This is a genomic window from Haemophilus seminalis, from assembly GCF_006384255.1.
GTDB classification, from domain to species: domain Bacteria; phylum Pseudomonadota; class Gammaproteobacteria; order Enterobacterales; family Pasteurellaceae; genus Haemophilus; species Haemophilus seminalis.
Window position 1 is genome coordinate 285,921 of sequence record NZ_VCED01000002.1, and the last position, 57,671, is coordinate 343,591.

Here is a 57,671-nt window from a genome sequence, read left to right on the forward strand (position 1 = left end):
ACCCATTGTAAAATACGAAAACGAAAAATACCGTGGGTTATTCGGTTTGTTCTATTTCAATGCGAAACAAGATGAAAGTGTTACGATGCTCAACGGACGCATTGCTCGCACGCCGATTACGACAAATTTTAATGATAAAACAAAAACCAAGGCGGCCTTTGGTGAAATTATCTTTACGCCTGATATTCCGTTTGAATTGACGCTTTCTGCTCGCTATGAACAGGAACATCATCAGCGTAAAGGCAAAAGTGCGATGTTTTCCATCAATAGGGATAAAAAATACAATGTCTTCCTGCCAAAAGCAGACATTGCATGGAAAATGAATGACGATCAACGCTTAGGCTTTAAAGTAGGCAAAGGTTACAACCCGGGTGGTGCAGGGGTGACCTTCGGTGTGCCGTACACTAGCTATGAATATGACGCAGAATATGTCTGGAACTACGAACTTTATTATCGTTGGACATCCACAGATAAACGACTACGCATTAACAGCAACCTATTCTATAACGACTACAAAGACATGCAGTTACCGTTCACCCTTGGTCCAAATTCCATCGTGATCCGCAATGCCGATAAGGTCGTTACCTATGGTGCGGAAATCAATACCGAATGGCAGGCTACGGAGAAACTGGCACTTAATGCGGGCATCGGGATGTTAAAAACCGATATCAAACGTTATCCAAACAGCGGCATTGAAGGGAATAAACTCGCTCGCGCACCAAGTTTCAGTGGAAAAGTGGGGGTCAATTATCGTCTTCTTGACCATCTAGAGATTGGTACCAATTACAGCTACAACAGTAGTTATTATTCCACTGCTGACAACTTAGCCAACGGTAAAGTAGGACATTATGACCAACTTGATGTTTATTTAGCATACGACTTTAAGCACGCCAAAATCACGCTCTATGCCGACAACGTGCTTAACTCACGCAAAGATATCTTACTCGTACCGCGCTCAGGCGACATTACCCGTCAACCAGAACGTCAAATTGGGCTTTCTACCGAGTTAAGATTCTAAGCAATGAGTAAGCAGCACCAACAAATTTGCCAACCTGTTGCCGCGCAATTACGCGCTTCAATGTGGTTGGCAACCTTCGCGCAAGGCTTAAAAATCGGGATTTGGCTTTTGATGATCCACATTGTGTTCACCGTCAGCCAATCTCTTACGTTTCCTTATTGGCAGATTTTCGCGCTGCTTGCCATTTCCATTTTGTATTACACCTGCAAAATCAAAGCACACGACAAATCTCATTATGCGGCCTTTGAATTGGAAAAAATGCTACGCCAACAGCTTGCGAAAAAAATCAGTCAATTATCGTTAGGCAAAGTCAATGAAATTGGTTCAGGCGGTTTAACGAAAGTGCTGTGCGATGACGTAAACGAATTGCACACCTTTGTTGCCGATGCGCCCCCTCTTAAAGCGGAGGCTTATTCCACACCAATTTTCGTGTTGGCGGCATTGTTTTGGTTAAATTGGCCCATGGCATTGGCTGTGCTGATTTTCCTTGTCGTGTTATTTACGATTCTGCAACGTTTAATGCAAAAAAGTCGATTGAATTATCGTGATTACGGTGCTGCAGTGAGCCGAATCAATAGCGCGATTATTGAATATATTCAGGGTATGAGCACGATTCGCACCTTTGATGCGGGACAAAGTTCGTACAGTCGTTTTAGCACTGCATTAGAAAATTTTAATCAGGTCATCTTCGCTTTTTTAGCCAAAGTGGGGGCACCAACACGTCTTGCCCGTTCGCTCTTTACGCCAATGCCGATCATGTTGTTTTTGATCGTGTTAGGCGTGTATTTACACTCGCTTGCGCTGCTTTCCACCTTTGGCTTTTTTGCTTTTTTAGTGTTAGCTGCTGGGTTAATTGAAACCATGCATCCATACATGGGGCTGTTTCATTTGTTGGAACGCTCCCGTGCCGCCATTGAACGCATTAACGAAATAAAAACGTTGGAAAATGCCACCGCACTTTTGCCGTTACAAACGCCGAAGGGGTATGCTGTTCAATTTGAACAGGTCAATTTCAGTTATGATGCCGACAAAAACACGCTACAAGATATTGACTTTATTGTGCCGCAAAATAGTTTTACTGCCATTATTGGCACTTCAGGCTCCGGCAAAACCACCTTGCTCAATTTGCTGTTGCGTTTTTGGGATATCGATAGCGGAAAAATCACCTTGGGTGGTGCTGATATTCGCCATATGGAAAATGACCAATTGATGAAGTATTGCTCGGTCGTGTTTCAGGATAATTTCTTATTTTCTTGCTCTATTGCCGAAAACATCGCTTACGGCATAGAAAATGTAACGGAAGAAGCCATTATCAATGCCGCCAAACAAGCCCGTATTCACGACTTTATTATGACCTTGCCGGAGCAATATCAAACGAAAGTAGGTGAACGCGGACAATTATTGTCAGGCGGACAAAAACAACGTATCAGTATAGCCCGCGCCTTTTTACAAAATCGCCCGATTTTATTGCTAGACGAACCCACAGCCTTTTCCGATGCAAAAAACGAGGCGGATTTAATGCAGGCATTTCATACGCTGATGCAAAATAAAACAGTGATAATGGTGGCTCATCGCCTGTCTAGCATTACCCAAGCCGATCAAATTATTTATTTAGAGAATGGCAAAATCATCGCTCAAGGCAACCACCAAGCCTTGTTGCAAACCAATGCTGCCTATCAAACCCTTTGGGCAGAATATCAACAGGCAAAATCTTGGACGATACATTAGAGAATGTTATGCAATCTTACTTTAATCCTGAAACTCAACGCGTAAAAAGCCTGTGGCAAACTTATCACGCCTTATTTGCCGCCGCCCAACAGCAACAAAGCGCATTCTTACGCTGTTTCGCTTTTGCGGCACTGTCTGCAACCTTATTCGGCGTGGCTATCGGTTTGCTGTATCCACTGCTTTTGGCATTAGAACAAACAACAGAAGCAGGGCAAAGTGCGGTCATTTTTTGGAGTGTTTTATGTGGCGTGCTTTTAATCGTCAGCCTCCTTTTCCGCATTTGGGCGGAATATTATGACACCAAAGGCGATTCATTTTTGGCGACATATCAATTAAGACGTCAACTGGGCGAAAAACTTCGCCGAGTATCTCTTGCTGTCCTCAGTGGATTTCGTGCAGGCGAACTCAGTGCCGTTGCCATCCAAAGTATTAATGAAGCGACGAATTACGCTTTCAGTTTAATCAGTATTCTAATTTACGGCATCGTAACACCGGTGTCTGCCGCCCTTTGTCTTTGTTTCTTTGATTACCGCTTTGGGCTGCTGATCTTCATTATTTTTCCGCTTATCGTGCCACTTTATTTATGGCGGAGAAAAGCTTTCCGTCGTGGATTTAGTATTTTGGCAGAAGCTAATCAGCGACTTAAAGGCGAAACCATTGAGTTTGTGCAAGGTTTGGAAATTCTGAAATCAACAGGGCAGACTGAAAACAAACAACATATTTTCAACCGTGTGATTGAAGATGTGGCAAACATTCAACGCATCGGCACAAAAAAAGGCGAACGTCCGAATTTGATTATTACCTCAAGCATTCAATTAAGTCTTATTGCGGTATTAATTGTTGGCACATTTTGGGTGATTTCCGGTAGCGCTCATTGGGTATTGTTAGCCACAGTACTGATTTTAATTGCGCGAATTTCAGATGTATTGAACTTCTTTGTGCAAATGTCTTCGCTCTTAGAAATTTTTGTGATTAGCTGTGAAAAATTTGAAAAACTGATGGCATTGCCTGAATTGGCGGAAAATCATGGCAGCAGATTACCCACAGATTATCGTATTCGCTATGAGCATGTCCGCTTTGGTTATAATGCTGAAAAAACCATCCTAAACGACATTAATCTGGACATAAAACCTAACAGCCTCAATGCTTTTGTGGGCACCAGCGGTTGTGGTAAAACAACATTACTTCGCTTGTTGTTGCGTTATGCTGATCCGCAATCAGGGAGAATTACGATCGGCGGTATTGATATTCGGGATGTTAGCCAAGAACAGCTCATGCGCTTAATTTCTGTGGTGTTTCAAGACGTGTATTTATTCCAAGACAGCGTATTAAATAACATCCGAATGGCAAAACCCAATGCCACCGATGAAGAGGTGATTCACGCCTGTCAACTTGCCCAATGCCATGATTTTATTCAGGCATTACCACAGGGGTATCAAACGCAAGTTAATGAAATTGGGAGTAATTTTTCCGGCGGTGAAAAGCAACGACTTGCGATTGCCCGCGCGATTTTAAAAGACGCACCGATTCTCATTTTAGATGAACCGACAGCATCGTTGGATACCCGCAATGAGCTGGCAGTACAAAAAGCGCTGGATCAGCTGGTTAAAGACAAAACCGTGTTGATTATCGCTCACCGACTTTCCACCATTGTGGGCGCGCATTGCATTTATGTGTTGGAAAACGGCAGCATTGCCGAACAAGGCACGCATCAAACACTCTTAGAACAAAAAGGACGTTATGCAGCATTTTGGCAATGCCAACAAGGCAACATCACTCAATAAACAGGATTGGGCAATTCTTGCCACGACCGCCGGTTTTAAATTCTGCGTAGTGGCGTTTTATATGATTGGCCTCATTACCATGTTAAAAGAGATGGGGTTCGATCTTAAAAAACTTAGTTGGTTCTATTTGCTTGGTGGAATGGAAATGGCGAAATTCATCGTCTCGCCGTTAATTGAACGCTATCGTCTCAAGCGTATCGGGCAATTTCGCGGCTGGCTATGCCTTTCCTCGCTAATCATTTTTATTGCCTTATTTATGTTGCATTTCATCCAACCGCAACAAGATTTTGTACTGCTTATGGTGGCGTGTGTGCTATTGAACCTAAGCAGTCTATTTTTCGGTTGTGCGGCGTTGGGGCTGACGTGTGCCATCCTGCCTTTTGAGCAACGAGGTTTTGGTGGTGTTATTCAGGTGATCGCGGGACGCGTGGGTAAAATGCTTGGTGGTGGTTTGGTGTTACTGATTTACCATTATTACGGCTGGCAAAGTGCGGTGGATTTAATGAGTGTTTTTGCACTATTGTTGATTCTACAAATCGGCCTATACGCCGAACCAGCAATTTCTGCTGAACCGCAAAATCCGCCATTGCGTTTTTTATTCACACGTTTTTTCCACTTTTGGCAACAACCGCATATCTCATTTCGCTGGTTGATTTTATTGTCATTTGTGTTTATTCCTAGTGGCATGGTGGTCAGTAGTTTCATTCCACGTCTAAATGCCTTGGGCTGGAGTAGCCAACACATTGGGCTATTACTTTCCGTATTCGAACCCCTTTGTGCTATCGCTTTTACTCCACTCAGCGGTCTATTACTCAAAAAATATTCTCGGGCTTCCGTCACCCAATGGGTGTTATTTAGCCAAATCTTTGCCTTCTTCTTATTTATTTTATTTGAATATGTTGGCACGGATTTTCCTTATCTTATTGCTGTACCAATCTTATTATTAAGTATTACTTACGCATTACTTGTGCCGTGCTTGCTCGCCATGATTATGGACAAATCCACTAAAACATACGCCACGCTGGACAGTGCGTTACAATTTTCTATCGCGCTTTTAGGAGCCTATTTAGCTGGATTTATCTCTATCCGAATTGCAGGTACTTTTGGTTATTTAGCAGTTTATATTATTGCAACGTTTGTGGCTGCTGGAATAGAGTGTTTCTTTATATGTTCAAAAGAAAAGTAAATGTAATGATGAATAGCCCGTATTTAGATTTCAATAAGTAAGTGCAAAATTTTTTTTAATTTATCACACTTGAAAGTTAGAAATCGTTCCCTATATAAGAGATGCTTTACAAATTCTTTAAGAAGGAAATTAATCATGAATATTCGTCCTTTACACGATCGTGTAATTATTAAACGTGAAGAAGTCGAAACCCGTTCAGCTGGCGGTATCGTATTAACAGGTTCAGCGGCGACCAAATCAACCCGTGCGAAAGTATTAGCTGTGGGTAAAGGTCGTATTTTAGAAAATGGCACTGTTCAACCTTTAGATGTGAAAGTTGGCGATACCGTAATTTTCAACGACGGTTACGGTGTGAAAAGCGAAAAAATCGATGGTGAAGAAGTATTAATCATTTCTGAAAACGACATCTTAGCAATTGTAGAATAATTAGATAAGGGAAAAGAAAATGGCAGCAAAAGACGTAAAATTTGGTAATGACGCACGCGTAAAAATGCTTAAAGGCGTGAATATATTAGCCGATGCAGTAAAAGTAACCCTTGGCCCGAAAGGTCGTAATGTAATTTTAGATAAATCATTTGGCGCACCAACTATCACTAAAGACGGTGTATCTGTTGCTCGTGAAATCGAGTTAGAAGATAAATTCGAGAACATGGGTGCACAAATGGTGAAAGAAGTGGCATCTAAAGCAAATGACGCTGCAGGTGACGGTACAACCACAGCAACTGTACTTGCGCAAGCTATCGTAAATGAAGGCTTGAAAGCAGTAGCGGCAGGCATGAATCCAATGGATTTAAAACGTGGTATTGATAAAGCAGTAAGTGCGGTTGTTTCTGAGCTTAAAAATTTATCTAAACCTTGTGAAACAGCAAAAGAAATTGAACAGGTAGGGACCATTTCTGCAAACTCTGACAGCATTGTGGGTCAATTAATTTCACAAGCGATGGAAAAAGTGGGTAAAGAAGGCGTGATTACCGTTGAAGATGGTACAGGTCTTGAAGATGAATTAGATGTGGTTGAAGGGATGCAATTTGACCGTGGTTACCTTTCTCCATACTTCATCAACAAACCAGAAACTGCAACGGTTGAATTAGATAATCCATATATTCTTCTTGTAGATAAAAAAATCTCTAACATTCGTGAATTACTTCCAGTGTTAGAAGGTGTTGCGAAAGCTGGTAAACCGTTATTAATCATCGCTGAAGATGTGGAAGGCGAAGCACTTGCAACCTTAGTGGTGAACACTATGCGCGGTATCGTGAAAGTTGCAGCAGTGAAAGCACCAGGTTTTGGTGATCGTCGTAAAGCGATGTTACAAGATATTGCCATCTTAACTGCAGGTACTGTGATTTCTGAAGAAATCGGTATGGAGCTTGAAAAAGCGACATTAGAAGATTTAGGTCAAGCCAAACGTGTTGTTATTAATAAAGATAACACAACCATTATTGATGGTATCGGTGATGAATCTCAAATCAAGGGTCGCGTGGCTCAAATTCGTCAACAAATTGAAGAATCAACTTCTGACTACGACAAAGAAAAACTTCAAGAACGCGTGGCTAAATTAGCTGGCGGTGTGGCAGTAATCAAAGTCGGTGCAGCAACTGAAGTTGAAATGAAAGAGAAAAAAGATCGTGTGGATGATGCGTTACACGCAACCCGTGCCGCGGTTGAAGAAGGTATCGTTGCGGGTGGTGGTGTTGCATTAGTTCGCGCAGCAGCGAAAGTAGCAGCAAGTCTAAAAGGTGACAACGAAGAACAAAATGTGGGTATCAAACTTGCATTACGTGCGATGGAAGCACCTTTACGTCAAATCGTCACTAACGCAGGTGAAGAAGCATCTGTTGTGGCAAGTGCGGTTAAAAATGGCGAAGGAAACTTTGGTTATAACGCAGGAACAGAACAATACGGCGATATGATCGAAATGGGTATCTTAGATCCAACGAAAGTAACTCGTTCTGCATTACAATTTGCAGCATCTGTAGCAGGCTTAATGATTACCACTGAATGTATGGTAACTGAGCTTCCAAAAGATGAAAAAGCTGACCTAGGCGCAGGCATGGGCGGTATGGGTGGAATGGGTGGAATGGGCGGAATGATGTAATTCGCCCATCATCAGGTAAAAAGTGCGGTCGTTTTTCCACAAGGAAAAGCGATCGCTTTTTTATTTACAAAGGTTTACACTAATTTCAAATTTACTCAGGAAATCTATTATGCTCATTTCTCATTCTGACCTTAACCAACAACTTAAATCTGCTGGAATCGGCTTTAATGCAACAGAACTACACGGCTTTTTAAGCGGTTTATTTTGTGGTGGCTTAAAAGATCAAAGTTGGCTACCGCTCTTATATCAATTCAGCAATGATAATCACGCTTACCCAACAGCATTAGTGCAACCAGTTACAGAACTTTATAAACAAATTAGTCAAACCTTATCAGATGTTGAAGGATTTACCTTTGAACTTGGTTTAACCGAAGATGAAAATGTCTTTGCACAAGCGGATAGCTTATCTGACTGGGCAAACCAATTCTTACTTGGTCTTGGCTTAGCACAACCTGAATTAGCAAAAGAAAAAGGCGAAATTGGCGAAGCGGTAGATGATTTACAAGATATTTGCCAACTTGGTTATGATGAAGACGATAACGAAGAAGAGCTAGCGGAGGCGCTAGAAGAAATCATTGAATATGTTCGCACCATTGCTATGTTGTTCTATTCTCATTTCAACGAAGGAGAAATTGAGAGCAAACCTGTATTACATTAAGGAGATCTAGAATGGAATTGGCTTATATGGCTGAATTGCCTAAAGAAGAATTTGGGGAACGCCGCACACGAGTATTCACTCAAATGCAACCTAATTCGGCATTATTGCTTTTTTCTGAAATCGAAAAACGCCGTAATAATGATTGTTCCTATCCTTTCCGTCAAGACAGCTATTTTTGGTATTTAACAGGCTTTAATGAGCCGAATGCAGCACTGTTATTACTGAAAACAGAACAAGCAGAAAAAGCCATTATTTTTCTTCGTCCACGCGATCCGTTACTTGAAACGTGGAATGGTCGCCGATTAGGTGTTGAGCGTGCACCACAACAACTTAATGTAAATGACGCCTATTCTATTGAAGGATTCGCTACCGTACTGCCCAAAATACTGAAAAATTTGACCGCACTTTACCATGTGCCAGAAATTCATACTTGGGGTGATAAATTAGTGACAGAAAGTGCGGTGAGTTTTAGCGAGATTTTAGATTGGCGACCAATGCTCAGCGAAATGCGCCTTATAAAATCGCCTAATGAAATCCGCTTAATGCAACAAGCGGGACAAATTACGGCTCTAGGGCATATTAAAGCAATGCAAACGACACGCCCAAATCGCTTTGAATATGAAATTGAAAGCGATATTTTGCATGAATTTAATCGCCATTGCGCAAGATTTCCTTCTTACAACTCCATTGTTGCTGGAGGAAATAACGCCTGTATTTTGCACTACACAGAAAATGATCGCCCACTAAATGATGGGGATTTAGTGCTCATTGACGCCGGCTGCGAATTTGCTATGTATGCGGGCGATATTACCCGAACCTTTCCTGTAAATGGAAAATTTAGCCAGCCTCAACGTGAAATTTACGAGTTAGTTTTAAAAGCACAAAAACGTGCGATTGAGTTACTTATACCTGGCAATTCCATTAAGCAAGCCAATGATGAAGTCATTCGTATTAAAACCCAAGGATTAGTGGATTTAGGCATCTTAAAAGGTGATGTCGATACACTCATTGAACAACAAGCTTATCGCCAATTTTATATGCATGGATTAGGGCACTGGTTAGGGTTAGATGTGCATGATGTAGGTAGCTATGGCCAAGATAAACAACGGATACTCGAAATCGGTATGGTGATTACCGTTGAACCTGGTATTTATATTGCAGAAGATGCTGATGTGCCAGAGCAATACAAGGGCATTGGCGTGCGCATTGAGGATAATTTACTCATGACTGAATATGGTAATAAAATCCTAACCGCAGCTGCTCCTAAAGAAATTGCAGACATTGAAAATTTAATGAATTTTTAATAAAAATGTTTAAATTGTGATCTAGTACACAGTTTTTTATTGCTCAAAATGTTAGCATTAGAACCAGTTAAAAGCCGAACCAATCAGTTAAGGAGTCGATTATGTACAAACACGTTTTAGTGGCAGTAGATCTTTCTGAAGAGAGTCCAGTTTTACTTAAAAAAGCGGTTGGAGTTGCAAAACGCCACGAAGCAAAACTTTCTATCATCCACGTTGATGTGAACTTCTCGGATCTTTATACTGGATTAATTGATGTGAATATGTCTTCGATGCAAGACAGAATTTCCACGGAAACACAAAAAGCCTTATTAGATTTAGCTGAAAGTGCGGATTATCCAATTTCAGAAAAATTGAGTGGCAGTGGTGATTTAGGACAAGTTCTAAGTGATGCCATCGAACAATATGATGTAGATTTATTAGTGACGGGACATCACCAAGATTTTTGGAGTAAGTTAATGTCTTCAACGCGTCAAGTGATGAATACGATTAAAATTGATATGTTGGTTGTTCCACTTAGAGATGAATAATTAGCAAGAAATTGTTTTTTGAATAATCTGAAATAACTTAAATTTTAACCGCACTTCTTAAATAGCGCCGTGAAGTGCGGTTTTATTTTTGTGTTTTGATAAAAAGTCTTTTTATAAATTAGGAAAATATGCCAAAATGGTGCGCTTTAATTTTATTTTTTAATATGGTTAGCAAGGATTATTTTTAATGAAAACAACAGCAGAAATAAGACAATCATTCCTTGATTTTTTCCATAGCAAAGGTCATCAAGTTGTAGAAAGTAGTTCACTTGTGCCGGAAAATGATCCGACTTTGCTTTTTACGAATGCAGGGATGAACCAATTTAAGGACGTGTTCCTTGGAATGGATAAACGCCCTTATTCTAGAGCGACCACTGCGCAACGTTGCGTACGTGCTGGGGGAAAGCATAATGACTTAGAAAATGTTGGTTATACCGCGCGTCATCATACTTTCTTTGAAATGCTCGGTAACTTCAGTTTTGGTGATTACTTTAAACACGATGCGATTAATTTTGCTTGGGAATATTTAACATCCCCAAAATGGCTAGGTTTACCTAAAGAAAAACTCTGGGTAACCGTGTATGAAACCGATGATGAAGCCTACAACATCTGGAATAAAGAAGTCGGTGTTCCTGCTGAACGCATTATTCGCATTGGTGACAATAAAGGCGCACCTTACGCATCAGACAACTTCTGGGCAATGGGCGACACGGGTCCTTGCGGTCCTTGTACTGAAATTTTCTACGATCACGGTGATCATATTTGGGGCGGACCTCCAGGCTCACCAGAAGAAGATGGCGACCGTTATATTGAAATCTGGAACGTTGTGTTTATGCAATTCAACCGTTTAGCCGATGGCACAATGGAAAAATTGCCACGTCCATCAGTTGACACGGGTATGGGATTAGAGCGTATTTCTGCTGTATTACAACATGTTAACTCAAACTACGAGATTGATATTTTCAAAACATTAATCGCAAAAACGGCTGAAGTTGTAGGCACAACAGATTTAAGTAATAAATCATTACGTGTTATTGCTGACCATATTCGTTCTTGTGCATATTTAATCGCAGATGGCGTTATTCCATCAAACGAAGGCCGTGGTTATGTCTTACGTCGTATTATTCGCCGCGCAGTTCGTCACGGTCACTTATTAGGTGCCAAAGAAGCCTTTTTCTATAAACTCGTGCCAACTCTAATTGAGGTGATGGCTGAGGCTGGAAAAGACGTAAAAGCAAAACAAGTAAATGTTGAAAAGCTATTACGTTTAGAAGAAGAACAATTTGCTCGCACTCTAGAACGCGGATTGAGCTTATTAGATGAAGCCCTTGCTCAAGTGAAAGATGGCGTCCTTTCAGGTGAAGTTGCATTCAAACTTTATGACACCTATGGTTTCCCATTGGATTTAACGGCTGATGTATGTCGTGAGCGCAATATCACTATTGATGAACAAGCGTTTGATCGTGAAATGGAAGCACAACGTACTCGTGCTCAAGCAGCGAGTCAGTTTGGTGTGGACTACAACAGCGTTATTCGCGTAGATGGTGAAACTAAGTTTGAAGGCTATACTGAAGTCGAATCTCAAGCAAAAATCACCGCACTTTTCTATGATGGTAAATCAGTAGAAAGTATCGAAGCAGGTCAAAGTGCGGTCGTTATTTTGGAAAATACGCCGTTTTATGCAGAATCAGGCGGTCAAATTGGTGACAGCGGATATTTAAGCGCACAAGGCGTGACCTTTAATGTGAAAGATACCCAAAAATATGGGCAAGTATTTGGACACATTGGAGAATTAACGCAAGGATGTTTGAAAGTTGGACAATCGGTGAATGCTATTGTGGATGCGGAACGTCGCCACAACACATCACTCAATCACTCAGCAACACACTTATTGCACGCTGCCTTACGTCAAGTTTTAGGTCAACATGTTGTGCAAAAAGGATCACTTGTTTCAGATAAAGCCTTGCGTTTTGACTTTGCACAGCCAGAAGCAATTACAAAAGAACAGTTAACTCAAATTGAAACATTAGTAAACCAAAAAATCCGTGCTAACTTCCCTGTGCAAACGGATATTATGGATATTGATTCAGCAAAAGCTAAAGGGGCAATGGCACTCTTTGGCGAGAAATATGGTGATAATGTTCGCGTATTGACCATGGGCGATTTCTCAATTGAGCTTTGTGGTGGTATTCACGCAAAACGCACGGGGGATATCGGTCTATTTAAAATTATTACTGAAAGCGCAGTGGCTGCAGGCGTTCGTCGTATTGAAGCTGTAACAGGTGAAAATGCCATTGAGTGGTTACATAATCAACAATGCATTCTGATCCAAAGCGCAGACTTATTCAAATCAGACATAAATACCTTAGTAGAAAAAATCCAGCAACTTCAAGACAAAGCGAAGAAAGTGGAAAAAGAATTACAGGGTCTAAAAGAAAAAGCTGCAATGCAGGCTGGTTCTGATTTTGTGAAAAGTGCGGTGAAAATCAACGGTGTTTCTGTTATCGCACAACAATTGGATGGCATAGAAACAAAATCATTACGTGTGATGGTCGATGATTTAAAAAATCAACTCGGCTCAGGCGTAATCGCATTCGCATCGATCTTAGATGAAAAAGTCAACCTTGTCGTTGGTGTAACAAACGATTTAACTACCAAAGTAAAAGCTGGTGAGCTTGTTAATTTAATGGCTCAACAGGTCGGGGGTAAAGGCGGTGGTCGTCCGGATATGGCAATGGCAGGAGGCTCCCAACCAGAAAATGTGGCACAAGCAGTTAAAGTGGCGCAGGACTGGTTAAACAAAAATCTGTAGTACAAGCAGGTTGGCGGGATGCCAACCCTTCCTTGATTGATAGGGATATCTAATAAATGCAAACTAAGGAGATAAAAGATGTTAATCTTAACTCGTAAAGTTGGCGAAAGTGTACTTATTGGAGATGATATTTCTATCACGGTTTTGAGTGTACGTGGAAACCAAGTAAAACTCGGTGTTGAAGCGCCTAAAGAAGTATCCGTTCACCGAGAAGAAATTTACCAACGAATTAAGCAGACAAAAGATGAACCTTTAGATGTTTCATCGTAGTCATAGATAATGGATTTTATATTATGAAAGCAATTATTCCTGTAGCCGGTCTTGGTACACGTATGTTGCCTGCCACGAAGGCAATTCCGAAGGAAATGCTCACTTTGGTTGATAAGCCATTGATTCAATACGTGGTAAATGAATGTGTAGCTGCTGGCATAAAAGAAATTGTGCTTGTCACGCATTCATCAAAAAATGCTATCGAAAACCATTTTGATACCTCTTTTGAACTAGAAACGATGCTAGAAAAACGTGTTAAACGTCAGCTTTTAGAAGAAGTGCGTTCTATCTGTCCAAAAGATGTAACTATTATGCACGTTCGTCAAGGTAACGCTAAGGGCTTAGGTCATGCTGTTCTTTGTGGTCGTCCAGTAGTTGGTAATGAGCCTTTTGCTGTTGTATTACCTGACGTATTGTTAGCTGATTTCAGTGCAGACCAGAAAAAAGAAAATCTTTCTGCAATGATTAAACGCTTTAATGAAACTGGAGCAAGCCAAATTATGGTAACGCCTGTTCCACAAGAAAATGTGAGTAGTTATGGTGTTGCAGACTGTGGTGGCGTCGTACTTAATGGTGGTGAAAGCGCAAAAATTAATAACATTGTTGAAAAACCAGCTGTTGAAGAGGCGCCGTCAAATCTTGCTGTAGTTGGTCGTTATGTTTTCTCAGCAGCAATTTGGGACTTGTTGGAAAAGACGCCAATTGGTGTTGGTGATGAAATCCAATTAACTGATGCTATTGATATGCTCATTGAAAAAGAAACTGTTGAAGCATTCCATATGACAGGTGAAACATTCGACTGTGGTGATAAAATTGGCTATATGGAAGCTTTCGTAGAATACGGTATTCGTCACGAAAAATTAGGTAAAGAATTCAAAACCTTTATCAAAAATTTAGCAAAAACGCTATAAATAGCACTAATACAGATAAAATGGACAAAATGAAAGATTTTGTCCATTTTTGTTTTATTATTAATATAGAATATTGCTTTATGCATAAATATGCACAATAATAGAATAATTAATTAGAATAAAAAGGAAAGATTATGGCACTTTGGGGTGGACGTTTTACGCAGGCAGCAGATAAACGTTTTAAAGATTTTAATGACTCATTATGTTTTGATTATCGTTTGGCAGAACAGGATATTCAAGGCTCAATTGGTTGGTCCAAAGCCTTGATGAAAGTCAATGTATTAACTATCGAAGAACAGCATCAACTTGAACAAGCTCTAAATGAATTACTTATTGAAGTGCGGTCAAATCCACAAGCAATTTTACAAGATGATGCTGAAGATATTCATAGTTGGGTTGAAAGTAAGCTAATCGATAAAGTAGGCAACCTTGGTAAGAAATTACATACTGGCCGTAGCCGTAACGATCAAGTGGCAGTAGATATAAAACTATGGTGCAAACAACGTGTGGTTGAATTACAAGAATCAGTACGTAATTTGCAACGCCACTTAGTTCAAACCGCAGAAAACACACAACAAGCAGTAATGCCTGGCTATACCCATTTACAACGAGCTCAACCAATAACGTTTGCTCATTGGTGTATGGCGTATGTGGAAATGTTCGACCGTGACTATTCACGTTTAACAGATGCGTATAATCGTATGAATACCTGTCCACTTGGTAGTGGGGCGCTGGCTGGTACGGCTTATGCCGTAGATCGTGATTCACTTGCGCACGATCTTGGTTTTGCTTTCGCGACTAGAAATAGCTTAGATAGCGTCTCTGATCGCGATCATATCGTAGAGTTGCTTTCCATCGCATCCCTTAGTATGGCTCATCTTTCCCGCTTTGCTGAAGATATTATTATCTTTAATAGCGGAGAGGCAAATTTAGTCGAGCTATCTGATCGCGTGACTTCCGGCTCATCATTAATGCCACAAAAGAAAAATCCTGATGCATGTGAGTTAATTCGAGGCAAAGCCGGCAGAGTGATCGGTTCATTGACAGGCATGCTAGTCACCTTAAAAGGTTTACCACTTGCGTATAATAAAGATATGCAAGAAGATAAAGAAGGTATTTTTGATGCCTTAGATACTTGGCAAAACTGTGTGGATATGGCAACGTTCGTATTAGATGAATTGAAAGTAAATGTTGAACGTACTCGAGAAGCCGCGTTAAAAGGCTATTCAAACGCAACTGAATTAGCGGATTATTTAGTCTCTAAGGGCGTACCTTTCCGAGATTCCCATCATATCGTGGGTGAAACGGTTGTTTATGCAATCGAGAAAGGCAAAGGATTAGAAGATCTTACTATCTCTGAATTCCGCCAATTTAGTGAAGTAGTAGGAGATGATGTTTACGAGATCCTTTCTCTCCAATCTTGCTTAGACAAACGTTGTGCAAAAGGTGGTGTGTCGCCATTAAGAGTTGCTGAAGCGATTGCAGAAGCGAAAATACGTTTAGCTTAATTATAACGTTAAAGTGCGGTCAGAAATTATTTTATATTTCTGACCGTTTTTGAGTGCCTATAAATATTAATTTTCTAATTTATTTTTTAAGATATTAAGTGCGCGTGCTCTATGTGAGATTCTTTTTTTCTCAATTGTATCCAGTTCACCGAATGTGCAATTTTTTTCTGGGCTGAAAAATAAACTATCGTAACCAAAACCATTTTTACCTTTTTCTTCAAACTCAATGAGACCATGGCATTCACCTTCAGCGATGATTGGTGACGGATCATTTGGGTGTTTTAGATAAACGATACAGCTCACAAATTTTGCTTGTCGATTTTCTTTTGTGACATGAGAGAGTTCGGTTAATAATTTTTTGCGATTCTTTTCATCGTTACTATCCTTTCCAGCGTATCGCGCAGAATATAACCCTGGAGCCCCATTGAGTGCATAAACAACTAAACCAGAATCATCTGCGATAGCGGGTAACCCTGATTTTTCTGACGCATAGCGCGCTTTTAATAGTGCATTTTCTACAAAGGTTAAGCCTGTTTCTTCGGGGCTATTAATGCCTAAATCGCTTTGTGCGATCACTTCAAATCCAAGATTGGCTAATACATCAGACATTTCCTTCACTTTACCTTGGTTACCTGTAGCAAGTACGATTTTTTGTTTCATGGCTTATCCTTTATTCTTGAGGTTGATTATAGGCTGCGATTAAATCTGCCCAATTTTGTTTTGTAAATTGAATCTTCATTCTTTTAATTTCTTTTGTAAAAGAGCGGTGTAATCGATTCAAGTTGTCTGCTTTCCAACTATTTCCCGATCTTATAGTGCACTTATCGAAATCTAATAACCAACATTGTTTTCTATTTTTTATTTGTTGAACGAGAATGTTATGTACATTTAAATCTGTATGGCAAACCTGCTGATCATGTAATTGACGAATTAATTTTCCTATTTGAGTCCAGATTTCTTTTGGTAAAGGGGTTGCCTGTAATAGTAGGGATAAATTCCGAGCATTTTCAATTTTTTCTGTCAAAATATCCGCTTGATAGCAGATCCCCAATTTTCCCTTTTGAACTCGTGCAGCAATAGGTTTAGGAACGGGGAGCCCTGCTTCATATAAGTGTTGTAGTAAATAAAACTCAGCAAAACTACGGGTCTTCTTGAGAGAGGAGAAATAATAACGATCTTTGTTGAATTTTCCCCATAATCCACCGCGATAATAATGTCTCAGTGCGCAGTTTACGCCTAGATAATCTTCTGTTTGTAGAAAATAAGTTGTGCCTCGGCCTTTTGCCGTCCCAATAATTCTTTTTTGAGTTTGCCAGAATTTAGGTTTAAAGAAGTTACTTTTATCGTTAAAAGTGCGGTCAAAACTGAAGATAAAATATTCATTACCCTGTTGGAATGAGTGCATGTTAGTGGAATTGGATGATAGAAAATGTCCTTATTCTACTTTAAAATACATCCAAATTAAATGAGAAAGGATTGCAAATGTCACTTTTCACTCGTGCTCCCAAATCACTTTGTATTCTCCGCCTTTCTGCTGTAGGAGATGTTTGTCATGCCCTTGCTGTCATACAACATATTCAGGCTTATTATCCTCAAACCCAAATTACTTGGGTTGTAGGTAAAACAGAATTCGGCTTATTAGAGGGGATTCCTAATATTACTCTGATTCCTTATGATAAGAAAACCGGTTGGAAAGGTCTTTTCTCATTATGGAAAACGTTAAAGAATCAACACTTTGATGCCTTGTTAAATATGCAAACGGCATTTCGTGCTTCTATTATTTCCTTAGGAATTAAAGCTAAATATAAAATTGGGTTTGGTAAAAAACGATCACGAGAGGGACAATGGCTATTTGTTAATCGTCAAGTAAATGATCCTGATTCACCTCATGTCTTAGACGGTTTCATGGCTTTTGCTGAATATATTGGTGTACCAAAAGCTAAATTAACCTGGAAACTTGAAATTTCTCCCCAGGAAAGTGAATATGCATATCAATTTATTGATCCTTCACGTAAAAATTTACTGATTTCTCCTTGCTCTAGTAAAGTAGAAAAAGATTGGCTCATTGAACGTTATGCTGAGGTTGCCAATATTGCAAATAAACGTAATATTCATGTTATTTTTTGTAGTTCCCCCTCAAAGCGTGAATTAGAAATGGTTGAAAAAATCATAGCACTTTGTGACTTTAAACCAACTAATGCTTCAGGTAAAACTAACTTGAAGCAACTTTCTGCCTTAATTTCTCAAGTAGATTTAGTTTTATCGCCTGATTCTGGCCCAGCACATATTGCAACGGCTCAAAATACGCCTGTTATTGGTTTATATGCTTATCACAACCCATTACGTACGGGCCCTTATCATAATTTGTCTAATGTCGTTTCTGTTTATGAAGAGAATGCACAAAAAGAATTTGGAAAACCATCCTCTCTATTACCTTGGGTAACAAAACTAAAAGGAAAAGATTTAATGGCACAGATCCAAGTGGACTCTGTAATTAAAGAAATGAATAAGTTAGGGCTTTAAATTCAAGGATAAAAAAAGCCCTTTCAAAAGCTGAAAGGGCAAAAATATTTGGAGTCATACTATGAGTTGTTGAATTAACAAATCAGGTATGTGGCGTATTATAATAACAAAACACAAAAATGCAACATTTTTTTAACAAGTAATTTTTTGTTATTTAATATGTGGATTTCTTGTATTGCTATTGACTAAATTACGCATTAATAAGGCGTAGTCTAAGTTGATATCTTGTGGTACGTCTAAGAACACAAAATGCCCATCACCTAGTGCTGCATCAACCGCTTCATTTTTACGATTTATCATTTTTTCAATTTTGAAATTGATATTCCCCTGAGGGGTCATCATTTCTACATCATCACCAAGTAGGAATTTGTTCTTTACTGCCACTTCAGCCATACCTTGTTCGTTACGTTTACCGGTAAATTCACCGACAAACTGTTGGCGATCAGAAATAGAATAACCGTATTCGTAATTTTGATATTCATCGTGTGTATGACGACGTAAGAATCCTTCGGTATAACCACGATGTGCAAGGGATTCTAAGGTATCCATTAAGCTTTCATCAAATGGCTTGCCCTCTGCCGCATCATCAATAGCTTTGCGGTAAACTTGAGCGGTTCTTGCGCAATAATAGAATGATTTAGTACGGCCTTCGATTTTTAAAGAATGCACTCCAAGTGCGGTCAATTTTTCCACGTGTTGTACTGCACGCAGATCTTTTGAGTTCATAAAGTAGGTGCCGTGCTCATCTTCAAAAGCGGTCATTTGCTCATCTGGTTTTTGTGATTCGGTATAAAGGAAAACTTTATCTGTTACCGCACCTTCACCTAAGGTTGGCGCCACATTTTTTACTTCGATTTGTTGGGCAGGAGCGATTTTCGGCACGATGTTGCCTACTTCATCGGTAGTACCTTCTTCCATTTTGTATTCCCAACGGCAAGCATTCGTGCAAGTGCCTTGGTTTGGATCGCGCTTGTTGATATAGCCAGAAAGCAAACAACGACCGGAATACGCCATGCACAACGCACCGTGTACGAAAATTTCAAGTTCGATATCGGGCACGTGTTGGCGAATTTCGGCAATTTCATCTATTGAAAGTTCGCGCGATAAAATCACACGGGTTAACCCCATTTGTTTCCAGAATTTTACCGTTGCCCAGTTTACCGCATTAGCTTGTACAGAAAGGTGAATATCAATATCCGGGAAGTTTTCACGCACCAACATGATTAAGCCTGGGTCAGACATAATTAAGGCATCAGGGACCATGTCGATCACAGGTTGTAAATCTTTGATAAAGGTTTTGAGTTTGGAGTTATGCGGCGCAATATTCACCACCACATAGAATTTTTTGCCAAGTGCATGGGCTTCATCGATCCCGATTTTTAAATTGGCATGATTAAATTCATTGTTACGTACACGTAAGCTGTAGCGTGGTTGGCCTGCATAAACGGCATCTGCACCATAGGCAAAAGCATAGCGCATATTTTTGAGGGAGCCGGCAGGGGAAAGTAATTCTGGTTTGAATGAGGATGTCATGATATGTTCTCTATCTGATTTCAAGTCAGGAATTTACACGAGGTAAATCATTAAAAGATAAAACTAGGGATTTTAGACATGTTAAGGAATATTCCGCACTTCTCGATATCAAAAAGTGCGGTTAATTTTAGCTTAGAATTTTATTTAACTCTTGGCTAACTTCTTCCACTTTTTGTGTACCATCTAAACGGAAATATTGAGTATTCCCTGCTTTCGCTTCTGCTTGGTAATAATCAATTAATGGGCTGGTTTGTTTATGATATACGGCTAAACGATCTAATACAGTTTCTGGTTTATCATCTGCACGAATAATTAAATCTTCACCGGTTACATCATCTTTACCTTCCACTTTTGGTGGATTATAAACAATGTGGTAAGAACGGCCAGATGCTTGGTGTACACGACGGCCACTCATACGTTCAACAATCACTTCGTCTGGCACATCGAATTCTAAAACAAAATCAATTTTAACGCCTGAATCTTTCAATGCATCCGCTTGAGGAATAGTACGAGGGAAACCATCTAATAAGAAACCATTTGCGCAATCAGGTTGAGCAATACGATCTTTTACAAGTGCAACGGTTAATTCATCTGGTACTAATTTACCTTCATCCATTAATGCTTTAGCTTGTTTGCCAAGTTCAGTCCCCGCTTTGATTGCAGCACGGAACATATCACCAGTTGAAATTTGTGGGATACCAAATTTGTTCATAATAAATTGTGCTTGAGTGCCTTTACCTGCGCCCGGTGCACCTAAAAGAATAATTTTCATAAAAAATCTCCATTAATAAAAAACGTGACTAAGATACTGATAAAGCATAGTACGGTCAAATTTTTTATAATTTTTACCGCACTTTTATAGTGAATTGGCCGTATTATTTTCTTGATTCCAAGGAGCTACCCAAAATAAACAAAGCATGCCTGGAATCGCTAAAAATAAACAAAACCAAAAATACTGATAATACCCCACGGCACCCACAACATAACCAGAAAGCATACCTAAAACTTTACTTGGCAAAGCTGAAAGGCTCGTAAAAAGTGCAAGCTGTGTTGCAGTATAAAGAGGATTACTCTCACGCGCCATAAAAGCCACAAAAGCCGCGGTGCCAAGTCCAACGCCGATATATTCTGCTGCAATCACAACACCCAGTTTCCATAACTCGGCCGATGTAACGACATCAAAATGTCCTAAAGCAGCCAACCAAATAAACCCACCAATTGTCACCATTTGTACAAGCCCAAAGAGCCACAATGCACGGTTAATACCCAGTTTTAACATTATCACACCACCGGCAAGCCCAGATAAAATGCTTGACCAAAGTGCGGTACTTTTTACAACAATGGCTATATCCTCTTTGCTAAATCCCATATCATAAATAAATTTGGTTTGTAGAGTTGTAGCAAAAGAATCCCCGAACTTATATAAAAACAAAAACAGTAAAAAACCGACAGCCTGAACGACGCCCTTACGCTGGAAAAATTCTTGTAATGGAATCCAAAATGCTTGATAGAACGGCTGATTAGATTGTTGCACGTTGATTTTGGGCTCTTTGGCTAAAAATAGTGTCATGAAGATGCCCGCTAACATACAAAGTGCGGTCCATAAAAAGACTGTTTCCCAAGGATAAATCGCCGCCAAATATAGCGATAATCCACCCGGAATTAATCCCGCAATTCGATAAGCATTAATATGAATAGTGTTTCCCAAACCTAATTCATGATCACTCAAAATTTCACGACGATACGCATCTAACACGATATCTTGTGTGGCTGAAAAAAAGGCGATAAGCAACGCAATATTTGCCACTGTGCTCAGTTGTATGAGCGGATCAAATAGGCTAATTATGTAAAGTAAGATCAATAATGCCACTTGTGAAAGCAACATCCAGCTACGACGACGCCCTAAAAAGCTCGGGAAATAACGATCCAATAATGGTGCCCACAAAAATTTCAATCCATAAGGCAACATCACACCTGTTACTGCACCAATAAGCTCAATTGAAAGATGTTTATCTGTCAGCCAAACAGGCAACATTTGCAATAACACAAATAATGGCAAACCAGAATTAAAACCTGTGAATACGCAAATTAACATCTTGCGTGTAAAAATTTGGGAAGAAAGGGAATTTGACATAAAGTGCGGTTAATTTGGGTTATATTTTAGAAACTTCGCCTTTCAATTAAAGGATAAGTGTAAAAATTAGGGGGATTTTTAATCACATCCCCCAATGTTTAGCGTTCTTCTTCATAAAGAAGAAAACAAATATTAGAGAATATTAATCTCTATACCCTTTTGGATTATTTTTCTGCCAGTTCCACGTATCTTGCATCATTTTTTCAAGACCACGTTCTGCCACCCAACCAAGCTCTTTTGCAGCTAAACTAGGATCAGAATAGCATGTCGCAATATCACCAGGGCGGCGTTCTACAAGTTTATATGCAATGGTAATGTTGTTGGCTTTTTCAAAGGCTTTTACCATGTCTAGTACGGAATAACCATGGCCTGTACCAAGGTTATAAATATGTAAACCAGCATCATTTTCATGACGTTGAAGCGCTTTTAAATGCCCCACAGCTAAATCCACTACATGAATATAATCACGCACACCTGTACCATCGTGAGTGTCGTAATCACTACCAAATACAGAAAGTTGAGCTAATTTACCGATGGCAACTTGGCTGATATAAGGCAATAAATTATTGGGAATACCATTTGGATCTTCACCAATTAAGCCGCTTTCATGTGCCCCAACTGGATTAAAATAACGCAAGATAGTCATACTAAATTTTGGTTCCGCTTTTGCTGTATCGCGTAAAATCTGCTCAACCATATATTTAGAGGTACCATAAGGGTTGGTTGTACCGCCGACCTCACAATCCTCTGTAATTGGAATAATTTTTGGATCACCGTAAACCGTCGCAGATGAGCTAAACACGAAGTTCCAAACACCTGCTTTTTTCATTTCTTGAATTAATACAAGGGTGCCAGCTACGTTGTTCATGTAATATTCTGTCGGCTTTTGAACACTTTCCCCTACGGCCTTCAATCCAGCAAAGTGAATAACAGAGTTAATCTCATTTTCTGCAAAGATTTTTTGTAACAAAGCACGATCTAAAATATCACCCTCATAAAATTTTGCTTCTTCGCCTGTAATTTGTTTTACACGCTCAAGGGATTTTGGCGATGAATTGCAAAGATTATCTAATACCACCACATCTTTGCCAGCATTTAATAATTCTACAACTGTGTGAGAACCGATATAACCGGCGCCACCTGTCACTAAAATGGCCATAATGATTTCCTTATTAATTATTGAGACTAAAAAATTATATCACTATTTTGTGTGATAAGAACGATGTCTTGTATGACCTTGAGGTGGTACTGCACGTTTTAACCGATACGGTTTCGGCAGTTCAAGCAAGGCTTCTGTTTCATATTGGCTCACTGGGATAGAATGGCCAATATATTCTTCAATTGCTGGTAAATTCATCGCATATTCTTCGCAAGCAAAACTAATCGAAACGCCACTTTCCCCCGCTCGTCCAGTACGACCGATTCGGTGAACGTAATCTTCCCTATCATCAGGTAAATCATAATTGAAAACATGCGTCACATCAGAAATATGCAAGCCACGAGCAGCCACATCTGTTGCTACTAAAATATCTAAATCACCGTCGGTAAATTGTTTTAATAACGATAAACGTTTTTTCTGTGCTACATCACCAGTCAATAAACCAACACGATGCCCATCAGCTGCTAAATAACCCCAAATTTCTTCACAACGATGTTTCGTATTCGCAAATACAATACAACGCTCAGGCCATTCATCTTCCATTAAGGTTAAGAGAAGTGCCATTTTATCCTGATTAGATGGATAAAAAAGTTCTTCTTTAATGCGATGACCTGTCTTTTGTTCTGGTTCAATTTCAATATATTCAGGATCATTCATATCTTCAAATGCTAATTCACGCACTTTATAAGAAAGCGTCGCTGAAAATAACATCGTTAAACGCGCTTGCGGAGCGGGGCATTTACGCAATAAATAACGAATATCACGGATAAATCCAAGATCGAACATTCGATCCGATTCATCTAGCACGACAACTTGAATTTCATCTAAACAAATTACGCCTTGTTTTACATAATCAATGACTCGCCCTGTTGTACCAATCAAAATATCGACGCCACGCTCAATCGCTTGTAGCTGTTTATCATAACCATCGCCACCATAGGCAAGTGCGGTCTTTAATCCACTCGCTTTGGCAAGAAATTCAGCGTCATTACTAATCTGCACCGCTAATTCTCGAGTAGGCGCTAAAATCAAAGCTCTTGGGTGAGGATATTCCAGATTAGGATCTTGGTGAGTTAAAAGATGGTGAAAAGTAGCCGTTAAAAAAGCCATTGTCTTGCCTGTACCAGTTTGAGCTTGTCCTGCGACATCTCGTCCATTTAAACTGATAGGCAAGGATAAAGCCTGAATTGGGGTACAAAAATCAAAGCCTTTTTTTGCCAAAGCATCTCGTACAATCGGATGTAGAGGAAGATCGGAGAATCGTTGCTGGCTTAAATAATCTTGTTGCATAAAAATCACATTTTAGAATAATCAAATTACATTTAGCATAGCATGCTTAAGGAAAATCCTCAAAAAAGGACCGCACTTATAAAAATTAACCGATAGGGTTTCCTATCGGTTAATTTCTATTTAATGCTCCATTCGTCACTCACATTTGGATCCATTGCAAAATCAGCAGTATCACTTGGAATCGCTTTTTCTTCAGCCGCCCATTCGCCAAGATCGATTAACTGGCAACGTTTGCTACAAAAAGGTCGAAAAGTACTTTCATTTGTCCAAGGCACAGATTTTTGGCAAATCGGACAAGGTACTTCAATAATTTCGTCAGACATTTTTATGTTCCGTTTGTTGTAAATAAAACTGGTGCAATTCTAGCACCTTTTGCTGCAAGTGCGGCAAGTTTTGGGTCAGTTCAGTATCATTATTAATCACATCATCCGCCCATTTTAAACGCTCTTGTTGAGAAACTTGAGAATTCATAATTCGTTGAATTTGTTCAAAATTATTTTTATCCCGTTGCGATGAACGAGCAAGTTGAGTTTGTGGACTCACATCTACTACCAAAATACGATCACAAAGTGCGGTCAATTTATTTTCTATTAATAAAGGGACGACAAATAATGTGTAAGGCGCAGTTTGTTCAGCTAATTGTTGTTTCATTCGTTCACGAATAGCGGGATGTAAAAGATTATTTAACCACAATTTATCTTCATCATGACTAAACACTCGCTCTCGTAAAGCCGCGCGATTAAGCTCGCCTTGTTTCGTTAAAATTTGAGCACCAAAATGTTCAACAATTTTAGACAATAAAGGGGAATCTTTCGCGACGACTTCTCTAGCAACCACATCTGCATCCACTAGAGGTACGCCAAGATTGGCAAATAAATTAGCAATCGTTGTTTTACCACTACCAATGCCACCAGTTAAGCCAACAATATAAGTCATATGATTTCCCATAAAAAAATTTCCAATATTATACAAAATAACGCTAGTAAAAATCAGTTCCAAGCACAATGTTTCGAGAGGCATAACAAATTAGTTTGTCTACATTATCATGCTTTTACATATTGAAAAATAAAAGAAAAATATAACCATGGAAAAATAACAACCCAAAGAAATGCGCTAATGACAACAATAAATTTAAAACTAAAATGCAGCGTTTTATGACGAAAATGTTTCATAGCTAAATGTATTCCCATAAAGCCACCTAAAAGGCTTAGAAGAAAAAACGTTTTTTCAGGAATTCTCCACTCGTTACGCACGGCCCGAATTTTATCTCTCCACATAAAAAAATAAGCGGCGATATTGATCGCCGCTAACCATATAATCAACGAAAGAAAATAAATCATTTCGGATAAACTGGAAGACGTTTACAAATTGCTAATACTTTTTCTTTAGTTTCAGCAATCACTTGTTCTTCATTTTCTTTGCCTAAAGCATCTAAAACATCACACATCCAGCCAGCTAATTCACGCACATCATTTTCATTGAAACCACGGCGAGTCACAGATGGTGTACCTACACGAATACCTGAAGTGACGAATGGTTTTTGCGGATCGTTTGGTACAGCGTTTTTATTCACAGTAATATTTGCTTTGCCTAATGCCGCATCAGCTGCTTTACCCGTTAATCCTTGTTTAATAAAACTTACTAAGAACAAGTGGTTTTCAGTACCATTTGACACAACGTCATAACCACGTTGTTTAAATACTTCAACCATCGCTTTTGCATTTCTCAACACATTTGCTTGGTATTCTTTATATTGAGGCTCTAACGCTTCTTTAAAGCAAACTGCTTTTGCCGCAATAATATGAACTAATGGACCACCTTGGTTTGCAGGGAATACAGATGATTGTAATTTTTTGTAGATTTCTTCATCACCACAAGATGAAAGAATTAAACCACCACGCGGACCGCCCAATGTTTTATGGGTTGTTGTTGTCACAACATGTGCATGAGGCAGTGGATTTGGATATAAACCCGCTGCAATTAATCCTGCTACATGCGCCATATCCACAAATAAATACGCACCGACTTCATCTGCGATTTCACGCATTTTCGCCCAATCCACAATTTGTGAATAAGCCGAGAAACCCGCAACGATAAGTTTTGGTTTACATTCTAATGCTTTTTGACGAACATCTTCATAATCAATTAAGCCATCCGCAGTGATTCCATAAAGCACAGAGTTATAAATCTTGCCGGAGAAACTGACTTTTGCGCCGTGAGTTAAGTGCCCACCGTGAGCCAAATCCATACCTAAAATAGTATCGCCCGCATTAATCAATGCACCATACACCGCAGCATTCGCTTGTGAACCAGAGTGCGGTTGAACATTCACGTAATCTGCACCAAATAATTCTTTCGCGCGGTCAATTGCTAACTGTTCCACAATGTCTGCATACTCACAACCACCATAATAGCGTTTGCCGGGATAGCCTTCCGCATATTTATTGGTGAATTGAGAACCTTGCGCTTCCATCACGCGCGGACTAGCATAGTTTTCAGATGCAATGAGTTCGATATGTTCTTCTTGACGACGATTTTCATCTTGGATCGCTTGCCACAATACTGGATCGTAATCAGCGATAGTCATATTTCTTGTAAACATTGTGTTCTCCTGTTATGTAATTTATGGCAGATAGTTTAACTGTTTATAGATAAAAACTTAATTAAAATTTCATTCCTAAATTTTCATCACTTAAATGAAATTAATTCATCATAATGATATGAACTATTTTTGGAACTCTCGTTCCACAGCTCTGTAACCAATGTCTCGACGATAAAAACGCCCAGACCATTGAATTTGCTCAGCCAATTTTAACGCTTTCTGTTGTGCCTCAAATACGCTTTCACCCAATGCAGTAGCGCAAAGCACGCGGCCCCCATTGGTAACTAACTTACCCGCTTTCACTTCTACGCCCGCCAAGAAAACTTTCTCATTTTCGGCCGCACTTTGAGGCAAACCGCTGATATCATCGCCTTTACGATAATCTCCCGGATAACCTTCTGCTGCTAATACGATACCCAAAGAAGCCTTCGGATTCCATTGGGATTTCACTTCGTCCAATTTGCCATCACAGGCTTGAAGACAAAGTTCCACCAAATCCGATTCCAAACGCAACATAATCGGTTGGGTTTCCGGATCACCGAAACGACAGTTAAATTCGATCACTTTCGGCTGACCATTTGGCATGATCATCAAACCTGCATACAAGAAACCGGTATAAACATTGCCCTCTGCCGCCATGCCGTTGACCGTTGGATAGATCACTTCACGCATCACGCGCTCATGAATTTCAGGTGTCACCACAGGCGCAGGAGAATAAGCCCCCATGCCACCGGTGTTCAAACCGGTATCTTGTTCACCCACACGTTTGTGGTCTTGGCTGGTCGCCATAGGTTCAACATTTTTGCCGTCCACCATGACGATAAAGCTCGCCTCTTCGCCATCTAAAAATTCTTCAATGACCACTCGACTACCGGCTTCACCAAAGGCATTGCCGGAAAGCATATCGCGCACCGCGTCTTCCGCTTCTTGCAATGTCGTCGCGACAATCACGCCTTTGCCTGCTGCTAAACCGTCCGCTTTGACAACAATTGGCGCGCCTTTTTCACGCAAATAAGTCAATGCCGGTTCGACTTCGGTGAAGTTTTGATATTCCGCTGTTGGGATTTTATGACGCGCTAAAAAATCTTTGGTAAAGGCTTTGGAACCTTCTAATTGCGCCGCCGCTTGCGTTGGTCCGAAAATTTTTAAACCGGCTGTACGAAACGCATCCACCACGCCAATCACAAGTGGCGCTTCAGGCCCCACGATCGTTAAACCGATGTGGTTATCTTGGGCAAATTTAACCAACGCAGGAACATCCGTTGCGGCAATATTCACGTTTTCGACCTTTTGTTCTAACGCTGTCCCGGCATTGCCCGGTGCAACGAAAATTTTATCTGCTAATGGAGATTGCGCCGCTTTCCAAGCGAGGGCGTGTTCACGACCGCCGTTTCCGATGATGAGGATGTTCATGTTGTAGTCCTTGTGTATGCTTAATTTAAAAAAGTACGGCTATTTTTTACCTGTAATTCCCCCTCTTTCGTAAAGAGGGGGATAGTTAGATAAATTAATGACGGAAATGACGCATTCCCGTCAATACCATCACCATATTATGCTCATCTGCCGCATCAATCACTTCCTGATCACGCATTGAGCCACCCGGATGAATCACACATTGAATGCCCACTTTCGCCGCAGCATCAATGCCATCACGGAATGGGAAAAATGCATCGGATGCCATCACACAACCGGCTACTTCCAAGCCTTCATCTTGCGCCTTAATGCCGGCAATTTTGGCCGAATACACACGGCTCATTTGGCCTGCACCAATGCCAATGGTTTGGTTATCTTTGGCATAAACAATAGCATTCGATTTCACAAATTTCGCCACTTTCCAACAGAATAATAAATCTTTCAATTCTTGTTCGGTCGGTTGACGTTTACTGACCACTTTTAAGTCATCCAAGCCCACCATGCCTAAATCCGCATCTTGCACCAACAAGCCACCGTTCACGCGTTTGAAATCTAAACGTTGGGTACGTGCTTGCCATTCTCCACATTCAAGCAAACGGACATTTTTCTTACGTTTCACCACTTCAACAGCTTCCGCAGACACTTTCGGTGCGATAATCACTTCCACAAATTGACGTTCTACAATTTCATTTGCCGTTTTTTCGTCTAATTCACGGTTAAAAGCAATGATGCCGCCAAAGGCTGAGGTTGGGTCTGTTTGATAGGCTCGGTTGTAGGCATCTAAAATGTCTTTGCCTAAAGCCACGCCGCATGGATTGGCGTGTTTCACAATCACACAGGCCGGTTCATCAAATTCTTTTACACATTCAAGGGCTGCGTCGGTGTCGGCAATATTGTTATAAGACAAAGCCTTACCTTGCAGTTGGCTAGCGGTAGCCACACTCGCTTCTTTTACATTGAGATCCACATAAAACGCGGCATTTTGATGGGCATTTTCGCCGTAACGCATGGTTTGTTTACGCACGAAATTCAAATTTAAAGTCCGTGGGAATTGACCGCACTTCGCCTCTGCATCTTCTTCAGCGGCAACATGATAAGGTTTCACCAATTGTCCGAAATAATTAGCAATCATGGAATCGTATTGCGCGGTGTGTTCAAATGCTTTGATGGCAAGATCAAAACGGGTTTCCAGGGTTAAGCTGTTTTGATGTTGATCCATTTCGGCAAGAATGGCATCAAAATCCTGATTGTTCACGACAATCGCCACATCTTTATGGTTTTTCGCGGCAGAGCGCACCATGGTTGGGCCACCGATATCAATATTTTCCACGGCATCTTCTAACGTGCAGTTTGGCTTAGCCACGGTTGCGGCAAACGGATATAAATTCACCACCACCATATCAATGCCTTCAATGCCGTGTTGTTGCATGATCGCATCATCCGTACCACGACGACCTAAAATCCCACCGTGCACTTTCGGGTGTAAGGTTTTCACGCGACCATCCATCATTTCGGGAAAACCGGTATAATCAGACACTTCAGTCACTGGCAAACCATGCTGCTCCAACAATTTTGCGGTACCGCCAGTGGAAAGTAGTTTTATACCGCGTTGCACTAAGCCTTGAGCAAATTCTACGATACCGGTTTTATCCGAAACACTCAGTAAAGCCTGACGAATTGGACGATCTGTCATTACATTTTCCTTCATTAAATGGTTAAAAATAGGCTAAATAGATTATAGCGCAAACGTTTGCGTTAATATATGAAAATTGATAAAAATAAATAGTTTTATTTTTATATAACTTAGGTTGAAATTCTTGAGTATGGAATAGATCTTATTTTAGAAAATAGTATATTGTGCGGTTGATATCAGCTAAATCGTATAATTTGGAATTGTTTGACTTAACAAATAAATTTCTTGCCCATCTGATAGGATAAAGCTGAGTGTGATTGAGTCCAGATTTATAAGGAGAGGTGTGGTTTTAGTAATAGATTTTTCCACTTTGGAGTGAATATTTACTAAATCTACTCCTAAAATTCTAAGATTAAATGGTGTTTTATAATGACGTATAGGGAATAAAAAAGCCCTGATTTCAGTAAAATCAAGGCTTTGTAATGTCTTATAGTGATGTATACTTTGCTGTTTGGTGCTCTGGGCGAGACTTGAACTCGCACGACCTGTGGTCACTACCCCCTCAAGATAGCGTGTCTACCAATTCCACCACCAGAGCGTTAATTTTTTATGCTAATCCTATTTTATTGTGGGATGTCGCTATTTTTATTTTCTTTCGCTGGAGCTGTTTGTTGTTGCTGAACTTGCTCTGCAGCTTGTGATAAATCGTCGAAAGCACCTTTTTGAATATTGCCTTTATGTGAATTCATGTTACCTAAAACAAGAGCAATAACAAAAAATGCGGTTGCTAAAATCGCGCTAGTACGTGTTAAAAAGTTACCTGCACCAGCAGAGCCAAACATTGTACCTGATGCGCCACCACCAAAAGATGCGCCAGCGTTCGCTCCTTTACCTTGTTGAACGAGAATAAACCCGATCAAGGCAATCGCGACAACAACATAAATAAATAAAAGAACTTGATACATTTTTTCTCTCTAATTTGCAATTTTGCAAGAAAACTGGTCGTGAATGTTATAGAAAATTCAATTTTCTCGCAAGTGCTTTGCATAAAAAAAATATTAATTGGTTTAACTTTAATCAGTTTGACCGTTTGATTTACTCGATTTTTTTACCGCACTTTTAGGTTTTGTTCTATTGGATTTGATCATTTTAATGCGGCTTAATTGTCTTAATGCATTAAGATCTACAAAACGGACTAAATTAGGCAACATTTGATTCAAGTTATGCATAAATTGCTGATAAGTTGCTTGTTTTTGACTAATGTCTGTGAGTTGTGATTCCCAATGGGCAGTCATATCTGGTTGGGTGGCAATATCGGGTAATGCCTGAATTAAAATTCTTCCAGTTTCTGTGCTATGAATATTTCGCCCTTTTTTAATTAAAAAACCGCGTTTAAAAAGTAATTCAATGATGCCTGCACGAGTAGCCTCTGTGCCCAATCCATCTGTTTCTCGTAGGATTTTTTTGAGATCTTTATCCTGTACAAATCGCGCAATGCCCGTCATTGCTGAAAGCAAGGTTGCATCTGTGAAAGGCTTTGGCGGCTGAGTTTTTTTACTCATCACTTCTCCGCGTTCACAATGCAAAATTTGTCCTTTCTTTACTATTGGTAATAAGGGTTCTTGATTTTCTGTATCGTCTTCTTTGCCTAATAATTCTTTCCACCCAGCCGTTTGTAAATTTCGCGCTTGGGCTATAAAAGTACCTCCGGCAATATTCAACGTAATTTTGCTTTTACGATATTCTGCGTCAGGACAAAATTGCATTAAATATTGGCGAGCGATAAGGCTGTAAATATTACGTTCTTCTTGTGTTAGATTTACTGGACGATTTTTGGCCGTTGGAATGATTGCATGGTGAGCTTCTACTTTTTTATCATTCCAACAGCGATTTCGCTGTTCAGTTGAAATGATATTTGGTAAGACTTGATAAGCTTCACAATGGGTTGAAATTGCATTTAGTACATTGTGTCGTTCGGCAAAATGTTCTTCCGGTAAATAACGACAATCAGAACGCGGATAAGTAATCAAACGATGAGTTTCATATAGGCGTTGGCACGTATCTAATACGGCTTGAGCGGACATACCGAATCGCTTTGCTGCATCAATTTGTAACGCAGAAAGGGAATAAGGCAAGGGCGCCGTTTCTTTTTCACGAACGTCTTTATATTCGGTTACTTCTGCTGGTTGATTTGTAATACGTTTTACAACGTTTTCTGCTAATCCTTTAGAGAGCACCCTGCCATCATCATCCTGGTAATCTTCACAAGCTTTGCTAGGTTGCCATAAGGCACTAAAAAGTGCGGTTGATTTCTCCTGAGTTTTTTCTTCTTTATTATTTGGATTAATCCAAGCTAGCACTTCAAAAAAGTCTTTGGGTTGGAAATGTTCAATTTCCAAATCTCGACGTACAATTAAACCCAGCACAGGGGTTTGCACTCGACCAACCGAAAGCACGCCATCATAGCCAGTTTGTCTGCCACGAATAGTATAGGCTCTCGTCATATTGATGCCATAAAGCCAATCGGCGCGAGCTCGTGCGAGTGCGGATGTGGCAAGAGGAATAAAATTACGGTTGGGTTGTAATTTTTTAACCGCTTTTTCTACCGCACTTGGATTTAGGTCGCTAATCAAGCAGCGTAAAATTTTATCGCGTTTTTCGGCAGATAAATTGGCATAACTGAACACTTCGTCTACAAGTAATTGTCCTTCTCTATCTGGGTCTCCTGCATTAACAAGTGTATCGGCTTGATGGATCAGTTTTTCCACCACAGAAAGTTGTTTTTTTACTTCTTTTCGCGGTAAAAGTTGCCATTTTTCAGGAATGATAGGGAGATGTTCTAAACGCCATTGTTTGAATTTAGGATCATAGGCATCGGGTTCTGCTTGCTCGAGCAGATGCCCTACGCACCAAGTTACCACATCATTATCGCCACATTTAATAAAACCATCACCGCGTTGATGAGGCTTGGGTAACACATCAGCAATAGCGCGAGCTAAGCTTGGTTTTTCGGCGATAAATAAACGCATAATAGTATGAGAAGATTAGTCGATTTGACGACGACCTAGAAAAGAGTGAGTCAGTGTTGTACCGTCCACAGTTTCCAGTTCACCACCGACAGGAATTCCATGAGCGATACGACTCACTTTGATATTGTGCTGGCGGCACATTTCAGCGATGTAGTTTGCTGTTGCATCGCCTTCCACTGTTGGGTTTGTTGCAAGAATCACCTCGTGGAAAGATTCTTCTACTAAACGTTTTTGCAGTAAATCTAAGCCAATTTCACGAGGACCAATACCATCAAGTGGTGATAAGTGCCCCATTAAGACAAAATAACGTCCTGAAAATTGCCCTGTTTGCTCAATGGCTTGAATATCTGCGGGCATTTCAACGACACAAAGCAAACCTGAATTTTGACGGCGTGGATTATTGCAAATGTTGCAAGTGTCTTCTTCCGTGAAGTCTCGACATTGTGAACAATGGCCAATTTTAGACATAGCTTCTGTGAGTGCTCGAGCTAAATTCATTCCACCGCTACGATTACGTTGTAAAAGATGATAAGCCATACGTTGCGCAGATTTAGGCCCTACGCCTGGAAGACAACGTAAGTTTTCAATAAGGTGTTCTAAAAGTGGGCTGCTTTGCATAGTGATTTAATGAGAGGTAAATGAGAGATGACGCGTGAATCGTATATTCACGCGCCTAATAATTAAAACGGAAACTTCATTCCTGGAGGCAATGGCATTCCAGCAGTAACCGATGCCATTTTTTCTTTTTGTAATTCTTCTGCACGACGTACCGCATCGTTAAAAGCGGCCGCGATTAAATCTTCTAACATTTCTTTATCGTCTTCCATTAAAGATGGATCAATGTCAATGCGACGGCAGTTATGTGCACCATTAATTGTGATTTTTACTAAACCAGCACCAGATTCACCCGTTACTTCCAGTTGCGCGATTTCTTCCTGCATTTTTTGCATTTTTTCTTGCATTTGTTGGGCTTGTTTCATTAAGCCACCTAAACCGCCTTTTCCAAACATAATGTTATCCTTTATTAAGTCAAAAATTGCGTGCATTCTAGCGAAAAAATTAATCATTGGGAACAAAGAAATTAATACATGACGCTTGTAAAATCAGTGAAAAATTTAATATTTATCACATTGAATCATAAAGATGATGGTAATAAAAAATCTAATAAAATATAGAACCGAGAGAAAACGAGGATTTCAAATACTTAATCAGTTATCTTTTATTTAAAGTAATTTAGATACGCCTCTTCTAAACGGAAACCCTCACATTTCATTTATCATCAACCTATTTTTTCAATGCCCCCATTATTCCTCTCATAATTTGCTTAGTAATTTGATTTCGAATATTTCGCCCAACTGATTTTGCTACACTGTTAACAATCTGCTCAGTTGGCGATAATTTTTCACCACGCTTTTGCGTACCAAAAATCATTCGGCTCAAACTACCTAAGAAGCCGTTTTCTTCTTCCGCTTGGGCTTGCTCTGCTTGTTTTTGTTGTACCGCAGCTAAATCCGCTTGAGCAGTTAATACTTCAAAGGCAGATTCGTTATCCACGTATTCTTTATAATATGCATAAATATCATCATCTTTCACCCAAGCATTACGTTCATCTGTCGTTAATGGTGAAAGCTGACTTTTTGGCGGATAGATATAGGCAATTTCAACCGGAGTTGGCATACCTTTTTCATCTAAAAATGATACCAATGCTTGCCCTACACCAAGGGTTGAAATAGTCTCAACGACATTCACTGAAGGGTTTGCTCGGAAAGTTTCTGCAGCCGATTTTACGGCTTTTTGATCGCGCGGAGTAAATGCGCGGAGAGCGTGTTGAACACGGTTACCTAACTGCCCTAATACGGTATCTGGCAAATCAAGCGGGTTCTGCGTGACAAAATAGATACCTACACCTTTAGAACGGATCAAACGCACAACTTGTTCTACTTTTTCCACTAATACGCTCGGTGCACCATCAAACAATAAGTGAGCTTCATCAAAAAACATAACAAATTTAGGTTTCTCAGGATCACCCACTTCTGGTAGTTGTTCAAAGAGTTCTGCCATCAACCATAATAGAAATGCACTATACATTCTTGGGGAATTAATCAATTTCTCAGAATTGAGTACATTAATCACCCCTCGTCCATCGCGAGTTTGCATCCAGTCATCTAGATTCAATGCAGGCTCACCAAATAAATTTGTAGCACCTTCATTTTCAAGTGTCAGTAATGCTCGTTGGATTGCACCAACACTTGCGGTCGAAACATTGCCATACTCAACTTGGAAAGTTTTCGCATTCTCTGCAACATATTTCAGCATTGCACGAAGATCTTTTAAATCAATGAGCAATAAACCTTGATCATCTGCCACACGAAATACGAGGTTTAATAATCCTTCTTGCGTAGCATTTAGATTCAATAAACGAGAAAGCAACAACGGACCCATTTCAGAAATAGTTGTTCGTAGAGGAATGCCCGTTTGACCAAAAACATCCCAAAAAGAAACAGGATAGCCATTAAGATAACTTTCATTGCCTAACCCGAACTGCTCAATTCGTTCTGCAATTTTGCCCTGAAATTGACCGCTCTTTACTAAACCAGAAAGATCGCCTTTTACGTCTACTAAAAATACTGGAACCCCATCATCGCTGAAGGCTTCTGCCATTTTACGTAATGTGACAGTTTTACCCGTACCTGTTGCGCCAGCAATAAGACCATGGCGGTTAGCCATTTTGGCCGTGATGCCTAGGATTTTACCTTGTTCTGTGCGAGCGAGATTGTATTGCATAAATGAATTTTCCCTTTATTTTTTATTATATGTAAATGATAAGTAAAAAATGCAATGTGGTCAAAAAGTTAAACATTTTTCAGTTATAATTCAAATTAAATCTCTTTTATACCACTTCAGGACACTAAAATGTCAGAGAATTTTATCGCACCTTCATTGTGTTTTTGCCGTTCTGGCAAAGAGTACAAACATTGCTGTGCGCCTTTTCATTTACACACTGCCGTCCCAGAAAAAGCAGAACAACTCATGCGTTCACGTTATACGGCTTATGTTTTAAAAAATATACCTTATATTGTTGCAACAACTGTGCCAAGCCAACAAACTTTATTAGAGACTCATCTATTGCAAGAATGGGCTGACAACACTACATGGCTAGGATTAGAAATCCTAAAAACAGAAAACCTCACAAAAACTCAAAGTGCGGTGGAATTTAAAGCTATTTTTCAAGGCGAAGAGGGAAAACTAACCCATCAAGAGCGATCAATTTTTGTGAAAATTGAAAACTGTTGGTATTTTGTGGATCCGACCGTATCCTTGCCTACAATGAAACAACCTTGTGTATGTGGTTCTGGTAAAAAATTTAAACATTGCTGTGGGGGATTTTTATGATTTCATTGAAACAATTTAGTTTGCTCTTTTGGAAACGTTTTTCAGAAAATAAACTCAACCAAGCTGCTGGCGCACTAACTTACAGCACGATGCTTGCTATCGTGCCAATGGTGATGGTGATTTTTTCTATATTCTCTGCATTTCCTGTATTCAATGAAGTCACTGGAGAATTGAAAGAAATGATTTTCACCAATTTTGCGCCATCAGCGAGTGATATGGTGGGCGAGTATATCGATCAATTCGTATCAAACTCAAAGAAAATGAGTGTGGTGGGGATTGTGAGTTTAATTGCCGTTGCCTTGATGCTAATTAATAACATCGACCGAACCCTCAATAGCATTTGGCATGATACAAGTATTCGTCCTATTTTTACCTCTTTCGCGATTTACTGGATGATTCTGACTTTTGGACCTCTCCTTATAGGTACAAGTATAGGGATTAGCTCTTATATAAAAGTGGTATTTGAACAATCAGAAACGCTTTCTCTCGGTGTGAAATTGCTCAGTTTATTCCCATTCTTTTTCACATGGTTTATTTTCACATTAATTTATACCATCGTGCCAAATAAGAAAGTGGATATCAGATATTCTGCTTGTGGTGCACTTATTGCTGCTATTTTCTTTACCCTTGGTAAACAAGCCTTTACTTGGTACATCACCACATTCCCTTCTTATCAACTAATCTATGGCGCAATGGCAACATTGCCGATTATGCTATTGTGGATTCAGATTAGCTGGCTAGTTGTGTTGGTCGGGGCACAATTATCTGAAGTATTAGGTGAGTTAAAAGAATAAAAATAGAAAGACCGATTTATCAACATCGGTCTTTTTTATGTAGCTATTTTGCAATCTTTAAGGTTTGATAGAGATAATGACGATAGTCATTCACAAATGCAGGATTAGAAGAATCTTCCAATTTTCCGTTACTTAGTTTACACATTGCCATATTCGCTTTCATAAATTCATCTTCCGCTGATAATCCAGCTACATTCATCAAGACGCCTCCGGCAAAAGCGAGATCTAAAAAATGTTGTTCTTGCTTAAATTGACTCGCACTATTACTTCTTACAACGAATTGGGTCACATAATCGGGATGTGCATAATCCCCTTTCTTCGGAGGGATAACATTATCAAATGCTACTTGGTGATCTCCGAAATAACCTAGAACAAAAGGCTTTTTACGTTCATGTAAATAGTTATTCATTCCTTCAATCGCATCATTCAATGCGACAATACGCTGAGTATAGTCATTCAATGCAGAAATACTTTTAGCCCCTAAATTAGGCATTTGAAGATTAAATGTATTTTCCATGACTAATTCATATGGACCATGTTCTCGCATAGTCAACACATAAACAAACATCGGCTGATCTACATTTTCTAACACAGGATGCTGTTTTTCCAAAATCATTCGGGTGTACTTCATCATTTCTTCGCTACTAATATCCCAAAGATTTTTACTAATAGACGCAGGATAACCAAGGTCTTGCGGCTGTAACATTAAATCAAAACCGAAATGATCATAAGCGGATTTCGCATTGTAGTTACCTTTTGTAAAAGGCGACAAAGCAACACAAAAATATCCTTGAGCTTTTAGATTTTTCACTAAGCCTGATTGCAAGTGCGGTACAACAGAATAAAAAACACCACTTGCTAACGCACCAAAATCTGTCGAAGGCACACCGGCTAAAAAAGCAAATTCTGATTTCCAGGTTGCGCCAGCAAAAGTATGTACACGCAACGGCGAAGCAAATACCGTATCATTTTGGGATTCAAACATGGAAAGTGGTGGAATAGATTGCTGACTAAAAGCAAATTGATGAGGGTTCAGCGTAGATTCCATTAATGTCACAACAATATCGGGTTTTGTTTCAGATAGGTTGTTTGTATCAGATGAAAGTGCGGTCATTTTTTCAATAAAATTTTGGCTATTGCCATCAAAATTTGGTACTTTGAAAAAAATACCGCGGCAAGACATTGGTAAATTTAAAAACACATCTCGACCATCATCGGGCAAAGAATCTAACCAAACTTGCACAGCACTTGGCTTTTTAGAATAATGCCACATCAAGATAAAGCTAACGATAAACAATAACGCTCCAATGCTGTTACCTAATAGCCCTAAAGATCCGACATCATTAAAACCCAAAATCGCATAACCTAATAACGCAAGCAGCCCAATAACGCCAAACAACGCACCTTTATAATGAATTAAGGTTTCCCAATTTCGCCAATCTACCACAAGAAAGAAATCTGAAATTAACAAAGGCTGTTTGTAATAATGAATTTTTAAACGGTGAAATAACATCAGTACCACAAAAAGCACAGATGAAAAATTTAAAGCACGTTGCCATTGGCCAGAAACCATAAGCATCCCGCCAAATAAAAAAGTAAAAAGCGTAATAGCAAAGAAATAAGTCCAACGATAATGAGAGTTTACGATAAAAATCACTGCCGCAATCGTGAATAAAGCTAAGAAAATATAAGCGATCATGAATTTTCCCTATGATGCATAACAGACTAAAATGAGACATGACAATGTCTGTGCACTTTATCACGTAAACGTAATGGATTGAACGGGAAAAGAAAATTATTTGGAGAATTTGAAAATAAAGTGGTGGGCGATACCGGTCTCGAACCAGTGACCCCCTCCTTGTAAGGGAGGTGCTCTCCCAACTGAGCTAATCGCCCGATAATATTAAGGAAAAACCTTAAATTTTCGGTTTATTTAAACACTTTTAAGTGGTGGGCGATACCGGTCTCGAACCAGTGACCCCCTCCTTGTAAGGGAGGTGCTCTCCCAACTGAGCTAATCGCCCACTAGAAAGCGTTTAAATATAAAAGGAAAGTTTGAGCGGAAAGGACACTTTAGAAAAGTGGTGGGCGATACCGGTCTCGAACCAGTGACCCCCTCCTTGTAAGGGAGGTGCTCTCCCAACTGAGCTAATCGCCCGCTAGGTCAAACTTAGTAACATTAAGAACACTTTTTATAGAAGTGGTGGGCGATACCGGTCTCGAACCAGTGACCCCCTCCTTGTAAGGGAGGTGCTCTCCCAACTGAGCTAATCGCCCTTAATGTTGTGGCTTGGCATTATAGGGAGAATGCATTTTCAGTCAATACCTTTTTATTAAATTTTGTTTAATTGTCGTAAAAATAAGCATAAAATGCGCTTTTTTATTTAGAAGTCAAACAAGTCGTAGTAGAATAACGATTAATATTTTATTAAAGATAGGTTATAAAAATGAAACTAGATGCTCCTTTTAATTTAGATCCAAATGTAAAAGTGCGTACTCGTTTTGCTCCTAGCCCTACAGGCTATTTACATGTAGGTGGCGCACGTACCGCACTTTATTCTTGGTTATACGCAAAACATAATAACGGCGAGTTTGTATTACGAATTGAAGACACGGATTTAGAGCGTTCAACACCAGAAGCAACTGCTGCAATTATTGAAGGAATGGAATGGTTAAATCTTCCTTGGGAACATGGCCCTTATTACCAAACTAAACGCTTTGATCGTTATAACCAAGTGATCGATGAAATGATTGAACAAGGCTTAGCATATCGTTGTTACTGTACTAAAGATCGCTTAGAAGAACTTCGTCATACTCAAGAACAAAATAAAGAAAAACCACGTTATGACCGTCACTGCTTACACGATCACAGCCATTCACCAGATGAACCTCATGTCGTACGTTTTAAGAATCCAACTGAAGGTTCGGTCGTATTTGATGATGCCGTACGTGGCCGTATTGAAATTAGCAACAGTGAGCTTGATGATCTTATTATTCGTCGTACAGACGGTTCACCAACTTATAACTTCTGCGTAGTTGTAGATGACTGGGACATGGGCATCACTCATGTGGTACGTGGCGAAGATCATATCAATAACACACCTCGCCAAATCAATATTTTAAAAGCAATTGGTGCACCAATTCCAACCTATGCGCACGTTTCCATGATTAATGGAGACGATGGTCAAAAATTATCTAAACGACATGGCGCGGTGAGCGTAATGCAATATCGTGATGATGGTTACTTACCAGAAGCTTTAATCAACTATCTTGTTCGTTTAGGCTGGGGACATGGCGACCAAGAAATTTTCAGTCGCGAAGAAATGATCAACTATTTCGAATTAGATCACGTTAGCAAATCAGCTAGCGCATTCAATACTGAAAAATTACAATGGTTGAATCAACATTATATCCGTGAATTACCACCAGAATATGTGGCTAAACATCTTGAATGGCATTACAAAGATCAAGGCATTGATACAACTAATGGTCCTGCATTAACTGAAATAGTCACCATGCTTGCGGAACGTTGCAAAACCTTAAAAGAAATGGCTAGTTCAAGCCGCTACTTCTTTGAAGAATTTGAAACCTTTGATGAAGCCGCAGCAAAAAAACATTTCAAAGGCAATGCTGCTGAAGCGCTTGCAAAAGTGAAAGAAAAATTAACCGCACTTTCTAGCTGGGATTTACATTCTACTCACGAAGCAATTGAGCAAACTGCTGCTGAACTAGAAGTGGGCATGGGTAAAGTTGGCATGCCATTACGTGTCGCTGTGACAGGTTCTGGTCAATCGCCATCAATGGATGTTACTCTAGTCGGTATTGGTCGAGATCGCGTACTTGCGCGTATTCAGCGCGCTATTGATTTTATTAATGCACAAAACGCTTAATATTTAATCGGATAACAAACACATAATAAAATCGTATTGACAGCCACATAGTCAAATTTTATCATGTTGCTGTTTTTTATGGGGATATAGCTCAGTTGGGAGAGCGCTTGAATGGCATTCAAGAGGTCGTCGGTTCGATCCCGATTATCTCCACCAAATTCTAATTCTATATAGTATGATATAGTCCGATAAAGCCTTGATATATAATGTATCAAGGCTTTTTTGTTGTTCTAATAAGTCCGATAGAAACTGACCAAATCCACAAATTTTAGTAACACTAATAGTAACACCATGGTATGATAGACTCATATAGTGTTACCAAATCACTTATAACTCAATGATTTATAAAATAAATTTCTAATATTTTAGTGTTACTTCATTTTGGAGGTATCTAATGGCAAGAAGAACAATCCACCAAATTAATAAAGCAAGGTAAAGCACCTTGCTTTTTTTATCTCAGAATTTTTACATTTCAAACTTTAAAGGGTAAAAATAGCACCATTATTAAAGGCGCTATTTATAAAACAATTAACCGTTAAAACTCTCACCTAAACACGATCTAATTTTATTCAACATTTCTTTTAATACTCTCGCTGGTGCTGCAATAATATTACCGCTGCGTAAGTAGCCGTTACCAGCATCAAAATCACAGACTAAACCACCCGCTTCACGCACGATTAAATCGCCAGCAGCGCAATCCCATGCTTTTAAGCCCATTTCAAAATAGCCATCAATACGGTTTGACGCCACATAGCATAAATCCAATGCGGCAGAACCAGTGCGACGGAAATCCGCAGCATCTTCAATTAAGGCATTCATCATTGCAAATTGAGTTGGCATTAATTTTGGTTGTTTGAATGGGAAACCGGTCGCTAAAATTGAACCTTGAATTTCACGTTTACTATCTACACGCAAACGTACTTCATTTAATTTTGCGCCTTCACCACGCACAGCGGTAAATAATTCATTACGGATTGGATCGTAAACAACCCCGACTTCAGTACGATTTTTTACACGAATTGCAATAGACACGGCAAAATGAGGGAGGCCCGTCATAAAATTACGGGTACCATCTAGTGGATCAATCACCCATTGTACATCGCTGTCTTTGCCTTCAAGCGCACCCGTTTCTTCGCTGATGATGGTGTGGTCAGGATAAGATTTACGAATAATTTCAATGATTTCTGCTTCTGCCGCTTTATCAACGTTTGTCACATAATCATTAATACCTTTTTGTGTGCTTTCGATAGCATCACGGCGTTCATAATTTTTAGCAATCACATTGCCCGCTTTTCGTGCCGCACGAATTGCGATATTTAACATTGGATTCATATTTCCACCAGATTTTAAAGAACAGAAAAATTCCGCGCCATTATAGCGAGATTTGCCAAAATAACCAGTTGAAAATTATAAAAAAATGGTTTTTATAGGTTTTCAGGAAAAGTTTGCGATACAGATCGCAAAAATAGCATGAAGTGATTTTTCCATTAATTATTTGCCATTAAAGTGCGGTAGAAAATTGGAGCGTTTTATGCAGAAAGGTGTGACATTAGTGGAATTATTGATTGGGTTAGCCATTATCAGCATTGCGCTGAGTTTTTCCGTGCCATTATGGCAAACGGATTCACCTAAAACGATTTTAGCCAAAGAGCAACATCGCCTGTATTTATTTCTACGTCAAATTCAGGCTCGAGCAGAAAATTCATCGGAAGTGTGGTTTTTACTTATCAATCGTAACCTTGCTACACAACAATGGTGCTTAACAGCACAAGTAAAAAATGATCAAACTTGCGATTGTTTAAACCCAACAAACTGCCCGAAAGAAGCCTATGCTCATTTTTACTATCCTTATTTTCCTAAAAAAACGATGATTCAAAGTCATTATCTTTATCCCAAAGAAATCACGAGGTTTTATGGAGCGCGTAATACGAGTGTTACTCGTTGCTTTATTCTGCAAGCTGAAAATGAACGTACATTATTTTCATTTTTCAATGTTGGCAGTATTCGTTTGAAAACCAATCAAGCGGCTAGTGCATGCAATCAATCATGAAAACATTATTAAAAGGACAAACCCTATTAGCACTGATGATTTCTCTGGCGTTATCGTCTTTATTATTGCTAAGCATTTCGCATTTTTATGTGCAAGTTCAAACTCAAAATCAACAGATGTTATTGCATTTAAAACTACAAGCAGAATTACAACGAACATTACAACTCATCGGTAAAGATCTTCGGCGATTGGGATTTAGAGCATTAAATACAAAAGGAACAGAAAGCAATTTATCTTTATTTGAATTAGATGAACAAGGCACTGCCATTTTCATTAGCCAAGAAGATAACGCTCCAACTAATAGCTGCGTGTTGTTCTTTTATGATTTAAATAAAAATGGATGTATTGGCAAAGATTCACCGAAAACCTGTATGAAAAATGGTAAAAATACATCGAAAAACAGTACAGAAGAATTATTCGGTTATAAAGTGAGTAACAAAATGATAAAAACCAAACTGACTTATCAAAGTGTTATTCCTACTAATTGCACAGCTGAAACTTGTAAACGCGCTTTTCAACAATCGGCTTGCAACTCTGGAGGCGGTTGGACGGATTTATTGGACAACAATGAATACGAAGTCACTACCCTGCAATTTAATTGGTTAATGGAAGGCAAAGGATTAGAAATCAAGTTAAAAGGAAATTTAAAACAACCCCCAAATATCAGTTATGAAACATCCCTTGTCGTTGAGCTTTGGAACCAAAAATAATGACAATACAAAAAGGCATTATTACGCTGACTATTCTGATTTTTATTTCAGGTTTATTAACCGTAATCTTATTGTTGGATGACAGTCATTTAAGTTTTTTTCGTGCGCAACAAAATCAACGAAAACACTATGTAGAAAGAACATTACAACTACAAAAAATGACAGAGGAGAAAAAACAAACTGCCTGCCTTGATTTACCGTTAAATAATAATGAAAGTGTAAAGCAAATCAGCATCACGCTTGATGGCGCCACCGATGCAATTCAATATTTTCTTTGGTGTGAAAGAATGAGCCTATTTAAAAAATCGCCCACAAGAGGCGATAATCAGGGTGCATTGAAAGATTTTATTCACACAGAAAAACTCACAGATTTTCGACCGCGCTTTTCTTCTCCGCCCAAAATTTTAAATGCTAACAAAACACCTAAACTTTATTGGTTTTCAGATTCTCAAGCGGAAGTTGAAATTAATGGCACTGTGTCTGCTGTATTAATTGCAGAGGGAGATTTAAAACTAACGGGCAAAGGACGGATTAGTGGCGCAGTACTCACCAATGGGCATTTAACTTTAGATGGGGTTACTTTAGCCTATGGCAAATCTGTCGTAACAGCCTTAGTGCAACAATATAGTCAATGGCAGCTGGCAGAAAAAAGTTGGAGTGATTTTAATGTTCCAGATGAATAAAGGTATGTCGCTCACTACCCTATTATTTTCTTTGGCTTTATTTAGCGTTTTATTTATTGTTTTCAATCAATGGACGGCAAGCCAAAGAAAACGTGCGGTGAAAACTTATCAAGATTTTCAGGCGATACAGGTTGCGGAGAATCAAGCTCAACGCCAATTTTTAGGATTAGCTTGTGAACAATTGATACAACAAAATGGCTTAACTTTTCGTGTTCAATGTCAAAACGAGCGCGTCATTGTACGTTATCCTATGGGTGAAATTTCGATAAAAACTAAGTAGAATGGCATTGTCTTTTTCTAGATTAAATCATCACAAAAGGTTGCCATTGTGTTCATTGTTTATTATTCCAATCAACTCGAAAAACAAAAAGAAATCCTTTCTTCCTTATTCAAATCGTTACCGCCAGAAGATCCTTTTCAGCAAGATATTATCTTGGTGCAAAGCCCGGGTATGGCACAATGGCTGCAAATTGAATTAGCGAAAGAAACAGGCATTTCAGCGAACCTCAAATTTCCTATGCCCGCAAGTTTTATTTGGCAACTTTATGCTCAAAATTTACCCGCAACAGCATTGGAAAACCCTTTTGATAAAGATTCAATGACATGGCGTTTAATGCGCTTAATCCCGACTTTTCTCGAGAAAGAAAGTTTTTCACCTTTACGCAATTATTTAGCATCATCACCTCACTCTGAACAATACAAACTTTATCAACTCAGCAGCAAAATTGCTGATTTATTTGACCAATATTTGGTTTATCGACCTGAATGGATTTTTGCTTGGGAAAAAGGCGAAGATGAACAAATCACCGCTCAAATACAAAAACAGCAACCTAACCTCAACAATACGTTGTTTGAGCAAATTCAAGGCAATACAAAATGGCAAGGTGAGTTATGGCGTGCATTGGTTGTCGATGTTAAATCAGATGTTGGTGATACCACACATCGAGCGGTTTTGCATAATCAGTTCTTAGCCTTGCTTGCCGATAAAAAAGCACCGAAAAAATTATCTTCACGCATATTTATTTTTGGTATTCCTGCGCTTCCAACTGCTTATCTCAATATTTTGCAAGCCATGTCATCAGAAGTGGATATTCATTTATTTTTTAATAATCCATGCCAAGAGTATTGGGGAGATATTAGCGATTTATGCCTCGATTATTTGCGTTCTCGCAAGCGTTATCAATTCAATAAACAAGGTGAAAATCAACCGCTCTTTTCTGAGGATCAGCTTTCTCAACTAGAAAACGCTCAGTTTGATGTCACTTATCAAAAAGAAAACCTTCAAGTAGGCAATCCATTACTGGCGGCCTGGGGAAAAATGGGGCGAGATTTTCTCTATACCTTAGTGCGAGATGAAGAACATATTCCAACTTATCCCGTTAATGCTTATCAAGAAATTAAATCGAATAGTTTACTTGGACAATTGCAATCTCAAATTCTACATTTAGAAAATAAACCGCTAAATATCGCAAAAAATGACCGCACTTTAACCCTACATTCTTGCCACAGCGCTATGCGGGAAGTGGAAGTATTGCACGATTATTTACTGGATTTATTCAATCAGGATCCTAACCTTACGCCAAAAGATGTGGTTGTTATGGTGGCAGATATAAACCAATACACACCTTATATTCAGGCAGTTTTCGGGCAAAAAAATGGAGATGCCCCACAAATTCCATTTTCACTTTCAGATAATAAACTTTCAGAAAGCGATGTGTTGGTCTCAAGTTACTTAACTTTATTGCGCTTAAAAGAAAGCAATTTTAGTGCAGAGAATGTCTTAGCGTTGTTGGATATTCCTGCGATGCGAGAACGATTTAATATTTCTCTTGCTGATTTACCATTAGTGAGAGAATGGGTAGCGGATTCAGGGATTCGTTTCGGTTTGCAAAAAAATCAAGATGGCATCAATTTCAATTCTTGGCAGGCTGGATTAGAACGAATGATTTTAGGCTATGCAATGCGTGAAGAACACGGCATTTGGCAAGATAGTCTGGGCTTAAACAGCAGTTATGGCTTAAAGGGTGAACTTGCTGGAAATTTATCTCACTTTTTCACCGCACTTTCCGCGCTGCATGAAACGCTGCAACAAGCGCATTCTATTGAAAAATGGCAGGAAATTTTAACCGCACTTTTATCAGATTTCTTCGTTCAAAATGAAGACACAAGCGACACGGTTTTCTATATTCAAGAGAAAATTAATGAATTCGCTGAGCATCTAAAATCTCTCCATTTTGCTGAAGAATTACAAGCAGATGTGATTGCCGATGTCATCACAATGAAATTGGAAGATGCGCCAAATAGCCTAAAATTCCTTGCAGGAAAAGTAAACTTCTGCACCTTATTACCAATGCGTTCAGTGCCATTCAAGGTAGTTTGTTTACTTGGAATGAATGATGCGGATTACCCTAGAACACAAACACCAAACAGTTTTGATTTAATGCAATATCACCATCAAAAAGGCGACCGTGTTCGCCGTGATGATGATCGCTATTTGTTCTTAGAAGCCTTATTGGCAGCACGTGATTATTGCTATATCAGCTATGTTGGCCGTTCCATCACAGATAATCAACCGAAAGAACCTTCTGTATTAGTAAACCAACTCGTGGATTATATTAATCAAGGGCAAAGCGAAAATACCCTTACGGTGATTGAGCATCCAATGACAGCATTTAGCCCGGATAATTTCAAATATAACGAGAAATTCACCCGCTCTTTTGCGACAAAATGGTTGCCAATAGCACAATTTGACGCGAGTTCCAACAATTCAGAATTTGCCGTCCCTATGACTGAAAACCCAGAAAAAATCGAAGAAATTGAACTGGATCGTTTAGTCAGCTTTGTTGAAAACCCAGTGAAATTTTTCTTTGAAAAACAACTCGGTGTCTATTTCCGTGATGAAGATGCTCGTATTGCCGACAGTGAGAACTTTACCTTAAGTGGATTAGATAATTACGCGCTCAATAATGACTTAATCTATCTTGATGAACAAAATTTTGCTGATTATTTTAGACAAGCAGAAGTAAAAGGCGTGTTACCTCGAGCCGAATTTGGAAAAGTTTATGCTGAAAATATTCGAGACAATGTTTTGGAATTTAAAAAGAAAATAGCAGATATTGGCGAAGCCAAACATGCTTCCGTCGATTTCAATCTCTCCGTAGATTGGCACAATGAAAATCAAGAAATTCGCCTATTTGGTTATATGGAGCCTTTATTTGGCGATGATTCACAGGTGATTCAGTGGCATTTTGCGAAATACAAAGATCGCTATTGTATCCGTCCTTGGATTTATTATTTGATTCAATGTGTCACACAAGAAAATGCGATACCACCAAAATTAATTACGCAAGATCAAGTTATCGAATTACCGCCTATTGAGCGTGAAGCCGCTCTCGCTCAATTAAAAATTTACGTAAAAGATTATTTACAAAGCCAAATAGAAATTCAATTGGTGCCAACCATAAGAAATATTAATCATTTTATTGTGGACGATGAAAGTGCGGTAGATTTTGACAACATTTCTACAAAACTTCAGGAACTGGGCGAAGACAGCTACGGCGCTCAAGCAGATCCATATTGGTCACGCATATTGGCGCAGACCTCAAGATTTGAACAAACTGAAAATATTGAAAAATTATTAAAACAAACAAAAGATTGGTTTGGCTTATTATTCGTATAAAAGAAGACAAGAAAAGCATAAAGCTAATCGTCAAAGAACCGATTTTTTGCTAAGATAACCGCCCTTTTTACGGAGAATTGTCTATGCGCTGTCCATTTTGTTTTACAGAAGAAACCAAGGTAATTGATAGCCGTTTGGTATCGGATGGCTATCAAGTTCGCCGCCGTCGTGAGTGCGGTAATTGTCATGAGCGTTTTACTACCTTTGAAACAGCCGAATTAATCGTACCCAAAATTATTAAAACTGACGGCACTCGAGAACCGTTCAATGAAGATAAATTACGCAGTGGTATTCAGCACGCCTTAGAAAAACGCCCTGTAAGTGCGGACGATGTTGAACAAGCAATTAACCATATAATTTTTCAATTACGTGCGACGGGTGAACGTGAAGTACCAAGTAAACTGGTTGGAAAACTCGCGATGAATGAGTTAAAAAAACTCGATAAAGTGGCTTATATTCGTTTTGCATCGGTCTATTTGAGTTTTGATAATATTAATCAATTCACTAAAGAAATTGAGAACTTAAAGGATTAACCATGAGCAAATTTTCCGCACAAGATCACAAATTTATGCAACGTGCCTTGGATTTAGCCACCAAAGGCCAATATACCACCATGCCTAACCCATCGGTGGGATGCGTATTGGTAAAAAATGATGAAATTGTGGGGGACGGCTTTCATTTTAAAGCGGGACAACCTCATGCTGAACGTGTTGCCTTAGCTCAAGCTGGTGAAAATGCCAAAGGAGCAACCGCTTACGTCACCTTAGAGCCCTGCTCTCATTATGGTCGCACACCGCCTTGTGCATTAGGATTAATCGAGGCTGGCGTAGTGAAAGTCATTGCTGCTATGCAAGACCCAAATCCCCAAGTAGCAGGGAAAGGCTTGAAAATGTTGTCTGATGCCGGCATCGAAAGTGCGGTGAATTTATTAAACGATCAAGCGGAAAAAATAAATAAAGGCTTTTTGAAACGAATGCGTCAAGGTATGCCTTTTGTTCAACTTAAACTTGCAATGAGTTTAGATGGACGAACAGCAATGGCAAGTGGAGAAAGTAAATGGATTACGGGTACTGATGCTCGTTCGGACGTACAAAAAATGCGAGCAAAATCATCCGCACTTTTATCTACTTCTGCGACAGTACTTGCAGATGATCCAAGCCTGAACGTACGCTGGGATGAATTTCCTGAAAATCTAAAAACAGAATATAAAAAAGAAGATCTTCGCCAGCCTGTGCGAGTTATTTTAGATTCACAACATCGCATTCAGCCGACTCATAAACTTTTTTTAACTCATTCTCCCGTTTGGTTAGTTTCTAATGAACAGCGAAATTTAGCAGGCTTTCCTGATTTCTGCGAACAAATTATTCTTCCAAAAGAAAATTTACTAAAAGAATTAATGCAAGAACTGGGAAAACGCCAAATAAATACCCTTTGGGTAGAAGCTGGAGCCAATTTAGCGGGCAGTTTAATTGATGCGAAATTAGTGGATGAATTGATTATTTACATTGCGCCAAAATTACTTGGCGACAATGCTCGTGGTCTATGCCAATTACCGAATTTAACTCAACTTGCCGATGCACCATTATGGCAACTCAATGAATTAGAACAAATCGGTGACGATATAAAATTAACTTACACACCGAAAGGAATATAAATGCTTAAAAAACTTTTCCATTCTGCACTTTGGGGCTTGGCGGCTGCGGGCGTGATTTTGTTTGCGGTTCCAAGACTGAATAACAGCAATATCTTCACTTCAGACGATATTGTATCGTTCAAAAATGCGGTGCGTATTGCCTCACCTGCGGTAGTGAATGTTTATAACCGTTCTTTTTCTTCCGCCAGCATTAATGATAATGATCAGCTACAAGTGAATAACTTAGGTTCTGGCGTGATTATGAGTAAAGATGGCTATATTTTGACGAATAAACACGTTATCCAAAATGCGGATCAAATTGTAGTTGCGTTACAAAATGGAAATATTTTTGAGGCCAGTCTTGTTGGTTCAGATAATCTCACCGATCTCGCTGTTCTCAAAATTCGTGCAAATAATCTTTCAACTATTCCACAAAACTCAGATCGTCAAGCTCATGTTGGTGATGTGGTATTAGCAATCGGTAATCCCTACAACTTAGGACAAAGCGTATCCCAAGGTATTATTAGCGCTGTGGGACGTAATGCGGTAGGTGATTCTGTTGGCAGACAAAACTTCATTCAAACAGACGCCTCAATTAACCGTGGCAACTCAGGAGGCGCATTAATTAATTCTGCCGGGGAATTGGTTGGAATCAGCACCCTTAGTATTGGGAAAACCGCTAATGAAATCGCAGAAGGACTAAATTTTGCCATTCCAATGGATATTGCAAATGACGTTTTACAGAAAATTATACGAGATGGGCGTGTTATCCGAGGATACTTTGGCGTACAAAGCGACATTAGTTCAAGTAGTGAAGAAGGCATAGTCATCACTGGAGTAAGCCCGAATAGCCCAGCAGCAAAAGCAGGCATTCAATTAGGTGATGTCATTTTGAAATTAAATAATCAAGAAGGCATTTCAGCCCGAGAAATGATGCAAATTATTGCAAATACAAAACCTAATTCAAAAGTTCTCGTCACCATTCTACGATTAGGCAAAATCTTACAACTTCCTGTTGTCATTGAAGAATTTCCAGTAAATTAATAAAAAAGTAGCGTTCTTAATCATAGAACTGACCTCTATTTTTAACTCTTTCTCTTTTTAATAGGAAGAAGAACGAGAAGATCTAATTAAACTATAAAAATTAAGAGCTGACGTAGACTAGTACACTTGCTAATCTACGTCAGACTCCTGTTTTATTTTAAGAAAAATTGTCCTTTGGCTAATTTGTAAATGGTCATCAATACGAGTAAGCCAATCATAAGGTTAGAGAATACAAAGGCAAAAATTGAGATACCTTGTAATACGTCGCCGTGAAAAAAGGCAATTGAGCTATTTGCCATAGACGCTAATCCGAATGAGAATCCCCATAATCCAATATTCAAGCCTTTTTCCATAATCCAAGGTAATAACCGTAATAAGAAAAAGAGTTGTAGAAAGCCATATCCCCAAAGAATTTTGACGAATGTATCAATTTCCCCTTTATTTAGAGATAAATATGCCGCAGCCCCTACAAACGCTGGAGCAAGAATGATTCCCATCGTAGCTCGAAATGGTGGTTCAAGTGATGAAATTCGTAGGTGTTGAAGCAATACGGGTTCAAAAATGATCCATGCTATTAGACCTGCACCAAAAAATAAATACCCTAAATCGTGATAGCCAAGTAAGGCAAGAGAGCTTGCACTCGTGAAGTTGGCTGCAACAGCAGGTAAATAAAAAGGTGGGCGAGTAGATTTTTGTTCAAATACACCACCTTGCCATAGCTCACTAATGCGTAAGGACGAGAAAAGTAATTGACCAATAGTGCCAAGCCAAATCATTACTTCCGCAAGCCATGGAGTCCAGCGATAAGTAATATCGCCTATAAGCATTGTGGTGATAGGAATGAGTGCAATGAAAGAAAAACGTACTGGGCAATGATATTCTGAGCGAACTTCATCACTATAATAACGAAGTTTATAGGCGTACATTAGAATAAATAGAATCCAAATTGCACTTGCTATGATCCCGATTACATCACTTATAGTGCGAGCTACTGGAAAGTGATTTTCTAAGTGCAACCAAGCTAGAGATAATGCTGCCAGTCCAAGAGGAATACCGAAATAGCCCGTAGGAAGCGGGAATGTTTTTGTTGAATTCATAACATAGTCCTTGTATTAATAAATTTCCTATTATATTACTTCGTATCTTAAGTAATCACTTTGCTTAGAATCTCAAATTATTGTATTTTTGATTAAATAAGTATTATTTAAATGATACTGGTTTACCGAATATTCGTCTTTTAATTCGCCCCAATTCATTGATCACTTTTTCTAATGGGGTTGTTTTGGGTTGATTAGCATGAACGGTTTCTCTACCATCTTGTAAGCTACTCTTAAATTTACTTTCACCATTTATAATTAAATCTTGGATACAGACAGCGGGATAGAGTTGCATAACTTTATATTCTCTTTGGTCTAAGAGTTTATCAAAAATAAGCGTGTCTATTGCTAGAACAAGTTGTCTATTTTGGATTTTATTCAATAAATATCGAGCACCTTTGGCTGTGATGGTATAGCCGCCCATACCAGTATGTTTATACTTTAATTGAAATATATTTCGTTGACATTTTATTTTATACATACTGCCGAGCATAATTTTACCGTACAAGGTTTCTAGTTTAAGAATATCGGTATCTTTGGGGATGTAATCGATTTCAAGTAATTCTTTTGCATTTTCTCCCAAATAAATATCATCTTCAAAAATATTAATATAATCTAAATTATTTTCTAAAACGAAATTCCATAAAACGATATGGCTTAGTGCACAGGCTATCTCACCGTCACACAAAGTTGCTTTTGATGAACGATCAAAGGTGATATTGAATTTTTTAGCTGTTTCTTCAATAAGTTCAGGCGTGATAGCATCAAAAAATTCGAAAGGAATATTCTGCTTACCGAATTCTTCGGTGATATGTTTTCGGCGTTTTTGTTCAGTAGTTAAACTAATGACATAATTGTGCTGTGCTGTGCTGTGCTGTGCTGTGCTGTGCTGTGCTGTGCATAAAAGTTACCCAAATAAATAAAATGTGGAATGGTATAAGATAAAAAGTGCGGTGAAAAATCATAGAAATTTTCACCGCACTTCTTCATTTTAAATATTATGTGCTAAACGATACTCAACCAAATCTTCGATGGTAAGCACAGAATAACCAAATTTTTTCGCAAACTCTACAATCTCAGGGGCGCGAGCCATTGTGCCGTCGTCATTCGTGATTTCACAAATCACACCTGCATGTTTAAATCCTGCTAAACGAGCTAAATCAACGGAAGCCTCAGTGTGTCCGCGACGGGTAAGTACGCCACCATTTGCTGCACGAAGTGGGAAGACATGGCCTGGACGATGTAAGTCTGTTGGAACTGCATTATCAGCAATCGCAGTTTTAATGGTTGTGACTCGATCTGCGGCAGATACGCCTGTAGAAACACCTTTCGCGGCTTCAATCGTCACAGTAAAAGCTGTTTTGTTTACGCTATTATTGTGTTCTACCATTGGCGGTAAATTGAGTTGTTGGCAACGTTCATCGGTAATACATAAACAAACAATGCCACTTCCATAACGAATTAATTTTGCCATTTGTTCTGGCGTGATTGTTTCTGCTGGGAAAATTAAATCGCCTTCATTTTCACGATCTTCATCATCTAAAACTAATACGCCAGTTCCATTTTTGAAGGCATTAATTGCGTTAAGTACCCGTTCTTCAGCGGTATTGCCGAATGGAGATAAAATTGACTGATTCATAGTAATTTCCTAATTTGAGATTTCAATTAAATACCAGAATCAGGGCTGAGAAATGCAAATAAAATGAACGATTTGGGAACCCAACTCGTTTTACTCTCTTTCATCCAGACTTTACTGTCGGCTTTGGAATTTCACCAAATCTGCTGACTTTAAAAGTAAAAATCAGGACAATTTAGCAGGGAAAATTTGCCAAAAATTGACTGCACTTTTAAACGCTCGTGGGCTTTACCACCGGTAGGGAATTTCACCCTGCCCTGAGAATGCACGCTAAGTATAGCGCAAAATACCTAGGCACTAAATCAGAACGTGAAAAATATTTTCATTTAGCCTACAATAACCGCACTCAATTCTTACGCTATCAAGAGCGGATTATGTCAAAAGCAAAAGAGAAAAAAGTCGGTGTAATTTTCGGAAAATTTTATCCCGTACACACAGGCCATATAAATATGATTTATGAAGCGTTCAGTAAAGTCGATGAACTGCACGTTATCGTGTGTAGTGATACGGAGCGCGATTTGAAATTGTTTTACGATAGTAAAATGAAACGTATGCCAACCGTGCAAGATCGTTTGCGTTGGATGCAGCAAATTTTCAAATATCAAAAAAATCAGATTTTTATTCATCATTTGGTTGAAGACGGTATTCCAAGTTATCCAAACGGCTGGCAATCTTGGAGTGAAGCAGTTAAAACGCTATTTAATGAAAAGCATTTTGAACCTTCAATCGTATTTAGTAGCGAACCTCAAGATAAAGCTCCTTACGAGAAATACTTAGGTTTAGAAGTTTCGTTAGTCGATCCTGACCGCACTTTCTTTAATGTGTCCGCCACAAAAATTCGTACCACACCATTCCAATATTGGAAATTTATTCCAAAAGAAGTTCGCCCTTTCTTTGCCAAAACGGTGGCAATTTTAGGTGGCGAAAGCAGTGGTAAAAGCGTTCTGGTGAATAAATTAGCTGCTGTATTTAATACCACTTCTGCCTGGGAATATGGACGTGAATTTGTATTTGAAAAGCTAGGTGGTAATGAGCAGGCGATGCAATATTCAGACTATCCACAAATGGCTCTTGGTCATCAACGATATATTGATTATGCGGTGCGCCATGCACATAAAATTGCATTTATTGATACGGATTTCATCACCACGCAAGCGTTCTGCATTCAGTATGAAGGAAAAGCCCATCCATTTTTAGACTCGATGATTAAAGAATATCCCTTCGATGTCACTATTTTGCTTAAAAATAATACTGAATGGGTGGATGATGGCTTGCGCAGCTTGGGCTCACAAAAACAACGCCAACAATTTCAACAACTACTCAAAAAACTGTTAGATAAATATAAAGTCCCTTATATAGAGATTGAATCGCCAAGTTATCTTGATCGCTATAACCAAGTTAAAGCAGTCATTGAGAAAGTGTTAAATGAAGAAGAAATCAGCGAATTGCAAAATAGTCCATTTGTTATAAAAGGAAAACATCAATGATCTTATTTGCCGGTGATCCACACGGAAGCTACGATCATATTTACCCTTTTGTGAGAGAACAGGAGAATGTCTCACTCATAATTTTAGGCGATTTACAGCTCACGACAACAGATGAGTTGGATAAACTTGCGCAACATTGTGATATTTGGTTTATTCATGGAAATCATGATAGCAAAACAATTAGTGCTTTTGATGCGATTTGGGGTTCTGAATGGCAATCACGGAATTTACACAATCGCGTAGTTGATATTCAAGGCACTCGCATTGCTGGGTTAGGCGGTGTATTCCGCGGGCAAATTTGGATGCCGCCAAATCGCCCCATGTTTTTTGATCCTATTCATTATTGCCAATATAGTCCACAAGAGAAAATCTGGCGAGGCGGTGTGCCTTTGCGTCATCGCACGTCAATTTTTCCATCAGATATTGAAATCTTAGAAAACAAACAAGCGGATGTGTTGATTTGTCACGAAGCCCCTAAACCACATCCTATGGGTTTCCAAGTAATTAATGATTTGGCAATGAAGATGGGGGTTAAGCAAGTATTCCACGGACATCATCACGAAAACTTTACTTATCGAACAAAGTATCCCTACAAAATCACGAATGTAGGTTTCCGTAGTCTTGCTGACGCTGAAGGAAATTATTTGCTACAAACGATCGACGATCGTGAAAAATAAATCTATTCCAAAACAAAAGCCGATTCAAATGAATCGGCTTTTTTACATTCAAAGTGCGGTATTATTCCGCATTGTTTTTCGATTTAATAATGGCGTAAACCACACCTGTTGATAAAGCACCAATCACTATTGCGCCAAGATATTTCAATGGCTCAGATACAAATGGAATGACAAATAATCCGCCGTGTGGAGCTTGTAATGTAATATTTAATCCCATTGAAATCGCACCAGCCACGGCACCACCAATCACAGAGCTAATAATGACTCGAATTGGATCTGCTGCCACAAATGGTAATGCACCTTCAGAAATAAAACATAAACCAAGAACAAATGATGCTTTCCCCGCATCGCGTTGGCTAACGGTGAATTTATTACGAGCAATCCAAGTCGCAACAGTCATACCAATTGGTGGAACCATACCCGCGGCCATTGCCGCAGCCATTGGCGTATAAACTTGGGATGCAATCAATCCAACAGAAAAGGTGTATGCTGCTTTATTTACCGGCCCGCCCATATCGATACACATCATTGCGCCGATAATTGCGCCTAACACAATCGCATTCACTTCTCCCATTGAAGTAAGCCAATTACTTAGCTCTTTCATAATTTCAGCTACTGGTGGATTAATGAGGTAAATCATCGTCAAACCAACAATCATTGAACCTAAGAGCGGTAAAATTAAAATCGGTTTTAATGAAGTCAGGCTTGCTGGCAATCGAATAATCACATTCAGCCCTTTCACCACATAGCCCGCTAAGAAACCAGCAATAATACCGCCAAGAATCCCTGCACCCGCTTCACTTGCCAGCATCCCCGCAATCAAACCAACTGCAAGTCCTGGACGATCCGCGATAGAAAATGCAACGTAACCGGCAAACACGGCAATCATTAACTTAAACGCCACGCCACTACCGATATTCATCAACATATTTGGAAGATCCTGTAAAACTCCTGTATTTTCAATTACATTAAAACTGAACATAAAGGAAATCGCGATCAATAACCCACCCGCAACCACTAACGGTAACATATGAGAAACGCCCGTCATTAAGTGTTTGTACACACCTTTTTTCTCACGACTTTCTTCTTTCGCTCCCGCATTATTTCCACCATCAAAAATTTTAGCTTCTTTAAATGCTTGATCAAATTCTTGCTCGGTTTTCTTCAAGGCTAATCCTGTTGAAGTGCGGTACATTGGCTTACCTTTAAATTTATCTAAAGGCACATCAATATCTGCTGCAACAAATACCAAATCAGCCGCCGCGACTTCTTCTGCAGTAATTTCATTGCCCACCCCAACTTGACCACGGGTTTCAACTTTTACATTCCAACCTTGTTTTTTCGCATAGGCTTCAATCGCTTCGGCTGACATAAACGTATGTGCAACCCCAGTTGGACAAGCAGTTACCGCAACAATATTTTTTACACTAGAAACACCTGTAAAACTCGCCGCACTTTTCGGTGCAACATAATCTGCTCCATTGGCTAAGGCATTTGCCAGCGTGACTTCAGGTGAAATCATGGCGATAGCTTCGCCGATAATAAAAACTTTTTTACCGACTAAAGCGGGGTTATTTGGTAATACAGAACCAAATACGAGAACAAGATCTGCTTCGGCTGGTGTTTCTACAATAGAAACATTCGCTTTTTGCGCAGCCGCTCGAAAAACTTCATGTAATAAATAGGCTTTCGCATCGCCTACATTATCTGATTGGGTTAAAAATAACTTCATACTATCCTTCAATCATCGTTATTTGTACTTTTTCTAAAATGGGGTC

At 39.3% G+C, this 57,671-nt stretch carries 52 protein-coding genes, 6 tRNA genes, 1 pseudogene and 1 riboswitch (2 of these 60 cut by a window edge); of the genes and pseudogenes, 28 read left to right on the top strand and 31 right to left on the bottom strand.

Annotated elements, in window-relative coordinates:
- The 13 genes from FE813_RS03770 to argH form a co-directional block, all read left to right on the top strand.
- Positions 1-1,018, top strand: the final stretch of a protein-coding gene (locus tag FE813_RS03770) for a TonB-dependent receptor (RefSeq protein WP_139989483.1). Its footprint begins 1,046 nt before the window's first position; the window shows 1,018 of its 2,064 coding nt (coding positions 1,047-2,064); its start codon lies beyond the left edge, outside the window; the stop codon is at positions 1,016-1,018.
- A gap of 3 nt (positions 1,019-1,021) precedes the next feature.
- Positions 1,022-2,746, top strand: coding sequence for an ABC transporter ATP-binding protein (locus FE813_RS03775; protein WP_139989484.1), 1,725 nt, complete (start codon positions 1,022-1,024; stop codon positions 2,744-2,746).
- Between the two features lie 8 nt (positions 2,747-2,754).
- Positions 2,755-4,530: an ABC transporter ATP-binding protein gene (locus tag FE813_RS03780; protein ID WP_139989485.1), complete on the top strand. Its 1,776-nt coding sequence runs from the start codon at positions 2,755-2,757 to the stop codon at positions 4,528-4,530.
- Positions 4,487-5,716 (top strand): MFS transporter, encoded by a 1,230-nt coding sequence (locus FE813_RS03785; RefSeq protein ID WP_139989486.1) that lies wholly within the window; start codon positions 4,487-4,489, stop codon positions 5,714-5,716. Before FE813_RS03780 ends, FE813_RS03785 begins: the two co-directional genes overlap by 44 nt.
- 135 nt (positions 5,717-5,851) lie before the next feature.
- Positions 5,852-6,142 (top strand): co-chaperone GroES, encoded by a 291-nt coding sequence (locus FE813_RS03790; protein WP_005629492.1) that lies wholly within the window; start codon positions 5,852-5,854, stop codon positions 6,140-6,142.
- A gap of 19 nt (positions 6,143-6,161) precedes the next feature.
- On the top strand, positions 6,162-7,814 hold the full coding sequence (gene groL / locus FE813_RS03795; protein WP_139989487.1) for a chaperonin GroEL: 1,653 nt from the start codon (positions 6,162-6,164) through the stop codon (positions 7,812-7,814).
- A gap of 109 nt (positions 7,815-7,923) precedes the next feature.
- Positions 7,924-8,472, top strand: coding sequence for a YecA/YgfB family protein (locus tag FE813_RS03800; protein WP_139989488.1), 549 nt, complete (start codon positions 7,924-7,926; stop codon positions 8,470-8,472).
- An 11-nt stretch (positions 8,473-8,483) separates the two neighbouring features.
- Complete coding sequence (gene pepP, locus FE813_RS03805) at positions 8,484-9,776, top strand: Xaa-Pro aminopeptidase (RefSeq protein ID WP_139989489.1); 1,293 nt, start codon at positions 8,484-8,486, stop codon at positions 9,774-9,776.
- Positions 9,777-9,877: 101 nt separating this feature from the next.
- On the top strand, positions 9,878-10,303 hold the full coding sequence (gene uspA, locus FE813_RS03810) for a universal stress protein UspA (RefSeq protein ID WP_005629483.1): 426 nt from the start codon (positions 9,878-9,880) through the stop codon (positions 10,301-10,303).
- A 187-nt stretch (positions 10,304-10,490) separates the two neighbouring features.
- Positions 10,491-13,115, top strand: coding sequence for an alanine--tRNA ligase (gene alaS / locus FE813_RS03815; protein WP_139989490.1), 2,625 nt, complete (start codon positions 10,491-10,493; stop codon positions 13,113-13,115).
- Positions 13,116-13,193: 78 nt separating this feature from the next.
- Positions 13,194-13,385 carry a carbon storage regulator CsrA gene (gene csrA, locus FE813_RS03820; protein ID WP_139989491.1) on the top strand — a complete coding sequence of 64 codons (192 nt, stop codon included), beginning with the start codon at positions 13,194-13,196 and terminating at the stop codon, positions 13,383-13,385.
- Positions 13,386-13,408: 23 nt separating this feature from the next.
- On the top strand, positions 13,409-14,296 hold the full coding sequence (galU, locus tag FE813_RS03825; RefSeq protein WP_139989492.1) for a UTP--glucose-1-phosphate uridylyltransferase GalU: 888 nt from the start codon (positions 13,409-13,411) through the stop codon (positions 14,294-14,296).
- A gap of 134 nt (positions 14,297-14,430) precedes the next feature.
- A complete protein-coding gene (gene argH / locus FE813_RS03830; protein ID WP_139989493.1) occupies positions 14,431-15,804 on the top strand; it encodes an argininosuccinate lyase in 1,374 nt (457 codons plus the stop codon).
- A gap of 66 nt (positions 15,805-15,870) precedes the next feature.
- Here argH and rdgB read toward each other — a convergent pair whose 3' ends face one another.
- The gene (rdgB, locus tag FE813_RS03835) at positions 15,871-16,464 is read right to left on the bottom strand and encodes an RdgB/HAM1 family non-canonical purine NTP pyrophosphatase (RefSeq protein WP_139989494.1); all 594 of its coding nucleotides are present in this window, start codon (positions 16,462-16,464) and stop codon (positions 15,871-15,873) included.
- 10 nt (positions 16,465-16,474) lie between these two features.
- The gene (locus FE813_RS03840) at positions 16,475-17,209 is read right to left on the bottom strand and encodes a 3-deoxy-D-manno-octulosonic acid kinase (RefSeq protein ID WP_139989495.1); all 735 of its coding nucleotides are present in this window, start codon (positions 17,207-17,209) and stop codon (positions 16,475-16,477) included.
- A 77-nt stretch (positions 17,210-17,286) separates the two neighbouring features.
- On the opposite strand from FE813_RS03840, the gene FE813_RS03845 reads away from it, so the two are divergent.
- Complete coding sequence (locus FE813_RS03845; protein WP_139989496.1) at positions 17,287-18,327, top strand: glycosyltransferase family 9 protein; 1,041 nt, start codon at positions 17,287-17,289, stop codon at positions 18,325-18,327.
- A 150-nt stretch (positions 18,328-18,477) separates the two neighbouring features.
- Here FE813_RS03845 and trhP read toward each other — a convergent pair whose 3' ends face one another.
- From trhP to FE813_RS03930, 17 genes are all read right to left on the bottom strand, one after another.
- Positions 18,478-19,860, bottom strand: a complete 1,383-nt coding sequence (gene trhP / locus FE813_RS03850; protein WP_139989497.1) for a prephenate-dependent tRNA uridine(34) hydroxylase TrhP — start codon at positions 19,858-19,860, stop codon at positions 18,478-18,480.
- Positions 19,861-19,987: 127 nt separating this feature from the next.
- Positions 19,988-20,632: an adenylate kinase gene (gene adk, locus FE813_RS03855; protein WP_048953463.1), complete on the bottom strand. Its 645-nt coding sequence runs from the start codon at positions 20,630-20,632 to the stop codon at positions 19,988-19,990.
- 84 nt (positions 20,633-20,716) lie between these two features.
- Positions 20,717-21,994, bottom strand: a complete 1,278-nt coding sequence (locus tag FE813_RS03860) for an MFS transporter (protein WP_139989498.1) — start codon at positions 21,992-21,994, stop codon at positions 20,717-20,719.
- Positions 21,995-22,136: 142 nt separating this feature from the next.
- Entirely contained in the window at positions 22,137-23,153 is a 1,017-nt protein-coding gene (gene galE / locus FE813_RS03865) for a UDP-glucose 4-epimerase GalE (protein ID WP_139989499.1), read from the bottom strand.
- 42 nt (positions 23,154-23,195) lie between these two features.
- On the bottom strand, positions 23,196-24,443 hold the full coding sequence (gene rhlB / locus FE813_RS03870) for an ATP-dependent RNA helicase RhlB (RefSeq protein WP_180978678.1): 1,248 nt from the start codon (positions 24,441-24,443) through the stop codon (positions 23,196-23,198).
- 116 nt (positions 24,444-24,559) lie between these two features.
- On the bottom strand, positions 24,560-24,766 hold the full coding sequence (gene yacG / locus FE813_RS03875) for a DNA gyrase inhibitor YacG (protein WP_005645697.1): 207 nt from the start codon (positions 24,764-24,766) through the stop codon (positions 24,560-24,562).
- Complete coding sequence (gene coaE, locus FE813_RS03880) at positions 24,759-25,379, bottom strand: dephospho-CoA kinase (RefSeq protein WP_139989501.1); 621 nt, start codon at positions 25,377-25,379, stop codon at positions 24,759-24,761. Before coaE ends, yacG begins: the two co-directional genes overlap by 8 nt.
- Before the next feature lie 107 nt (positions 25,380-25,486).
- Entirely contained in the window at positions 25,487-25,783 is a 297-nt protein-coding gene (locus FE813_RS03885; RefSeq protein WP_139989502.1) for a DUF1294 domain-containing protein, read from the bottom strand.
- Positions 25,780-27,045 carry a serine hydroxymethyltransferase gene (gene glyA, locus FE813_RS03890; RefSeq protein ID WP_005637337.1) on the bottom strand — a complete coding sequence of 422 codons (1,266 nt, stop codon included), beginning with the start codon at positions 27,043-27,045 and terminating at the stop codon, positions 25,780-25,782. Before glyA ends, FE813_RS03885 begins: the two co-directional genes overlap by 4 nt.
- A gap of 123 nt (positions 27,046-27,168) precedes the next feature.
- The gene (gene purD / locus FE813_RS03895) at positions 27,169-28,458 is read right to left on the bottom strand and encodes a phosphoribosylamine--glycine ligase (protein ID WP_139989503.1); all 1,290 of its coding nucleotides are present in this window, start codon (positions 28,456-28,458) and stop codon (positions 27,169-27,171) included.
- 94 nt (positions 28,459-28,552) lie between these two features.
- Positions 28,553-30,151: a bifunctional phosphoribosylaminoimidazolecarboxamide formyltransferase/IMP cyclohydrolase gene (gene purH, locus FE813_RS03900; RefSeq protein WP_139989504.1), complete on the bottom strand. Its 1,599-nt coding sequence runs from the start codon at positions 30,149-30,151 to the stop codon at positions 28,553-28,555.
- Between the two features lie 452 nt (positions 30,152-30,603).
- A tRNA-Leu gene (locus FE813_RS03905) sits at positions 30,604-30,689 on the bottom strand.
- Between the two features lie 25 nt (positions 30,690-30,714).
- Positions 30,715-31,056: a preprotein translocase subunit SecG gene (gene secG / locus FE813_RS03910; RefSeq protein WP_021034373.1), complete on the bottom strand. Its 342-nt coding sequence runs from the start codon at positions 31,054-31,056 to the stop codon at positions 30,715-30,717.
- A 108-nt stretch (positions 31,057-31,164) separates the two neighbouring features.
- A complete protein-coding gene (locus FE813_RS03915; RefSeq protein WP_139989505.1) occupies positions 31,165-33,120 on the bottom strand; it encodes a DNA topoisomerase III in 1,956 nt (651 codons plus the stop codon).
- 15 nt (positions 33,121-33,135) lie between these two features.
- Entirely contained in the window at positions 33,136-33,738 is a 603-nt protein-coding gene (gene recR, locus FE813_RS03920) for a recombination mediator RecR (protein ID WP_005626527.1), read from the bottom strand.
- 62 nt (positions 33,739-33,800) lie between these two features.
- Positions 33,801-34,130 carry a YbaB/EbfC family nucleoid-associated protein gene (locus tag FE813_RS03925; protein ID WP_005629464.1) on the bottom strand — a complete coding sequence of 110 codons (330 nt, stop codon included), beginning with the start codon at positions 34,128-34,130 and terminating at the stop codon, positions 33,801-33,803.
- A gap of 274 nt (positions 34,131-34,404) precedes the next feature.
- On the bottom strand, positions 34,405-35,904 hold the full coding sequence (locus FE813_RS03930) for a helicase HerA-like C-terminal domain-containing protein (RefSeq protein WP_139989506.1): 1,500 nt from the start codon (positions 35,902-35,904) through the stop codon (positions 34,405-34,407).
- A 129-nt stretch (positions 35,905-36,033) separates the two neighbouring features.
- Here FE813_RS03930 and FE813_RS03935 point away from each other — a divergent pair, with 129 nt between their 5' ends.
- Positions 36,034-36,513, top strand: coding sequence for a YchJ family protein (locus FE813_RS03935; RefSeq protein WP_139989507.1), 480 nt, complete (start codon positions 36,034-36,036; stop codon positions 36,511-36,513).
- Positions 36,510-37,307 (top strand): virulence factor BrkB family protein, encoded by a 798-nt coding sequence (locus FE813_RS03940; RefSeq protein ID WP_139989508.1) that lies wholly within the window; start codon positions 36,510-36,512, stop codon positions 37,305-37,307. Before FE813_RS03935 ends, FE813_RS03940 begins: the two co-directional genes overlap by 4 nt.
- Positions 37,308-37,350: 43 nt before the next feature.
- On the opposite strand, the gene lpt6 is transcribed toward FE813_RS03940, so the two are convergent.
- From lpt6 to FE813_RS03965, 5 genes are all read right to left on the bottom strand, one after another.
- On the bottom strand, positions 37,351-39,006 hold the full coding sequence (lpt6, locus tag FE813_RS03945; RefSeq protein ID WP_139989509.1) for a phosphoethanolamine transferase Lpt6: 1,656 nt from the start codon (positions 39,004-39,006) through the stop codon (positions 37,351-37,353).
- Between the two features lie 121 nt (positions 39,007-39,127).
- Positions 39,128-39,203, bottom strand: a tRNA-Val gene (locus tag FE813_RS03950).
- A 52-nt stretch (positions 39,204-39,255) separates the two neighbouring features.
- Positions 39,256-39,331: transfer RNA gene (locus tag FE813_RS03955), tRNA-Val, on the bottom strand.
- Between the two features lie 58 nt (positions 39,332-39,389).
- Positions 39,390-39,465 (bottom strand) — tRNA-Val (locus FE813_RS03960).
- A gap of 43 nt (positions 39,466-39,508) precedes the next feature.
- Positions 39,509-39,584, bottom strand: a tRNA-Val gene (locus tag FE813_RS03965).
- A 170-nt stretch (positions 39,585-39,754) separates the two neighbouring features.
- Here FE813_RS03965 and gltX point away from each other — a divergent pair.
- Both gltX and FE813_RS03975 read left to right on the top strand, forming a co-directional pair.
- Entirely contained in the window at positions 39,755-41,197 is a 1,443-nt protein-coding gene (gltX, locus tag FE813_RS03970) for a glutamate--tRNA ligase (protein ID WP_065249948.1), read from the top strand.
- Between the two features lie 80 nt (positions 41,198-41,277).
- Positions 41,278-41,353 (top strand) — tRNA-Ala (locus tag FE813_RS03975).
- Positions 41,354-41,725: 372 nt separating this feature from the next.
- Here the strand turns inward: FE813_RS03975 and suhB are convergent.
- The gene (suhB, locus tag FE813_RS03980; protein WP_139989510.1) at positions 41,726-42,529 is read right to left on the bottom strand and encodes an inositol-1-monophosphatase; all 804 of its coding nucleotides are present in this window, start codon (positions 42,527-42,529) and stop codon (positions 41,726-41,728) included.
- Between the two features lie 199 nt (positions 42,530-42,728).
- Between suhB and FE813_RS03985 the strand changes: the two genes are divergently transcribed.
- The 8 genes from FE813_RS03985 to degS all read left to right on the top strand — a co-directional run bounded on the left by FE813_RS03985 (position 42,729) and on the right by degS (position 50,996).
- A complete protein-coding gene (locus tag FE813_RS03985) occupies positions 42,729-43,247 on the top strand; it encodes a type II secretion system protein (protein ID WP_046941985.1) in 519 nt (172 codons plus the stop codon).
- Positions 43,241-43,957, top strand: a complete 717-nt coding sequence (locus FE813_RS03990) for a PulJ/GspJ family protein (protein WP_139989579.1) — start codon at positions 43,241-43,243, stop codon at positions 43,955-43,957. Before FE813_RS03985 ends, FE813_RS03990 begins: the two co-directional genes overlap by 7 nt.
- Complete coding sequence (locus FE813_RS03995) at positions 43,957-44,640, top strand: DUF2572 family protein (protein WP_139989511.1); 684 nt, start codon at positions 43,957-43,959, stop codon at positions 44,638-44,640. The genes FE813_RS03990 and FE813_RS03995 overlap by 1 nt, the downstream gene beginning before the upstream one ends.
- Entirely contained in the window at positions 44,633-44,920 is a 288-nt protein-coding gene (locus tag FE813_RS04000; RefSeq protein WP_180978684.1) for a DUF5374 domain-containing protein, read from the top strand. The genes FE813_RS03995 and FE813_RS04000 overlap by 8 nt, the downstream gene beginning before the upstream one ends.
- A 48-nt stretch (positions 44,921-44,968) precedes the next feature.
- Positions 44,969-48,319, top strand: coding sequence for an exodeoxyribonuclease V subunit gamma (gene recC, locus FE813_RS04005; RefSeq protein ID WP_139989513.1), 3,351 nt, complete (start codon positions 44,969-44,971; stop codon positions 48,317-48,319).
- 83 nt (positions 48,320-48,402) lie between these two features.
- Positions 48,403-48,852 carry a transcriptional regulator NrdR gene (nrdR, locus tag FE813_RS04010; RefSeq protein ID WP_139989514.1) on the top strand — a complete coding sequence of 150 codons (450 nt, stop codon included), beginning with the start codon at positions 48,403-48,405 and terminating at the stop codon, positions 48,850-48,852.
- A 2-nt stretch (positions 48,853-48,854) separates the two neighbouring features.
- Positions 48,855-49,973: a bifunctional diaminohydroxyphosphoribosylaminopyrimidine deaminase/5-amino-6-(5-phosphoribosylamino)uracil reductase RibD gene (gene ribD / locus FE813_RS04015; protein WP_139989515.1), complete on the top strand. Its 1,119-nt coding sequence runs from the start codon at positions 48,855-48,857 to the stop codon at positions 49,971-49,973.
- Positions 49,974-50,996, top strand: a complete 1,023-nt coding sequence (gene degS, locus FE813_RS04020) for an outer membrane-stress sensor serine endopeptidase DegS (protein WP_009499846.1) — start codon at positions 49,974-49,976, stop codon at positions 50,994-50,996. It abuts the gene before it with no gap.
- Between the two features lie 152 nt (positions 50,997-51,148).
- On the opposite strand, the gene tehA is transcribed toward degS, so the two are convergent.
- From tehA to ribB, 4 genes are all read right to left on the bottom strand, one after another.
- Positions 51,149-52,093, bottom strand: a complete 945-nt coding sequence (gene tehA / locus FE813_RS04025) for a dicarboxylate transporter/tellurite-resistance protein TehA (protein WP_048952955.1) — start codon at positions 52,091-52,093, stop codon at positions 51,149-51,151.
- 103 nt (positions 52,094-52,196) lie between these two features.
- Positions 52,197-52,940: a glycosyltransferase family 25 protein gene (locus tag FE813_RS04030; protein ID WP_139989516.1), complete on the bottom strand. Its 744-nt coding sequence runs from the start codon at positions 52,938-52,940 to the stop codon at positions 52,197-52,199.
- A complete protein-coding gene (locus tag FE813_RS10475) occupies positions 52,931-53,083 on the bottom strand; it encodes a hypothetical protein (protein ID WP_180978679.1) in 153 nt (50 codons plus the stop codon). The genes FE813_RS04030 and FE813_RS10475 overlap by 10 nt, the downstream gene beginning before the upstream one ends.
- A gap of 1 nt (position 53,084) precedes the next feature.
- Positions 53,085-53,732, bottom strand: coding sequence for a 3,4-dihydroxy-2-butanone-4-phosphate synthase (ribB, locus tag FE813_RS04035; RefSeq protein ID WP_139989517.1), 648 nt, complete (start codon positions 53,730-53,732; stop codon positions 53,085-53,087).
- Between the two features lie 88 nt (positions 53,733-53,820).
- Positions 53,821-53,998, bottom strand: a riboswitch (FMN riboswitch).
- Between ribB and nadR the strand changes: the two are divergent.
- Positions 53,975-55,216 (top strand): annotated as a pseudogene (nadR, locus tag FE813_RS04040) (multifunctional transcriptional regulator/nicotinamide-nucleotide adenylyltransferase/ribosylnicotinamide kinase NadR); the annotation flags it as partial. It overlaps the preceding riboswitch by 24 nt.
- A complete protein-coding gene (locus FE813_RS04045; protein WP_139989519.1) occupies positions 55,213-55,893 on the top strand; it encodes a metallophosphoesterase family protein in 681 nt (226 codons plus the stop codon). The pseudogene nadR and the gene FE813_RS04045, both read left to right, overlap by 4 nt.
- A gap of 61 nt (positions 55,894-55,954) precedes the next feature.
- Here FE813_RS04045 and FE813_RS04050 read toward each other — a convergent pair whose 3' ends face one another.
- Together FE813_RS04050 and fruK are read right to left on the bottom strand one after the other, a co-directional pair.
- Positions 55,955-57,625, bottom strand: coding sequence for a fructose-specific PTS transporter subunit EIIC (locus FE813_RS04050; protein WP_139989520.1), 1,671 nt, complete (start codon positions 57,623-57,625; stop codon positions 55,955-55,957).
- Position 57,626: 1 nt separating this feature from the next.
- Positions 57,627-57,671: the 3' portion of a 1-phosphofructokinase gene (fruK, locus tag FE813_RS04055; protein WP_114891225.1), read on the bottom strand. Its footprint extends 897 nt past the window's final position; the window shows 45 of its 942 coding nt (coding positions 898-942); its start codon lies off the right edge, out of view; it ends in the stop codon at positions 57,627-57,629.

Excerpts from the sequence above, each read along its gene's own strand:
- suhB (WP_139989510.1), bottom strand. The coding sequence starts at position 42,529 with ATGAATCCAATGTTAAATATCGCAATTCGTGCGGCACGAAAAGCGGGC.
- FE813_RS04045 (WP_139989519.1), top strand. The coding sequence starts at position 55,213 with ATGATCTTATTTGCCGGTGATCCACACGGAAGCTACGATCATATTTAC.
- secG (WP_021034373.1), bottom strand. The coding sequence starts at position 31,056 with ATGTATCAAGTTCTTTTATTTATTTATGTTGTTGTCGCGATTGCCTTG.
- FE813_RS03940 (WP_139989508.1), top strand. The coding sequence starts at position 36,510 with ATGATTTCATTGAAACAATTTAGTTTGCTCTTTTGGAAACGTTTTTCA.
- FE813_RS03800 (WP_139989488.1), top strand. The coding sequence starts at position 7,924 with ATGCTCATTTCTCATTCTGACCTTAACCAACAACTTAAATCTGCTGGA.
- FE813_RS03985 (WP_046941985.1), top strand. The coding sequence starts at position 42,729 with ATGCAGAAAGGTGTGACATTAGTGGAATTATTGATTGGGTTAGCCATT.
- FE813_RS03935 (WP_139989507.1), top strand. The coding sequence starts at position 36,034 with ATGTCAGAGAATTTTATCGCACCTTCATTGTGTTTTTGCCGTTCTGGC.
- argH (WP_139989493.1), top strand. The coding sequence starts at position 14,431 with ATGGCACTTTGGGGTGGACGTTTTACGCAGGCAGCAGATAAACGTTTT.
- adk (WP_048953463.1), bottom strand. The coding sequence starts at position 20,632 with ATGAAAATTATTCTTTTAGGTGCACCGGGCGCAGGTAAAGGCACTCAA.
- galU (WP_139989492.1), top strand. The coding sequence starts at position 13,409 with ATGAAAGCAATTATTCCTGTAGCCGGTCTTGGTACACGTATGTTGCCT.
- alaS (WP_139989490.1), top strand. The coding sequence starts at position 10,491 with ATGAAAACAACAGCAGAAATAAGACAATCATTCCTTGATTTTTTCCAT.
- purD (WP_139989503.1), bottom strand. The coding sequence starts at position 28,458 with ATGAACATCCTCATCATCGGAAACGGCGGTCGTGAACACGCCCTCGCT.
- FE813_RS03925 (WP_005629464.1), bottom strand. The coding sequence starts at position 34,130 with ATGTTTGGAAAAGGCGGTTTAGGTGGCTTAATGAAACAAGCCCAACAA.
- pepP (WP_139989489.1), top strand. The coding sequence starts at position 8,484 with ATGGAATTGGCTTATATGGCTGAATTGCCTAAAGAAGAATTTGGGGAA.
- coaE (WP_139989501.1), bottom strand. The coding sequence starts at position 25,379 with ATGACTTATATTGTTGGCTTAACTGGTGGCATTGGTAGTGGTAAAACA.
- FE813_RS04050 (WP_139989520.1), bottom strand. The coding sequence starts at position 57,625 with ATGAAGTTATTTTTAACCCAATCAGATAATGTAGGCGATGCGAAAGCC.
- FE813_RS03845 (WP_139989496.1), top strand. The coding sequence starts at position 17,287 with ATGTCACTTTTCACTCGTGCTCCCAAATCACTTTGTATTCTCCGCCTT.
- glyA (WP_005637337.1), bottom strand. The coding sequence starts at position 27,045 with ATGTTTACAAGAAATATGACTATCGCTGATTACGATCCAGTATTGTGG.
- FE813_RS04000 (WP_180978684.1), top strand. The coding sequence starts at position 44,633 with ATGAATAAAGGTATGTCGCTCACTACCCTATTATTTTCTTTGGCTTTA.
- groL (WP_139989487.1), top strand. The coding sequence starts at position 6,162 with ATGGCAGCAAAAGACGTAAAATTTGGTAATGACGCACGCGTAAAAATG.
- tehA (WP_048952955.1), bottom strand. The coding sequence starts at position 52,093 with ATGAATTCAACAAAAACATTCCCGCTTCCTACGGGCTATTTCGGTATT.
- lpt6 (WP_139989509.1), bottom strand. The coding sequence starts at position 39,006 with ATGATCGCTTATATTTTCTTAGCTTTATTCACGATTGCGGCAGTGATT.
- purH (WP_139989504.1), bottom strand. The coding sequence starts at position 30,151 with ATGACAGATCGTCCAATTCGTCAGGCTTTACTGAGTGTTTCGGATAAA.
- nrdR (WP_139989514.1), top strand. The coding sequence starts at position 48,403 with ATGCGCTGTCCATTTTGTTTTACAGAAGAAACCAAGGTAATTGATAGC.
- yacG (WP_005645697.1), bottom strand. The coding sequence starts at position 24,766 with ATGTCTGACGAAATTATTGAAGTACCTTGTCCGATTTGCCAAAAATCT.
- rhlB (WP_180978678.1), bottom strand. The coding sequence starts at position 24,443 with ATGCAACAAGATTATTTAAGCCAGCAACGATTCTCCGATCTTCCTCTA.
- FE813_RS03885 (WP_139989502.1), bottom strand. The coding sequence starts at position 25,783 with ATGATTTATTTTCTTTCGTTGATTATATGGTTAGCGGCGATCAATATC.
- FE813_RS03840 (WP_139989495.1), bottom strand. The coding sequence starts at position 17,209 with ATGCACTCATTCCAACAGGGTAATGAATATTTTATCTTCAGTTTTGAC.
- trhP (WP_139989497.1), bottom strand. The coding sequence starts at position 19,860 with ATGACATCCTCATTCAAACCAGAATTACTTTCCCCTGCCGGCTCCCTC.
- degS (WP_009499846.1), top strand. The coding sequence starts at position 49,974 with ATGCTTAAAAAACTTTTCCATTCTGCACTTTGGGGCTTGGCGGCTGCG.
- FE813_RS03995 (WP_139989511.1), top strand. The coding sequence starts at position 43,957 with ATGACAATACAAAAAGGCATTATTACGCTGACTATTCTGATTTTTATT.
- galE (WP_139989499.1), bottom strand. The coding sequence starts at position 23,153 with ATGGCCATTTTAGTGACAGGTGGCGCCGGTTATATCGGTTCTCACACA.
- gltX (WP_065249948.1), top strand. The coding sequence starts at position 39,755 with ATGAAACTAGATGCTCCTTTTAATTTAGATCCAAATGTAAAAGTGCGT.
- ribD (WP_139989515.1), top strand. The coding sequence starts at position 48,855 with ATGAGCAAATTTTCCGCACAAGATCACAAATTTATGCAACGTGCCTTG.
- uspA (WP_005629483.1), top strand. The coding sequence starts at position 9,878 with ATGTACAAACACGTTTTAGTGGCAGTAGATCTTTCTGAAGAGAGTCCA.
- FE813_RS03785 (WP_139989486.1), top strand. The coding sequence starts at position 4,487 with ATGCAGCATTTTGGCAATGCCAACAAGGCAACATCACTCAATAAACAG.
- FE813_RS03775 (WP_139989484.1), top strand. The coding sequence starts at position 1,022 with ATGAGTAAGCAGCACCAACAAATTTGCCAACCTGTTGCCGCGCAATTA.
- FE813_RS03790 (WP_005629492.1), top strand. The coding sequence starts at position 5,852 with ATGAATATTCGTCCTTTACACGATCGTGTAATTATTAAACGTGAAGAA.
- FE813_RS03915 (WP_139989505.1), bottom strand. The coding sequence starts at position 33,120 with ATGCGTTTATTTATCGCCGAAAAACCAAGCTTAGCTCGCGCTATTGCT.
- csrA (WP_139989491.1), top strand. The coding sequence starts at position 13,194 with ATGTTAATCTTAACTCGTAAAGTTGGCGAAAGTGTACTTATTGGAGAT.
- recR (WP_005626527.1), bottom strand. The coding sequence starts at position 33,738 with ATGCAAAGCAGCCCACTTTTAGAACACCTTATTGAAAACTTACGTTGT.
- FE813_RS03930 (WP_139989506.1), bottom strand. The coding sequence starts at position 35,904 with ATGCAATACAATCTCGCTCGCACAGAACAAGGTAAAATCCTAGGCATC.
- FE813_RS03860 (WP_139989498.1), bottom strand. The coding sequence starts at position 21,994 with ATGTCAAATTCCCTTTCTTCCCAAATTTTTACACGCAAGATGTTAATT.
- rdgB (WP_139989494.1), bottom strand. The coding sequence starts at position 16,464 with ATGAAACAAAAAATCGTACTTGCTACAGGTAACCAAGGTAAAGTGAAG.
- FE813_RS10475 (WP_180978679.1), bottom strand. The coding sequence starts at position 53,083 with ATGAAGAAGTGCGGTGAAAATTTCTATGATTTTTCACCGCACTTTTTA.
- ribB (WP_139989517.1), bottom strand. The coding sequence starts at position 53,732 with ATGAATCAGTCAATTTTATCTCCATTCGGCAATACCGCTGAAGAACGG.
- FE813_RS03780 (WP_139989485.1), top strand. The coding sequence starts at position 2,755 with ATGCAATCTTACTTTAATCCTGAAACTCAACGCGTAAAAAGCCTGTGG.